Below are 56056 nucleotides of genomic sequence, written 5' to 3'. Positions count from 1 at the left end.
CTCGCGGGCAGCGCCTCGGTGCTGGTCGGCGGTGACGTGGCCGTGTTCTTCTGCGCGGCGATCGGCGCGATGCTCGGGGACCGGCTGGCGTGGCTGGCCGCGGGCCGCGGGCTGCCGGAGTTCTACCAGTTCCTGGTGGCGGCGACCCCTCCGGCGGCGGTCGGGGTGACGCTGACCCTCGTGCACGCGGATCTCCAGGCGTCCGCGGTCGTCACCGGTGGCCTGTTCGCCCTGCTGCCGGGGCGGGCGCTGGTCGCGGGGGTGCAGGACGGGCTGACGGGCTACTACATCACGGCGGCGGCCCGGCTCCTGGAGGTCATGTACTTCTTCGTCGGCATCGTCATCGGCGTGCTGGTGATCCTGTACGTGGGCGTGCAGTTGCACGCGCCGCTCGACCCGGACGTCGCGCTGACGGCGGTGAACCGGCCGGTCGCGCAGATCCTCGCGTCCGTCGCGCTGTCGCTGGCCTTCGCGGTGCTGCTCCAGCAGGAGCGCTCGACGGTCCTCGCGGTGGCGGCGAACGGCGGGGTGGCGGGGCTCGTGTACGGGGCGATGCACTACACGGGGAAGATCTCGCCGGTGGCCGCGACGGCGGTGGCCGCCGGCCTGGTGGGGCTGTTCGGGCAGTTGCTCTCGCGGTACCAGTTCGCTTCCTCGCTGCCGTACGTGACAGCGGCGATCGGCCCGCTGCTGCCGGGTTCCGCGACCTACTACGGGCTCCTGGGCATCGCGCAGAACAACCTGGACGAGGGCCTGCTGTCCCTCTCCCGGGCGGTGGCCACGGCGCTGGCCATCGCGATCGGCGTGAACCTCGGCTCCGAGGTCTCCCGCCTGTTCCTGCGCATCCCCGGGGCGGCGAACGCGAGCCGCAGGGCGGCCAAGCGGACGAGGGGCTTCTAGACGAGGGCCCTCCGGGGGCGCCGCGCCCCCGGAGGCCGGCGGAGCCCCGCACGCGAGGGCGTGCGGGGCTCCGCCGTGCCGGTGGGTCCAGCCGGCACCGGATGCCTCAGCGCTTGGCGTGGCGGCCGCGCGAGGGGGGCTCGCCGTGCGGCGGGTCCTGCGGGGGCCGCGGCTGCGACGCGTCCTGCGGACCGGCCTCCTGGGGCCCCTCGCCGTACGGGTCGACGGCGGGCATCGGCTGGGTGGTCCGCGGTGCCTCCTGGCCATAGCCGCCGGGACGGCCGTACCCGCCGTAGTTCTGCGGGGCCTGCGGGGCCTGCGGGCCGCCGTAGGGCGCGGCGCCGGGCGCGGGATACCCGTACTGCTGCGGATGGGGGCCGGGCTGCTGCCCCTGGCCGGGGCCGTCCTGACCGTACGGGGCCTGGCCGTAGGGCTGCTGCTGGCCGTACGGCTGCTGTCCGTAGGGCTGCCGCTGTCCCTGGCGCTCCTGGTGGCCGTACGGGGAGGGGGCGGCGGGGCCGCTGTCCCGCCGGGCCTCGCCGGGGCCGCCGTCCGCCCCGTCCCGCTTGCCCTTGCCGCGCGCCCGCAGGTACTCGATGGCGATCGGGACGACGGAGACGAGGACGATCGCCATGAGGATGAACTCGATGTGCTCCTTCACGAAGTCGATCTGTCCGAGCCACGAGCCCAGCAGGGTGACGCCCGCGCCCCACAGGACGCCGCCGATGACGTTGAAGGTGATGAACGAGCGGTACCTCATCCCGCTGACGCCCGCGATGATCGGCGTGAAGGTGCGGACGACGGGCACGAAGCGGGCGAGGACCAGGGACTTCGGGCCGTACTTCTCGAAGAAGTCGTGCGCCTTCTCCACGTTCTCCTGCTTGAACAGCTTCGAGTCGGGCCTCTTGAACAGCGAGGGCCCCACCTTCTTGCCGAACAGGTAGCCCGCCTGGTCGCCGAGGACGGCGGCGAGGCAGATCAGCGCGATGGCGGCCCACAGCGGGAAGTCGAGCTGGTCACCGGTGATCAGCAGACCGGTGGTGAACAGCAGCGAGTCGCCGGGCAGGAAGAAGCCGATGAGCAGCCCCGACTCGGCGAAGACGACCAGCAGCAGTCCCCAGATCCCGAACTGGTTGAGCAGGGTGTTCGGGTCCAGCCAGCTCGGTCCGAGAGCAAGCGTGTTCACGAGGTCGGACTCCTGGGGGTAGGGGCCGGCGGGGCGACATCCGTACGGCGGGGGGAGGTCATGCGGGAGTAAAGCTATCAACGGGTACCCCGGCGCCCTGGTTCCAGTGGGGTCGCCTCGCCCGCCCTCCCAGCATGCGCCAGAGGAGGAGAGGGGGCCAAGCGGGGGCCGGAGATCGAGGGCGGGTGGCTTCGGCGAGGCGTGTGGGCCGCCGGTGTCGCGCGGGCTCCTCCGGGCAGCGGAACGCCCCGTTCCTCCCTGAGGGCTGTCCCGTAATCCCTGGCGGGCGCGCGACGACAGCTGCGGCACCTCGCCGCGTTGCCGAAACGCCCGAATCGCTCCGCGATGAGGGCGCTCCGGCGCCTTGCGATGCACCACATCTGACGCCGCGCGCTGATCCACCAGGGATTACGGGACAGCCCTTAGTCTCTGCTTCAGGACCGCGTCGCGAGGAGCCCGTCATGCCCCTGCACCACACCCCCGGCCCGGAGGGGCGGCCCGAGAAGCCGCTCTCCGTGAACCCGTTCATCGGGGAGGCCGACCCGCTGGGCGGGATGACCCAGGCCCCGCCCCGGCACCGGCTGCCGGACGGGCCGATGGCCCCGCACGCCGCCTATCAGCTGGTGCACGACGAGCTGATGCTCGACGGGAACGCGCGGCTGAACCTCGCGACCTTCGTCACCACCTACATGGAGCCGCAGGCCGGGGTGCTGATGTCGGAGTGCCGCGACAAGAACATGATCGACAAGGACGAGTACCCGCGCACGGCCGAGCTGGAGCGGCGTTGCGTGGCGATGCTCGCCGAGCTGTGGCACGCGCCGCGCCCGAAGTCGGTCGTGGGCTGTTCGACGACCGGGTCGAGCGAGGCGTGCATGCTCGCGGGCATGGCGCTCAAGCGGCGCTGGGCCAAGCGGAACGCGGACCGGTACCCGGCCTCGGCGCGCCCCAATCTCGTCATGGGGGTCAACGTCCAGGTGTGCTGGGAGAAGTTCTGCGACTTCTGGGAGGTAGAGGCGCGGCAGGTGCCGATGGAGGGCGACCGGTTCCACCTGTCCCCCGAGGCGGCCGTCGAGCTGTGCGACGAGAACACCATCGGGGTCGTCGGCATCCTCGGTTCGACCTTCGACGGTTCCTACGAGCCGGTCGCGGACCTGTGCGCGGCGCTGGACGCCCTCCAGGAGCGGACCGGGCTCGACATCCCGGTGCACGTGGACGCGGCCTCGGGGGGCATGATCGCGCCGTTCCTCGACCCGGATCTGGTGTGGGACTTCCGGCTGCCGCGCGTCGCCTCGGTCAACACCTCGGGGCACAAGTACGGGCTCGTGTACCCGGGGGTGGGCTGGGCGGTGTGGCGGGACGAGGAGGCGCTCCCACAGGAGCTGGTGTTCCGGGTGAACTACCTCGGCGGCGAGATGCCGACCTTCGCGCTGAACTTCTCCCGGCCGGGCGCCCAGGTCGTCGCGCAGTACTACACGTTCCTGCGGCTGGGCTTCGACGGCTTCCGCGCCGTGCAGCAGGCGTCCCGCGACGTGGCGAGGAGCCTGGCCGACCGGATCGAGGCCACCGGCGACTTCCGCCTCCTGACCCGGGGCGAGGAGCTGCCGGTGTTCGCGTTCACGACGGCCCCCGACGTCACCGCGTACAACGTGTTCGACGTGTCCCGGCGTCTGCGCGAACGCGGCTGGCTGGTACCGGCGTACACCTTCCCCGCGCACCGCGAGGACCTGTCGGTCCTGCGGATCGTGTGCCGCAACGGCTTCTCCTCCGACCTCGCCGACCTCCTCCTCGGCGACCTGCGGCAACTCCTGCCCCAACTGCGCGGCCAGTCCCACCCGGTGACCCACGACACGGAGCGGGCCACGGGGTTCCATCACTGACGGCGACGTCCGGCGCGAAGGCCGGCCACTCCTTCGTCGAAGGACGGATCGCGTCCGACTGCCCGCGCGAGGTCCCGGCCGCGCGCCAGGTGCTCCGTCATCAGGATGTGCAGGAACGTGAGACCGGTCCGGAACGACGCGGCGGCCCAGGGCTCCCGGAACGCGGCCGTCAGCATCTCCGCGTCCTCCCGGACAGTGGTGTCCGGGAGGACGGCCTCCCCGTTCAGGTGGGCGAGAGATCGCTGTCGCACGTCGAGGAGGTGATCGAGGACGGCGCGGCGGCTCGGCCGCGCACGGCTCAGTCCACGTCCCCCGGGTGCCGCTCCCCCGTCGCGTACGGGTTCTCCTCGCCCTCGGACAGGACGCCGACGAAGGGGGCGCCCTCGCCCGCGAAGACGTACTCCCCGGCCTTGATCCGGGCGATCAGGCCCCGTGTCCAGTTCTCGTCGGCGTCGGCGCTGTGCAGCCAGTAGCGCATGATCTCGCCGATGTGGCCGTACTGGGCGGGGCCGCCCTCCTCCGGTACGTAGTGCTCGGTGACGGAGCCGCGCCACGCGGCGATCGCGGCGAGCCGCCGGCCGAGCAGGTCCACCACCTCCGCCCTCGGCAGGTCCACCATGAGGCCGAGCGCCGCCGACAGCAGGTCCGGTTTCTCGTCGTACGCGGTGAGCGCGCCGCGCAGCAGCGCGAAGTACTCCCCGGTGCCCGCCTCCGTGACGCGGTACTCGGTGCGCGGGGGCCCGCCGGCCGCGCTCGGGGCGCTGTCGTACGCGGTGAGCAGTCCCAGTTTCGCCATCTGTTTGAGGGCGTGGTAGATCGAGCCGGGCTTGGCGTGGGACCACTCGTGGGCGCCCCAGTACTCCAGGTCGCTCCGGATCTGGTAGCCGTGTGCCCGGCCGTGCTGGCGCACCGCGCCCAGCACCAGGAGACGGATCACCGACATGGGCGGCCCCTCACCCTCGTACGACGGACGCGAGGGCACGACGGGCGCGAGAACGCAAGCCGCGTGCCGGACAGGCCACCCACCCTACTCACTCCTGACCGGACCCCGTCCGCCGCGCCTCCGTCTCCCGCTCGCGCGCCACCAGATCCCACGCGCTCGCGCCGTCCAGCGATTCGCGGACGATGTCGGCGTGTCCGGCGTGCCGGGCCGTCTCGCGGATGAGGTGGAGCAGCAGCCAGCGCAGCGAGACCCGCTCGGCGTCGGGGAACCAGGGCTGGTCGGGCAGCGGGAAGGTCTCGTCCAGGCTGGGGCGGGAGCGGATGTACTCCTCGGTCCCGGCGGCGACCTTCTCCCAGTACGCGAGCGCCCCGGGCACCGTCTCGCCCTCCAGCAGGACGTGGCTCTCGTGCCAGTTCGTCTCGTCCCGCGCGGTGTCCGCGGGGACCCGCCGGGCCCGCGCGACCCAGCCCTGCTCCGTCTCGGCGGCGTGCTTGACGAGGCCGCCGAGGGTCAGCGCGCTCGCGCTCGGCCGCAGCCGGGCCTGCTCCTCGGTCAGCCCGAGCACCGCGCGCCGGATGCCGCCGCGCTGCTCCTCCAGGAAGGCGAGCAGGGCGCCCCGCTCGTCACCAGCGGCTTCGGGGGATACGTGGGTGACCATGGGTCCGCCTTCCGGCTCGGTGCCGGAGGGCCTCTCCCCCCGGCACCAGCCACGTTAGGGACCCATGCGGACAGGAACGGTCCGCGAGTACGGGCGTGTCCGGGTGGGCCCGCGACGGGCCCCCGGGCCGCTCACAGGGGGTAGGTGCCCCGCCCGTGCTGGACGGAGATCCAGCGCTGGGTGGTGAAGGCGTCGACGCAGGCGGGGCCGTTGAGCCGGCCGACGCCGGACAGCTTCTCGCCGCCGAAGGCCGCCACCGGGTCGTCGTCTATGGTGCTGCCGTTGACGTGCATCATCCCGGTCTCGATGCGCCGCGCGAAGGCCACCCCGCGTTCGGCGTCCGCCGTGTGCACCGCCCCGGCCAGCCCGTAGGGGCTGTCGTTGACGAGCCGTACGGCCTCCTCCTCGCCGTCGAAGGGGACGAGCAACGCGATGGGCCCGAAGATCTCCTGCCGCAGCAGCGGGGAGTTCGCGGACAGCCCGGTCAGGACGGTCGGCTCGACCAGATTGCCCACCGTCCGCCCGCGCAGCAGCGCGGTGGCGCCGTCGGCCACGGCCCGCTCCACCAGGGCGGTCAGCGCCTCGGCCTGGAAGGGGTTGATGACCGGGCCGAGGTCGGTCTCCGGGTCGGCCGGGTCCCCGGTGCGCAGCGCGGCGACCCGCGCGGTGAAGCGGCGGCTGAACTCCGGTTCCAGGCGGCGGTCCACGAAGATGCGGTTCGCCGCCATGCACACCTGGCCCTGGTACACGAAGCGGCTGAACACGGCCGCCTCCACGGCGTGGTCGAGCCCCTCCTCACCGAGGTCGTCCAGGGCCACGAAGGCGCCGTTGCCGGAGAGCTGGAGCACGGTGCGCTTGAGGGAGCGGGCGGCGACCGCGGCGACGTGCCGGCCAACGCTGTCCGAGCCGGAGAAGGAGATGACCTTCGGCACGGGGTGCTCGATGAGCGCGTCGCCGATCTCCGCGATGTCGGTGACCAGGACGTTGAGCAGCCCGGCGGGCAGACCGGCCCGCTCGAAGACGTGGGCGATGACCCCGCCGCCCACGACCGGCGTGTTCTGGTTCGGCTTGACGACGACGGCGTTGCCGAGGGCGAGCGCGGGCGCGACCGACTTGAGCGTGACGAGCAGCGGGTAGTTGAACGGGCTGATGACACCGACCACCCCGACCGGCTCACGGTAGACGCGGTTCTCCTTGCCGGGCGTCAGCGAGGGCAGCAACTCCCCTTCCGTGCCCACCGCGTAGGAGGCCGCGTGGCGCACGAACTCGGCGGCCAGGTCCACCTCGAAGTACGCCTTGGCCCAGGTGCCGCCCAGCTCCGCGACGATGGCGCCCGCCACCTCCTCGCGCAGCGAGACCAGCACCGACAGGGCGCGTTCCAGCACCTTGCGGCGCTCGTGCGGCCCGGCGGCGGCCCAGGCGGGCTGGGCGCGGGCGGCGGCGCGGTACGCCTCGTCGACCTCCTCGCCGGTGGCGACGGTCAGCGCGGCCAGCTTCTCGCCGTTGTACGGATTGAAGTCGATGATGTCCCAGGAGCCCCGGCCGGTGCGCCATTCACCGTCGATGTACTGATGGGCCAGCTCGGTGAAGAACGACATACGCTTCCTTGCCGGTTCTCTGTGCCTTTCAAGTGCCGTGCGGCGACTTGCGGTTGGCACGCCATGGTACGGCGTGCACGGCGCGCGCGCCCGGGTTTGCGGCTCGCGGGGGCGCCCGGCGGTACGGCGGTGGCGGGCTGCGGCGGCCCGTCGGTCCGTGCCACCCTCACCGCTCCGGCCCCCGCCCAAGGGCCCCGGCCGGTCCCTCAGCCGAGCTGGAGCAGGCCGCGCAGCAGGTCACGGCTCTCCTCGGGGCCCGGACAGTCCTTGCGCAGGCCATCGAAGGCCGACTCGTACTGGGCGACCTCCTCGGGCTTGTCGAGGTAGAGGGCGCTCGTGAGCTGCTCCAGGTACACGACGTCGGACAGGTCGGACTCGGGGAAGCCGAGCATCGCGAAGGCGCCGCTCTCCCCGGAGTGCCCGCCGAAACTGAACGGCATGACCTGGAGGCACACGTTGGGCCGCTGCGACATGTCGATCAGGTACTCCAGCTGCCCGCGCATCACGGCCCGGTCGCCGTACGGCCGGCGCAGCGCCGCCTCGTCCAGCACCGCGTGGAAGCGCGGGGCCCGTTCGGACACGAGTATCTTCTGCCGCTCCAGGCGCAGCGCGACGCGGCGGTCGATGTCGGCGCGCGAGCCGTCCGGCATCCCGCGTGCGACGACGGCCTGCGCGTACGCCTCCGTCTGGAGCAGCCCGTGGACGAACTGCACCTCGTAGACCCGGATCACGGAGGCCGCGCCCTCCAGACCCACGTAGGTCGGGAACCAGCCCGGCAGGACGTCCGAGTAACTGTGCCACCAGCCCGCGATGTTGGCCTCCTTCGCGAGGGCAAGCAACTGTCCGCGCTCGGCCTCGTCGTGCACGCCGTAGAGCGTGAGCAGATCTTCCACGTCCCGCGCCTTGAAGCTCACCCGTCCCAACTCCATGCGGCTGATCTTCGATTCGGAGGCGCGGATCGAGTAACCGGCTCCCTCGCGGGTGATCCCGCGCGTCTCACGCAGCCGTCTGAGCTGTGAGCCCAGCAGGATGCGCCGTACGACCGATCCGCCCCCGGGCCCCTCGGCCTGGGGCCGTCCCCAGTCCCCTGCGGTCACGTCGCCCAGCCTCCCCAATCACTACAGGGCCCGCAGTCTGCCACTAAAACGCTCCGGGCCGTACTCGTTCGATTACGGAAACGGAAAGGTTGTGCAATGCCACCGGAAGAGTTACTGGGAAGATATGCGCCCGAAGTGGTATGTGTGGCGCCAATTCCGGCGCGTGCACGTGCATCTGCCCTTGCATCCGCTGTGCGCATTCGGAACGATGGTGGCGCACCACCGCAGCTGCGCAGTGACCGCGAAATTCGGGAGTGCCTCGCATGGGGACGAATGGATCGACCATGCTCGACCCACTGAGGCAAGGGCTACCTCCGGTCGACCCCGCCTCGGTGAGTGAAGCGGCCTCCTGCGCGCTCAGCTGTCGGCTCGAAGGGGTGGGCGAGGCGCGGCAGTTCGCGCGTTCCACGCTGGGCCGCTGGGGTCTGGGGGAACTGACCGACGACATCGCGCTCGTGGTCTCCGAACTCGTCACGAACGCGCTGCGGCACGCCCTGCCCGCCGCGGAGCCCCCGGCCCCCGCCGCCTCCGCCTGCGGTCCGGACCCGGTGGCGCCCGAGAGCCCGGTACGGCTGCACCTCACGCGGTGGACGGGCCGGCTGATGTGCGCGGTACGCGATCCCAGCGAGGAGAGCCCGGTCGCGCAGGACGGCGACGACTTCTCGGCCGAGTGCGGCCGCGGCCTCTTCCTGGTCGACTCCTTCAGCGACAGCTGGGGCTGGCACCCGCTCGCCGGAACCCTGCGCGGGAAGATGGTCTGGGCGCTGTTCCGCCTCTGAGACCCGGTCGGCCGGACCCCGGGCAGCTCGCACGCCCCGGCCCCCGCGGGACCACGTACGCCCCGCCCGCCGCCGCCTCGTCCCCTCTCAACCGGTCTCCCCCGGTCTCAACCGGTCCCCTCCGGCCTCAACCAGTCTTCCCCGGCCTCACCCGGCCCTCCACCGGCGGCAGTTCCCCGGCCGGACTGCGACGGGCGGCCCGCGAAAGCCCCTCGCGCGATCCGGGCGGCCGCTCGTGATCTGGGCGGCGGTCACGGAAACCGGGCGGCGGTCACGGAAAGCGTCGGGCGTCCCGGAAAGGGCGTCGGGCGTCCGGGAGGACCGTCCCGCGCCACGGAACGCGGCGGCCGCGTTCCCTCAGCCCGCCAGCAGGTGGTCGAACTCGCCGTCCTTGACGCCGAGCAGCATCGCCTCGATCTCGGCACGCGTGTAGACGAGGGCCGGGCCCTCGGGGTACCGCGAGTTACGGACAGCCACGTCCCCGCCGGGAAGCCTGGCGAACTCCACGCAGGAACCCTGCGAGTTACTGTGCCGGCTCTTCTGCCAGACGACTTCGTGGGCCTCCTGGAGGTCCGTGGCCGCCATGCCGTTGTACGCCTGGTGCACAGGTAGCTCCCGGTGGTGCTATGGCCAATGGTGCATCGGTCAACTGAGCGCGATCATAGCCGCGTTCACCTGCGGATGCATGAGCATATGCACGTGCACGAGGGGTGCCCCCTCGGTTACAGCCTTCCCGGACAAGCCCTTTCCCTCCCCTGGAGACGCGAAAGCCGGCCCCCGATGGGGGCCGGCTGGAGGGGACGTGGCGCACATCACTCGGCGTACGCCGGATACGCCCCGCCGTTCCCGTTTCGCGCGGACCGGTGCCGGACGCGACCGCGCCGGAGAGTGACCGCCCGCCCGGCGCGGGACCCGTCCGCTCCGGGCGGGGTCGCGGTCAGCGTTCCTCGCGGAACTCGACGTGCCGGCCCGCGACGGGGTCGAACTTTCGCAGCACCATCCGGTCGGGATCGTTCCTGCGGTTCTTGCGCGTGACGTAGGTGTGCCCGGTCCCCGCGGTGGACCGGAGCCTGACGACGGGGCGGAGTTCGTTGCGTGCCATGCCTCGATGATACGTTAACGGGAACCGTTTTCAATAAGGGCGCCCGGTGACGTCCGTCACCCCTTCGACCAGTCACGCGAGCCACGCCGACCGTGACGGCGGCCACGCCGGTCGCGTCCCGGTCACCCGAGGCGCCCGGCCCCCGTGTCCCCGACGTCACCGACGTCACCGACGTCACCGAGGGTTCCGTCCTCCCCGGTGTCGACCGGGCGCTCGGCCGGGCCCTGCCGGTAGGCGGCGAGCGTGCGGGACAGTCCTTCGACGGCTTCCAGGAGCAGGCCCGCGCCCTTGCGCACGACGCGGTCGGGCACCCACGAGCTCTCGTCCGGCCAGGCGTCCCACGCCTCCAGCGCGGCCCGCACCTCGTCCCACCGGGGCACCCTGCGTTCACGCAGGTCGCGGTCGGCGCGTTCGGCCGCGGTGAGCAGGGCGTCGGCGAGGCGTTCGGCGGCGGGTACGGGCATCGCGCCGTGTTCCGGCAGGTGGGCCTCCATGAGCATGGCGACGCGGGAGATCTCCTCCAGGGCCTCGTCGGCGTCGTCGGCGGCCGCCCGGGACAGGCCCCGTTGCCGTACCGGCTCGTTCCTGGCCTTCTCGACCGCCTCCTGCCAGGTCGAGCGGGCCTCGCGCGCGTCGAGCAGGCCCTGCCGCACCTGATCGGTGCGGTCCTCGCCCGGCCGGGCGTAGCTGCGGACGACGGCGGCGGCGTACTCGGCGTGCGAGAGCAGCGCCTCGGCCAGCCTGGCGCGCAGGCGGGGCGCCTCCCAGGCCGGGTAGACCGCGTACGCGAGCATCGCGAGGACGCCGCCGACCAGCGTCAGCACGACACGTTCGGGGACGGTCTGGCCGAGGCCCTGTCCGCCCATGCCGAGCAGGAACACGACGTACATCGACACGCAGACCTGGCCGACCACGTAGCCGGTGCGCATGAGGAGGTACATGAGCCCGGCGCAGCACACGGCGAGGAACGCGAGGACGTCGAGGCCGGGGTGGACGAGCCGGACCACGACGGAGGCGAGGGTCACGCCGAGGAGGGTGCCGAAGAAACGGCCCGCGGCGCGCGAGTAGGTCTGCGCGAAGTCGGGCCGCAGGATCATGACGGAGGCGAGCGGCGCCCAGTACCCGTGGCCGAGCGGGAGCAGCGTACCGACGAGGTAGCCGAGGCCCGCGACGACGGAGACCCGGACGGCGTGCCGCAGCAGGGTCGAGCCGAGGTACAGCTCCTCGCGCATCGCGCGCAGCGCGACCGGCACGAGGCGGAACAGGGAGGGCCTGGTCCTGGAGGGCGGCCGGGCCCCCGTGTCGCTGGCCCCCTGGCCGCCGGCCTCGGTGCGCACCACCCCGCCGACGGTGTGCGCGGGCCGGGTACCGGCGGCGGCCGGGGCGCCCGCGCCGCTGAGCGTACGGGCGCGGACCCGGTCCCGTACCCGGGCGCGGGCGGCGAGGAACGCGCGCAGGCCCCCGCCGAGGACCGCGCTCGCACCGGTGCGCAGACCGCGGGCGCGGGCCGCGACGCGGGTGCTGCCGCCCTCCGCGCCGCGGCGGCTCTCGCGGCCACTGGGGTCGGCGGCCTCCATCACCTCGTCGAGCAGTTCGGTCAGCCGGGTGGCGGCCCGCAGGGGTGGTCCGCTCAGCAGCTGACCGGTGTCGGGGGTGTGCAGGACGGCGAGGGCGGCGGGGGACACGAAGAGGGGTTCTCCGCCCCGGACGGCCTCGGCCGCCGCGTCGAGCACGGTGCCCGCCGCGTACAGCAGCTCGCGTACGCGCTCCCGTTCGGGCCCCTCCCCGGGGACGCCGAGCGCGGGGTCGGCGATCGAGGCGAGGACCGGCCGCAGTTGCTCGGCGACACCCCGCGGCCCGCGCAGTTCGACGGGGCGCCTGCGCGCCTGCCGCGGGGTGAGGACGGCGGCGTCGCGGGCCTCCATGAGCGGTTCGGGGTCGAAGGGGGCGACGGGGTCGTGGCGCAGACGGCGCGCGTAGTCGGCCTCGGCGGAGAGGGCGTCGGCGAGCGCGTCGCGGTGGGCGCCCCAGCGCCGTACGGGGAAGAGGACGACGAAGGCGGCCTGGACGAAGCCGCCGGCCGCGATCACCGCGGCGTGCCCGAGGGCGGACAGCAGGGAGACGGGCAGGGTGACGGTGACCATCACGATCGACACGTTGGACGCCGCGATGATGCCGACGGTGGGCCCGGCCGACCAGGCGAGCCCGGCGACGAAGGCCCACAGCATGAGGAGCGGGACGAAGAGGAAGAGGTGCTCGACGGTCACGTAGCCGAGGAAGGTCGAGACCGCGAGGCTGGTCCCCGAGGCCAGCGCCAGTTCGGGCCGGGGCCGCCAGCTGCGCTGGAAGGTCGCGATGGCGGCGGAGAACGCGCCGAAGGCCGAGCTGGCCGCGATCTGCGGACCGAAGACCCACAGGCTGACCCCGATGACGAGCGCGAGCCCGGCGGCCCCGCGCAGCGCCACGAGCGGCTCCAGCCGCCGCCGCTCGACCTTGAGACCGGAGCGGCTGGTATCCGCCACCGCCCGGAGCCAGCTCACGCCGGTAAGGATACGGACTCGCGCGGTTTCCGGCGTTTCATCCGGCCGTGGCGCTACGGGCGGCGGTCCGCCCGTCCGCGCCGCCCTCCACGATCGCCTGGACGGCCGCCCCGTAGTACCGCGCCACGGTGTCCGTGTCGGCGGAGGCGAGGGGTTCGAGCAGGAGGATGTAGCGCATCAGGCCGAGGCCGACGAGCTGCGAGGCGACCAGATTGACGCGCAGGCCCGTGTCGGGGGCGGCGACCGCCTGGTCGAGCGCCCGCGCGAGCATCGCGCTCAGCGTGTCGCGCAGCCGGGTGCCCGCCTCGCTGTGGGTGGCCGCCGAACGCACCATCGCCATCAGCGCGGGCCGCGTCGAGACGTCGTCCCACACCGAGAGGTGCGCCCGGACGATCCGCTCCCCCATGCCCGTCAGCTCGCCCCGCGCGGCGGTGGAGATGGCGGCCCGCAGCTTCTCCGGCAGTTCGAGCACCTGGATGAAGAGGTTCTGCTTCGAACCGTAGAAGTGGTGCACGAGAGCCTGGTCCACGCCCGCCGCCTCCGCGATACGGCGCATGCTGGTGCCCTCGAAACCGCCCTCGGCGAAGCAGGAGCGGGCGGCATCGAGAATCGCCGCCCGGGTTCTGGTCTCCCCGGGCCGCCGCCCCCCGGCGTGCCTGGCCGGCCCGTGCGCCCCACCCGCGTCGTTCTTCTCGTCCCGCGCGTGCGCCGCGCCCACGTCCTTGAGGCCGTCCATGCCCTCCATCATGCCTCCCGCGTAACTCATCAAACGATGAACTCATTGCTCGATGAGTTGTACGATGAGCGGGCACCGTTCGCCGGGCGCCCGGCGCCGCGCGCCGTTCGCGGCCGCTTCGCCGTGCCTGTCCGGCGTGCCCGTTTACGGGCCTGTCCGGCGGGCGCGTCCGGCGGGCGCGCGCCCGAAGCCCCGCAGCCCTCCCCCTTCGGGGGCACACTCCGCACGAGAAGAGGTGGTCGCCATGCCGACCGACGTCACCTTCGCCGCCGACGGCCCCACGGCGGGCGCCACCCCCTCCCCCGCCCCGCCGCCGGGCGGCCGGAAGGCGGGGCTCCGGATCGCCGCCGTGGTCGTCGGGCTGGCGGCCGCCGTCACGCTCATGCTGTGCGCCTTCGGCCTGCCCTCCGTGAACGGCGGCCCGCACCACGCGCCGCTCGGCGTGACCGGCCCGCGGTCCGCCGTCTCTGCCGTACAGGAGCGGCTGTCCGGCGACGAGTGGGAGGTCACGAGGTACGACGACGCCGAGGCGCTCACCGCCGCCCTGCGCGACCGGGACGTGGTCGGCGGAATCGCCCTGGGCGCGGAGGGTGTCGACGTCTACACCGCCCCGGCGGGCGGCCAGCAGATCAGCACCGCCGTCAGCGGGCTCGGCACCGGCCTCGCGGAGCAGCGGCACGTGCGGGCGAGGACGCACGAGGTCGTCGGTTTCGGACAGGACGACCCGCACGGCACCGGACTCGCCTCCATGGCGCTGCCGATGGTCTTCGGCGGCATCCTGCCCGTCCTGATCCTGGCCCTGGTCGCTCCCGGGCCGGGCGCGCTGCGGGCCCGGCTCGCCGGGGTGGTGGGCTTCGCGCTCGTCGCCGCCGCCGGGGTGACCGCGGTCCTTCAGTCCGGCATCGGCACGCTCGACGGGAACTACGCGACGAGCGCGCTGGGCCTCGCCCTCGGCATGCTCGCGCTCGGACTCCCGCTCCTCGGTCTCCAGGCGCGTTTCGGCACCCCGGGGTTCCTCGGTCTCGCCGTGGTGATGATGTTCCTCGGCAACCCGCTCTCCGGCCTGGCCACGGGCCCGTACTGGCTGCCCGACGGCTGGTCGACGCTCGGTCAGCTCCTGCCGGTCGGCGCCTCCGGCAGCCTGCTGCGCGCCAACGCCTTCTTCGACGGCACGGGGGCGGGTGGCGCCGTCGTGACGCTGGCGGTCTGGGCCCTGGCGGGGCTCGCCCTGGTCCTCGTCGCCGTACGGCGCGGGTCCGGGAGGACCGGGGCCGGGAGGACCTGAGCCGGGAGGGGCGGGGCCGGGAGGAGCGGGGCCGGACCGCGCACGGGGGTCGGCAGGGTCCCGGTCAGGGCGGCGGGGACCCGCTCCCCGCAAGCACCCCGCCCGGACCAGACGGTGAGCGGCGGCGCGGGAGGCCGAGCCGGGGGGCGGCGCCCCTCACCCGCCGTCCGCGTCACCCCCGCCCCCGCTGCGGCGAGGGACCGGGGAACGGGGGGCGGGCGACAGTAGTCTCCCTCGCCCGACCCCCGCGACGGAGCAGGAGCGCTTCGCATGACCTTGCGTCTGAGGACGATCGACCGTACGGAGCACCTCGCGTTCGTCGACGGGCTGCCGTCGGCCAGTCATATGCAGGTGCCGTCCTGGGGGGACGTCAAACCGGACTGGCGGGCCGAGAGCCTCGGGTGGGTGGACGAGCGGGACCGGATCGTGGGGGCGGGGCTCGTGCTGTACCGCTCCCTGCCGAGGATCGGCCGGCACCTCGCGTACCTGCCCGAGGGGCCCGTCGTCGACTGGTACGACAGGGACCTCGACCGGTGGCTCGACCCGCTGCTCGCGCACCTGAAGGCGAACGGCGCGTTCACGGTGCGGATGGGGCCCCCGGTCGTCCTGCGCCGCTGGGACGCGGCGACCGTCAAGGACGCCGTCGCGGACCCGGACGCGCACCGGCTCGGCGAGGTCGCGCCGACCTCCTCGGACCCGCGCGCCCAGGCCCTGGCCGAGGGGTTGCGGCGGCGCGGCTGGCGGCAGCCGGGGGGCGGGGGCGACGAGGCGGGATTCGCGGCCGGGCAGCCGAGGTTCGTGTTCCAGTTGCCGCTCGCGAACCGTTCACTGGACGAACTCCAGCAGAACTTCAACCAGTTGTGGCGCCGCAACATCCGCAAGGCCGAGAAGGCCGGGGTCAAGGTCGTGCGGGGCGACTACGACGACCTGACCACGTTCTACGCGCTGTACGCCGAGACCGCCGAACGCGACCGCTTCCTGCCGCGCCCCCTGGAGTACTTCCAGCGCATGTGGCGCTCCCTCACCGCCGAGCACCCCGACCGGATGCGGCTCTACCTCGCCGCGCACGACGGAGAGGTGCTGGCCGCCGCGACGATGCTCACGGTCGGCGGCCACGTCTGGTACTCGTACGGCGCCTCGACCAGCCGCAGGCGCGAGGTCCAGCCGAACAACGCGATCCAGTGGCAGATGATCCGCGACGCGCACGCCCTGGGCGCCCACGTCTACGACTTCCGGGGCACCACCGACACGCTGGACGAGTCCAACCACCTCCTGGGCCTGCTCCGCTTCAAGGCGGGCACCGGAGGGGAGGCCGCCGAGTACGTCGGTGAGTGGGACTACCCGCTCAGCAAGGTGCTGCACAAGGCGTTCGAGGTGTACATGGCGCGGCGGTGAGGACGGCCGCCCCTCACTCCCTCCCCCGCACCCGCTTCCGTCCCGGGCGGCCGAGGTCGGCGCCGCGTGCCGCCTCCCGGCCGTCCTGCCAGCCGGCCTCGTCGGTGGCGCCGCGGACCCGGGCCGCGGTCGTGCGCGGGAACATGTGCTCGGCCTGCTTGCCGACGGCCACCTCGCGGGCCGCGAGGACCGGCAGCAGGTCGCCCGGGGCGGACTCGGCGACCCGGGCCGAGGTCTCGGTGAGGCGGGTGCCGATGTGGCCGGCGTAGGCGAGGAGGAAGGACTGGCGGAAGGTCTTGGTGCGTCTGCGTCCCGCGCGGCGCTGCGCCGCCTCGGCCCGGGTCATCGCCGTGGTGGCCTGCACGAGCAGCGAGGTGTGCAGGAGTTCCACGACCGCGAGGTCCTCGGGGAAGCCGACCACCGTCGAGAAGTCCAGCTGTTCGTTCCACACGGCGCGGCAGTTGTTGGCCCGCGCCACCGCGTCCAGCAGGATCGCCTTCGCCGTCCCGTAGGGCTGCTCGACCCCTACGCGTACGGCTTCGGGGGCGGCGGTCGCCTCCCGGCGGCCGGCCGCGAGCTGCGCCTCGTCCACCCGGTGCCGCGCCATCAGTTCCTGGGCCTTCGCGCTGAGCGCCTCCGCCTCCTCGGGGAAGGTCGTGGCCTCCGCCTTCGCGAGGAGGGCGCGGATACGGGAGAGCACGGGGTCGTCGGTGGGCGCGGGCGCCGCGCCCGCCGCCGGGCCGCCCGGGGGCGGGCCGAGCGGTTCGACGGGCGGCAGGCGCAGCAGCAGCCGGAGCAGTTCGAGCGCCGTCGTGGCCGCTGTGAAGCGGTCCTCGCGGACGGCGGAGGCGCTCGCCTCCGCTTCGGCCGCCAGGCCCGACACCTGGGTCCGCCAGCGCGCGTCCAGGGCGGGGTAGCCCGCCGTCTCCCGCGCCACCAGCCGGGACAGCAGGGCCAGGTGGGCGGGGCGCAGATCGCGGCGGACCAGGCGGGCGACGTCGGCCGGTTCCCAGCCGTGGCGCCACGCGGCGCCCAGCAGATCGGCGCCGCGCCCGGCGAGGACGGCGGCGGCCTCCGGCTCCGGGGCCGCCGCGAGCAGCGAGGCGCCGGTGTCCAGGGACACGTCGTCCTCGCCCGCCAGGGCGCGGGCGACGGCCTCCGCGAGTTCCGTGCGGGCACAGCCGGGTCCGTGGTCGTGGGGCATGGGTTCATTGTCCACAGCCTGTGGACAAGTTTTCGCACCGGCCCCGCCACGCGTGCCCGATCCGCCGCGCACGTCCATTGTCAGTGGCGGCTGGAAGACTCGGACGCATGACCGGACGCTGGGTGCTGGCGGCCGCCGAGGAGGCGGACGGGGGTGTGGCGGGCGAGGTGCTGGTGGCCCCGCTCGCGCCCGACGGCGGCCTGGCCGCGCCCGCCGTCCGCGCGTCCGACCTCGCGAGCGCGGTCCGCGCCCGGCCGCAGGTCGCGCGGTGGGTCTGGCGCTCCACGGCGCGGGTCTACCCTCAGCTGCTCGAAGCCGGGGTCCGCGTCGAGCGCTGCTACGACATCGAGGCCGCGGAGACCCTGCTGCTCGGCTACGAGGGCCGCTTCGGCGAACCCCGCTCGGCCGCCGCCGCCTGGGCCCGGCTGCACGGCCGCCCCGTCCCGCCCGACCCGCCGCAGCGCTCCGCGGCGCCGGGCGCGCAGTCCTCCCTCTTCGAGCCGGGTCCGGCCCCGCTCCCGCTCGCGGCCCTCGCCGAGGTGTACGCGGATCAGCAGCGCCGCCACGAGGCGACCGCGCACCCCGGCCGGATGCGGCTGCTCACCGGCACCGAGTCCGCCGCCATGCTCGTCGCCGCCGAGATGAACCGCGCCGGCCTGCCCTGGGACGCCGCCGTCCACCGCGCCGTCCTGCGCGAACTGCTCGGCGAGCGGTACGGCGGCAGCGGGGAACCGCGCCGCCTCGCCGAACTGGCCGACGAGGTCTCCGCCGCCTTCGGCCGCCGCGTCCACCCCGAGCTGCCCGCCGACGTCGTCCGGGCCTTCGCCGAGTCCGGGATCAAAGTGCGGTCGACGCGGCGCTGGGACATCGAGTCCCTCGACCACCCGGCCGTGAAACCGCTCCTGGAGTTCAAGAAGCTGTACCGCGTCTACACGGCGCACGGCTGGTCCTGGCTCCAGGACTGGGTGCGCGAGGGCCGCTTCCACCCGCAGTACGTGGCGGGCGGCAGCGTCTCGGGCCGCTGGGTCACCAACGGCGGCGGCGCTCTGCAGATCCCCAAGGTCATCCGCCGCGCGGTCGTCGCCGACCCCGGCCGGCGGCTCGTCGTCGCCGACGCGGCACAGCTCGAACCCCGGATTCTGGCGGCCGTCTCGCGCGATCCCGGACTCATGGAGGTCGCCGCCCGCCCCGGTGACCTCTACAAGGCGGTGTCCGACCGGGCCTTCCGCGGCGACCGCGACCAGGCCAAGATCGCCGTCCTCGGCGCCGTGTACGGGCAGACCTCGGGGGACGGCCTGAAGAACCTCGCCGCCCTGCGCCGCCGCTTCCCGCGCGCCGTCGCCTACGTCGACGCGGCGGCGCGCGCCGGGGAGGAGGGGCGGCTCGTGCGCACCTGGCTGGGCCGCACCTGCCCACCGGCCGGAGCCGCCGAGGACGCCGGGGAGGCCGGACTCCCGCAGGACGAGGGCGGGGCCGGAGCGGAGTCGGGGGCGGAGTCGGGGGCCAGGGCGCGGGCGCGCGGCCGCTTCACCCGTAACTTCGTGGTCCAGGGCAGCGCCGCCGACTGGGCCCAGCTCCTGCTCGCCGCCCTCCGCGCCCGCCTGCGCGAGCGCGGCTCCGAACTCGTCTTCTTCCAGCACGACGAGGTCATCGTGCACGCCCCCGAGGAGGAGGCCGAGGAGATCCCCGCCCTCATCGCCGAGTCCGCCGAGGAGGCCACCCGGATCGCCTTCGGCGACATCCCCGTCCGCTTCCCCTTCACCACCGCGATCGTGCGGTGCTACGCGGACGCGAAGTGACACCGGGCGGGGAGCCGGACGGAAGACGCGAAGTAACACCACGCGGAAGCCGGACGGAGGGCGCGAACGTGAGGTGAAGCGCGGGCGCGGGTAGGAGGCAGTGCGCGGCAACCCTTGAGGAACCGGCGCGCGAAGGCGCGAAGGCGCGAAGGCGCGAAGGCGCGAAGGCGCGAAGGCGCGAAGGCGCGAAGGCGCGGAGGCGCGAGCGAACGGCCACGGCCGACGGGAGGCACGGGCCCCGGCAGGCCGCACGGCCCGCGTACGGCACCGGTTTCTGCGCCGTACGCCGCCCCACAGGCACCCGACGGGCCCCACCACCCACGTACGACCCCGCCTACAGCGCCGTCGCCGCCCCACAGGCACCCGGCAGACCCACCGCCCTCGTACGCGGCCCCGCCTACAGCGCCGTCGCCGACAGCACGCCCACCATCGTCACGGTCGCGCTCAGTGAGGCGGCCGTCGAGACGACCACCCCGCCTCCCGCCATCAGGACCGCCCAGCCCACCGGCGTCCACGCCGAGGGCAGCCACCCCGTCGCGGGTGCCGGGCCGAGCAGGGCCGCGACCCTCCGGGGGACCGGGCCCGCCGTGCCCGCCGCGAAGGCCGGGAGCAGCCCCGGGCCCGCCGGGCGCAGGGAGAGCGCCGCCTTCCCGACCGCGACCGCCGTCAGCCGCCGGTCGCCCACGACCCGCGCCGCCTCCTCGTCCGCCCAGCGCTCCGCCCCGTAGGCCAGCGCCGGCACCAGGGGCCGCAGCAGCGGATTGGCGCAGGCCGCGAGCCGGGCGAGCAGCAGCAGGCCGTGGTGGCGCCCCGCCAGATGCGCCCGCTCGTGCGCGAGCAGCGCCCGCCGCTCCCCCGCGTCCAGCCCCGCGTACATCCCGTGCGAGACGACGATCCGGCCCGGCCGGCCCGGCAGCGCGTACGCGTACGGCTCCGCGTCCGGCAGCAGGACGAGATCGCCCAGGGGGCGCACCCCGGCGAGCGCGCGCCGCGCCGCCGAGCGCACCCGCCGGTAGCGCACGGCCGTCACCGCGCAGGCCACGCCCGCCGCGAGGATCGCGGCGATCGCGGCGAAACCCGTCACCTCGTCGTAGGGCACGACGGCCCGCACCTCCGGGTCGGCCCAGCCGTCCGGCAGCGGGTTCCCGGGCAGCCGGGCGGTGCCGACCACCCCGAGCAGCCCCAGACACAGCGTGCTGCACAGCGCGAACACACAGGACACCGCCGTGAGCAGCAGGGTCACCGTGCGCGGATGCAGCCGCTGCTCGACGAGGCGGGCGACCGGCAGCGCCGTCAGCGGGACCACGAACGGCAGGAAGACGACGTACCCCACGGTGTCAGCGTCCACCGGCCCGGCCCCCGCCGGGGCCCGAGGGCCCGTCCGGGCCCCGCGCGCCGTCCCCCGGGGCGGCACCGCGCGCGAGCAGGGCCCGCACGAGCCGCTCGTCCTCGGCGGACAGCGAGGTGACGAAGCTCGTGAGGACGGCGTCCCGGTCGTGCTCCCCGTCCAGCAGCCGCCGCATCCGCCGCGCGGCGAGCCCCGCCTCGTCGGCGACGGCGTACCACAGGAACGAGCGCCCGCGCCGCTCCCTGGTCACCGCGTCCTTGGAGCGCAGCCGGGTGAGGATCGTCATGACGGTCGTGTACGCCAGGGAGCCGCCGACCCGCTCCCGCACCCACGCGGCCGTCACCGGCTCCCGCGCCGAGTGCAGGACGGCGAGGATCTGCGCCTCCAGCTCCCCCTGCCCGCGCCGCCTCGGCGCGCCCGCGCCGCCGGGCCCGCTCGCCTCGTCGGTCATCCCGCACCTCCCGCTGCGCCCGGCGTTCCCGCCCGTTCCGTACGGCCGTCCTTGTACGACCGCGTCACCGGCCGTCTCCGTACGGCGTTCTCGCACGTCGTCCCGTACGGTGCCGCCCGGCCGGAAGCCTCGCGGCCCTCCCGTGATCGTACCGAGCGCGACCGCCGCCGCCCCGCTCACAGCCGGGGCCCGCCGCCCCCGCCCCCGTAACTTCTACAGTCATGTAGTTTTCAAGGAGGCGGGTTCGCACACGCGCCCGCCTCGCCACACCAGGAGGTAGAGCCCATGGGAGTCTCGCTGGCCAAGGGCGGCAACGTCTCGCTCTCCAAGGAGGCCCCCGGCCTGACGGCCGTGACCATCGGCCTCGGCTGGGACGTCCGTACGACGACCGGCACCGACTACGACCTCGACGCCAGCGCGCTGCTGTGCGGGGCGGACGGCAAGGTCCTCTCGGACGCCCACTTCGTCTTCTACAACAACCTCAACAGCCCCGACGGCTCGGTACGGCACACCGGGGACAACCTCACGGGCGAGGGCGAGGGGGACGACGAGTCGATCGAGATCGACCTCAGCACCGTGCCCGCCGAGGTCGACAAGATCGTCTTCCCGGTCTCGATCCACGACGCCGAGGCGCGCGGCCAGAGCTTCGGCCAGGTACGCAACGCCTTCATCCGCGTCGTGAACCGGGCGGGCGGGGCGGAACTGGCCCGCTACGACCTGTCCGAGGACGCCTCGACCGAGACCGCGATGGTCTTCGGCGAGGTCTACCGGCACGGCGCCGAGTGGAAGTTCCGCGCCGTGGGCCAGGGCTACGCCTCGGGCCTCGCCGGGATCGCCGCCGACTTCGGCGTCAACGTCTGAGCCGCCGCGCACCTCGCGCAGGAGGAGGGGCCCGCGATCCGGCGACCGGATCGCGGGCCCCTCCTCATGCCGGACTCGCGGGGCGGACAGACCCGAGAGGCCGAAACGCCGGACTCGCGGAGCGGACTGACCTCAGAGGTCGAACTCGTGCGGCGGCAGGTCGAGGGCGAAGCACGCCTCGCGCACGACGGCCTGCTCGGTCTTGTCGAAGTCACCGTCGGCGCCGCCGATGACGATGCCGATCTGCACGACGGCGCGGGCCTCGGCCGGCTTCTTCTTGGCCTTGGCGATCTCCTGGAGCACGCTGACCTTGCCGAAGGCGAAGTCCGCGGTGAGCTTGTCGAGGTTGGCCTCGAAACGACGGCGCAGGTCGTCGGCCGGGAAGTTCTGCAGGACCTCGTTGGTGCCGATGAGCTGGGCCACCCGCTGCCGCTCCGAGGGGTCGATGCTGCCGTCGGCGGCGGCGACCAGCGCGCACATCGCCATGCTCGCGTCCCGGAAGGCGCCGCTCTTCAGGTCGTTCTTCTTCGCCACGAGCTGCGTCTGCATCGTCTGGGCGGAATCCTTGATGCGATCCCACAGGGCCATGAGAACTCCGAATCTCGTTCATCTGCGCCGGTGCCACCGGAGCGTCAACGCCCGCGCCACCAGCTTTTATCTACAGAAGTGTAGAAGCTACCAGGGCCCGTGCGACCCTCTCCCCCCAACGGATGAACCCGGGGAAAAGATCCCGCCACTCCCGCGCCGCGCCCCCGCGCACGCCGAGGGCCCGGCACCGCTCCGGTGGAGCGGTGCCGGGCCCTCGGGCACGCGATGCGGGGCGCCCTGCGGGCGCGCGGCGGCGTCGGTCAGCGGTTGCCCGCGCCGTTGCCGGACAGGATCGGGAGGTCCTCCAGGAGGTGCGACAGCGGCTCGTCGCCCTTGACCTGCGAGGAGTTCTCGGTGCACTGCTGGTTCTGCGGCGAGGACAGGACGTTGACGTCCTGGACCGTGATCGGCACCAGGCCGATGAGCGAACCGGCGTTGACCTTGGCCGGCAGGCCGATGCAGGGCTTGTTCAGCGAACCCTGGACCAGGGCGAGCTGGGGGCTCATGTCGCCGTAGGTCTTCTGGTTGCCGTACGCCTGCTGCGCGCCGTTGCCGGACAGCGTGGTGGCGCCGCCGTCGTTGGCGATGGCCATGGCGGGGGCGGCGACGGAGGCGGTGGCACCGACGACCGAGGCCGCGACTGCGGCGGTTGCCCACAGCTTCTTCATGTGATGTCCCCTTTCGAGAGCGGACCCCGACGGTGGGATCTCAGCCCGCCCAACCCGCCGCCCCGCTCCCGGGTGACGGCCCGCCACCCGAATGGCCCAGCCGGACCGCACGTCCGGGGGCGACCCGGGCGCAGGCCGTTACCCCGGGACGTACGGCGGACGGTCCGCCCGGACGGGCGCGCGGGCGTCCCCGGACGGGCGCGCGGGCGTCCCCGGGACCGGCGACGCGCGGAATTCTCCCTTTCGCCCCGCGCCGGGCGGTAAACGGTGGACCCTGGGGGTGACGGCCTGGACACGGGGCGAGTCTGTCGACGATGAGGAAGCATGACGGAATCTGAATCCAGAGGCGGATGGAAACGACAGGGCTTCATTCCGGTCAGCCGGCAGTCCTCCGACCAGGCCCCGCCACCGACACGGCCGGCCCGCTCCCCCGCGACCGCGCCACCGCCCCCCGTCACCCGGGAGCCCGGCCCGTACGCCGCCCCGCCGCCCTCCGTACCGCCCCCGCCGGGATACGGCGCCCAGCGGCCGGACCCGGCGCCCGACGCGGACACCGAGCCGGAGTTCGCCCGGCTGTGGGAGCAGTGGACCGCCGAGGGGCGTACGGTCCCCGGGCGGCCCGACCCCGAGTGGAACGCGCTGGCCCGCCGCAGCCCCTGGCCGCGCTGAGCGCGCCCGGAACGAGGAACGCGCGGGGGCCGGGCGGGCCACACACACGAGGACCGCCACCCCTGGCCGGAGCGGCGGTCCTCGGTGGTGCCGCGCGCGGGGCGCGGCGGGGTCGGGTCAGCGGTTGCCCGCGCCGTTCCCGGAGAGGATCGGGAGGTCCTCCAGGAGGTGCGACAGCGGCTCGTCGCCCTTGACCTGCGAGGAGTTCTCGGTGCACTGCTGGTTCTGCGGGGAGGACAGGACGTTGACGTCCTGGACCGTGATCGGCACCAGGCCGATGAGCGAACCGGCGTTGACCTTGGCCGGCAGGCCGATGCAGGGCTTGTTCAGCGAACCCTGGATGAGCGCCATCTGCGGGCTCATGTTGCCGTAGGTGGCCTGGTTGCCGTACGCCTGCTGCGCGCCGTTGCCGGACAGCGTGGTGGCGCCGCCGTCGTTGGCGACGGCCATGGCGGGGGCGGCGGCGGCCGCACCGACGCCGACCAGGGAGGCGGCGACGGCCGCGGCGGACATTGCCTTCTTGAACACGAGTGTTCCCTTTCGATACGGGCCCCGTCCCGGAGCAGCCTGGTAACTCGGCGGGCCGGGGTGGAGTTGTGGGCGTTCACCCGTACGAGCGAGCCGCCCGGCCCCCGGGCCCCCTCAGGCGCGGCGGCCGGTGCGCTCCGGGCGGTTCGGACGGCGGTGCAGGTGGAGGAAGGACAACCGGGTCAGCGTCTCCACGGACTGCTCGCGCCCCGCGCCGGTCGCCGCCGTCAGCGGCTTCGGGGCGCCCCGCTCGGGTTCGGACTCCTGGAACAGGTCCGCGTCCTCGGGCGCGACGCGCCACGACAGCCGGCCCGCCGCCGTGTCCACGTGCACCGCCGACCAGCCCCGCGCGTCCGGCGCCGCGACGCTCCCCGCGTGCAGCCGCAGCACGTAGGCGATCAGGCCCGCCCGGTCCCGCTGCACCGAGTCGAGTTCGGCGTGCAGTTCGGCGAGCCGGTCCACGAGCCGCAGTTCCCGATCGCTCCAGGCCCGGCCGGTGCGCCGGCGCCCCGCGGCCTCCTCGCGCGCCCGCGCCGGGGCGGCCTTCGTCGAGGCGGCCCGGGAAGCCGCCGTAGGGGCCGCCTTGGAGACCGTTGTGGGGGCCGCCGCCTTGGAGGCCGTCGCGGAGGCCGCCCGGGAGACCGTCCCGGCGGCCGTCCGGGAGACCGTCCCGGCGGCCGTCCGTCCCGTTCCCGGCCGCGACCGCTGCCCGCCGCGACGGGACGAGGACGTGGCCGTCGTCGCGGCGGCGGACTTCCCGGCGGACCGCTCGGCCGGCTTCCCGGCGGACCGCGCGGCCGGCTTCCCCGCGGTCTTCCCCGCGGTCTTCGCGGCGGTCTTCCCGGCGGTCCTCGCGGTGGAGGCGGCCGGGGACTTGGCCGGGGGCCGGGCGGTGCCCGCCGGGGAGGCGCTCGCGGATCTGCCGGATCTGCCGGGGGCCACCGGCCTGGCGGACTTGCGGGCTTTGGCGGGCTTCGCGGGCGGGGCGGCCGGGGACTTCGCCCGGGACTTCGCCGTGGCCCCCGCCAGTGTCCTGGTCACGGTCCTGGCCGCGGACCCGCCTGGCGACCTGCCCGACGAGCCGCCCGCCGTTCCGCCCGGGGGCCGGGCCGGGGACTTGGCGGGGGGCCTGGCCGACGCGGGCGCCGTGTCCGGGGTCCTCTCGGCCGTCCTGCCGCGGGCCGGGCGGGCGGTCTTCTGCACGGCGGTACGCGTGGCCATCACGGATTCCTCCCTGAGCGATGAAGAGAACGGGAACTGCCGTGAAGTGCGGCGGAGCCGAATCAAGGCAGTTGAGATGATAAACAACTGACTGACAAGCAGATCAGGAACACCACGCCGAGGGCACTCCGAAATCCTTGCGAATCCAGCGGAAAACTCACGCTGAACGAGTGAAACGGCGCGAGCGGCGAAACCAATGCGCCCCGAGTCAGTTGCCCATGTCGCAGCCCGGCACGGCAGTTCCGCCGGGTCTGTCCCTGCTCGCCCCCACCCCGCCTCGGCACGTCTTCGAAGTTCTCCGAACGTCTAGGACATGAGACCGGGCGTCTCAGAACGGGAATTCACATGATCAAGAAGGTTATGGCCGCCGCCGCCACCGCGGCCTCGGTCGTCGGCATCATCGGTATGGCCGCCCCCGCCATGGCCGTCGCCGACGACGGCGGTGCCACCACGCTGTCCGGCAACGGCGCCAAGAGCGCGTTCGGCAACGCCGCCACCAAGGGCGACCAGAGCCCGCAGCTGTCCCTGGTCCAGGGCACGCTGAACAAGCCCTGCATCGGCCTGCCCGTCAAGGCCAACCTGGGCTCCCTCATCGGCCTGGTGCCGGTCACGGTCCAGGACGTCAACGTCCTGTCCTCCCCGCAGAACCAGCAGTGCACCGAGAACTCCTCGCAGGTCAAGGGCGACGAGCCGCTGTCGCACATCCTGGAGGACATCCCGGTCCTCTCGGGCAACGGCGTGGGCAACTGAGGCCACCAGCGCCTCACCGGCCGCCGGCCCCCACCCCCGCCAGGGGTGTCGGCCGGCGGTCCGGTCCCTCCCTCCGGCCACCGGCTCCCCCCACCGGGCCCCGCCTTCCCCGGGAAACCATTCCCGGCGGTCTCCTCGGCGACGGGACGGTGGTTTTCCTCTTCCCGGATTCCCCGGCCGCTTCTCCAGCGCTTCCGTACGAATCCGTGCGGGCCGTTCGGAAAAGCAGACCGGCCACCCGGTAGATAAGTAATTTCGAAGTTTTTTCACGTTTATCGTACGCGGGCGACCGTGTTCCCACGCTGTTCGAGTGAATACCCCCGGACGGTTGTGCGCGCGGGGGTTTCCTCCGCCGGGCGCCGTCGTTGACAGAGCACGCCGGACCGGGTGACGCGTTCCCGGCCGCGGTGCGGCCGGGGTGCGGCACTTCGCTCCGGACCGGCGCCCGACAGCTGTCAGACCGTAAGGAAAGGAACCACCATGCAGCTCAAGAAGTCCGCCGTGATCGTCGCCGGTGCCCTCATGACCGCCGGCCTCGCCTCCCCCGCGTTCGCCGACGCCGGTGCCGAGGGCGCCGCGATCGGTTCGCCGGGTGTCCTCTCGGGCAACATCCTCCAGGTCCCGGTGCACATCCCGCTGAACGTCTGCGGCAACACCGTCGACATCATCGGCCTGCTGAACCCCTCGTTCGGCAACACCTGCGTGAACGCCTGAGTCAGGCGCCACGTCCGGCCCGCTGAGCGGCCGGCACCCCTGCCGGCCCCGGAACGCCCTCCGCGTTCCGGGGCCGGCGCCCGCTCCCAGCAGGAAGACTCGTCATGCGCCACGCCCTGAGCAAGGGAATGCTGGTCACCGCAGCCGCGGCGTCCGGCATCCTGTCCCTGAACGGTTCCCCCGCCTTCGCCGCCTCGGCGGACTCGGCGGCGACGAACTCCCCGGGCATCCTCTCGGGGAACAACGTCCAGGCATCGGTGGACGTCCCGGTCAACGTGTGCGGCAACAGCGTGAACGTCGCGGGCGTCGGCAACCCCGCCTTCGCCAACGGCTGCGCGAACGACGGGAACGGCGCGAACGGCGGGAACGGCGCGCGGGCCGGGAGCGGCGACAACGGCGGGACCCGGCCGAGCGGGCCGGGCCGGGAGAGCGGCCGGGACGACGGCCGGGCGGCCGCCCCCGAGCGCGCGGCACCGAAGCACGCGGCGCCCCGGCACGCGGCGCGCTCCGCGTCCGGCCCCGCCTCCGGCCCCGAGTCCCCGTCCGGGCACCCGGAGACCCGCGAGTACCGCGGCCGTCACGCGGCGCCCCGGCAGCAGGAGCGCGCCCCGCGGGCGTACGCCCCGCACGCCGGGCACCCGGGCGGTTCGGCCGCCCGGGGCGCGGCCGTCGGTTCGCCCGGGGTGCTGTCCGGAAATCTGCTCCAGGCCCCCGTCGACGTACCGGTCAACCTGTGCGGGAACACGGTCGACGTGATCGCGCTGCTCAACCCGGTGTTCGGCAACGCGTGCGCCAACGCGCCGAAGCCGCGGCCCCCGCACCACCACGCTCCGCACCACGCCACTCCGCACCACCCCGCCCCGCGTCCGTCCGCCCCGCGGGGGCCCGCGCCGCAGGAAGGGGAGGACGGCGACTTCAGCTGGTTCGCCCACTTCGGCAGCGAGGAGGGCCCGGCCGCGCGGACCGCCGCGCGCACCCCGTCCCGGGCCGTGGCCGCGCCGCCGCGCCTCGCCGAGACCGGCGCGGGCGCGGGGGTGCTGCTCGCCGGGGCCGCGAGCGCGGCGCTGCTGACCGGTGGCGCGATCCTGTACCGGCGCGGGTCCCGGACGACCCGCCGGTAAGGTCGCGGGCGTCGTGGTCCGCGGCCGGCGCAGGCGCCGCGCGGTCCGCGAGCCCCGACCGACGCGAGAAGCAGAAACCGGTGATCAGGCCCCGTGGACCCAGGCGCCCCCCAGGACCCAGTGGACCCGAAGGACCCGGTGGGCGGGCCTCCCGCCGCCGCCACGCGCCCGCCTGAGAGCGCCTCCGACCGCCCGCGCCCCGCACGTCTTCCTCCCGTGCGGGGCGCGGTGCGTGCCGTGGTGGTCCTCGTGGCCGTGCGCGCGCTGGGCCTCGGGACGCTCGCCGGGTGGGCGGCTCTTGAGGGGCGCGGCGCGCACAAGGTGCTCGCCGCCCGCTGGGACTCGCTGTGGTACGTGCGGGTCGTCGAGCACGGCTACTCCTTCACACTGACGGCGCCGGACGGCCGGGTGCTGTCCGACATGGCCTTCTTCCCGCTGCTGCCGTGGCTGGAGGGGGGCCTGTCCGCCGTCACGGGGCTCGCCCCGGGGGACGCCGGGCTCGTGGTCAGCGCGCTCGCCGCTCCGGCCGCGGCCTGGGCGGTGTACCTGATCGCGGGTTCGCTGTACGGGGAGCGGGCCGGGGTGTTCGCGGTGGCGCTGTGGGCGGTGCTGCCGGTGTCGGTCGTGCAGTCGATGGCGTACAGCGAGTCGCTGTTCACGGCGCTCGCGGCCTGGGCGCTGTGGTGCGTCCTGCGGGAACGCTGGGTCCTGGCCGGGCTGTTCGCCTCGGCCGCCGGGCTGACCCGGCCGGTGGGTCTCGCGGTGGCGCTCGCCGTGTGGGTGGGCGTGGCGCTCGCCGTGCGCGCCGGGCGGGGCTCTTGGCGCGCGGCGGCCGGAGCGGTGCTCGCCCCGCTGGGCGCGGGCGGCTACGTCCTGTGGGCGGGCCTGAGCGCGGGTCACGGCCCGCTGGGCTACCTGTCGGTGCAGGGCGACTGGGGCAACGGCTTCGACGGCGGGCTCGCCTTCGCGCGTTTCGTGGGCGGACTGCTGGCCGGCCCGGGGTTCGCGGGCGGCCTCGGCCTGGTCGTGGGCGTCGCGCTGCTGGTGTGGCTGTACGTGCGCGGGGCGCGGCAGGGGCAGCCGTGGCCGCTGCTCGCGTACACGGGGGTCGTTCTGCTTCTCGCGCTGTGCACGTCCGGGTACTTCGGCTCGAAGCCGCGTCTGATGGTCCCCGCGTTTCCGGTACTGTTCCCGCTCGCCCTCGCGCTGGACCGCTTGCGGCCGGCGCGGGCCGCGTACGCCGTGGTGACGGCGGCTGCGCTGGTCGCCGCGGGCTACGGGGCGTTCTGGCTGCTCGGTTCGGGTCCGCCGTAAGCAGCCGGAACGCCCCGTTCCGCGGGGGGTGTCAGCCTCGGGGCGACCGCGCCGGGGTGCCGGTCCGGGCGGCCGCCGGGCGCGGGAGGGCGGGGGCGAGCGGCGGCGGTCCCGAGCGCAGCCGGGTACGGACCCCGCGCACGAGCCGGCCGGCCGTGTAGCCGGCGCCGAGCACGAAGCGCATCGAGGGGCCGAAGGAGGCCGCGGTGAGCAGCCCCGCCATGAACAGGCCGGGCACCGAGGACTCGAAACCGGGGCCGACCTCGGGGGAGCCGTCCTCGGCGCTGGTGAGGAGCCGGGCGCGGGTCTCCTCGTCGAGCAGGGACAGCCGGGCGGCGGCGGGTGTGAAGCCGGTCGCGGCGATGACGTGGTCGGTGTGCAGGATCTCCGGCCCGGCGGCGTAGGGCGCGCTGACGGCGAGGCGCAGGCGGCCGTGTTCGGGGACGGCCTGCTGGATCTCGCGGTGCAGCAGGACCTCGACGCCGGTCTCGACGCGTTCGCGCAGCCACCAGGCCCCGGCGGGCCCGAGCGCCTCGCGGGCGATCCGGGTCCGGGTGGCGGCGGGCAGGCGGCGGAAGGCGCCGGGCAGTTCGGAGTAGCACCAGTTGCGCCAGCCGCTGCCGAGGCCGCTGTGCGGGGCGCGGGCCGTCTGCCACCACGGGCGTCGCCAGGGCGGCGGGACGGTGTTCCAGGCGAGGCCGGCGGCGCGGGCCAGGACCCGGGTGCGGGTGCCCTGTTCGGCGAGGAGCGCGGCCGTCTCCAGGGCGGCCTGCCCGCCGCCGACGACGGTCACGTCGCGGTTCCTGAACCGGCCGAGGTCGCGGTGGTCGCTGCTGTGCGTCGCGTACGCGCCCTCCAGCGGGGCGAGGACCGGGGGCAGGTCGGTGAAGGGGATGACGCCCACCGCGAGGACGACGGTGCGGGCGAGCAGTGTCCCGCCGTCCTCGGCGCGCAGCCGGAAACCGCCGCCCGCGAGCGCCGACACCTCGCTGATCATCCGTTCGTCGACGCCGTCCGGCACCGTCTGCCGCGCGAACCACAGGCCGTACTCGGCGAAGACCGGGACGGGCAGCGGCTCGCCGTGCCGGGCACTCAGCCCGCGCCGCGCGCAGTAGACGTCAAGGCCGAAGCGGCGCTCGGGGTCGGACAGGTGCGAGGCCCAGGGCTCGGACTTGAGGAACATGCCGGGCGGCATGTGGTCGCGCCACGAGGCCATCGGCCGGCCGAACACGCGCGTGCGCAGCCCGGCCGCGGCGGCGTGCGCGGCGACCGACAGTCCGTAGGGACCCGCGCCCACCACTACGAGGTCGTACATGAGGTGCTGCTCGCTTTCTCGGCGTGTGCGGCTGATGTGGCGGGGGCGGCCGCCGCGGGGGACTCGGCGGGACCGGTACGGACGGGGGACTCGGCGGGAGCGGCGGACTCTGCGGAACCGGTACGGACAGCGGACTCCTCGGGAGCGGCGGACTCGGCGGAACCGGTACGGACGGTGGGCTCGGCGGGACGGGGGCGGGCCGGGGTGCGGCGGGTGCTCGCGCGGCGGGCGAGGTGCAGGGTCCAGGCGAGGGACATCACGAGGGCGGGTACGGGGTCGTCGGCCGCCCACCACGCGCCCTCGCGTCCGCCGCGCCGGCGGGCGTCCCCCGGCCCGCCGGTGGCCGCCGGACCGCCGCCGCCGTCACCGCCGCCGCCTGCGCTGTCTGCGCCGTCGCCGGTGGCCGCCGGGGCCCGCTCCGTGCCCGCGCGGCCCTTGAGCGCGGACAGCAGCGCGTAGGTGCCGACGGTGAAGCGGCGGCCCGGCGCGGGGGCGCGGCCGGGCAGGGGGCGGCCGGTGAGGTCGAGGTGGAGGGCGCGTACGACGTCGAGTCCGCCCCGGTCGGTGAACAGCCGGAACTGGGCGCCGGGGCGCGGGTTGAAGTCCAGCAGGCGGGGCACTCCGCCGGCCGCGTCGATCCGCAGGTCGAGATCGAGGATGCCCCGGTAGCCGAGGGTCTCGACGAGCCGGCGGGCGCTGTCGGCGATCCGCGCGTCGTGCTCCCAGCGCCCTACGGCGGTCAGGCCCGCGCCGGGCGGCCAGGAACGCAGTTTGCGGCCGGTGCCGCCCGCCCGCAGCCGGCCCGCGCGGTCGGCGTAGGCGTGGCAGAACCAGTCGCCGCCGGGGCCCGGTGGCAGGAACTCCTGGAGCAGGAGGGCGCTCCCGGCCTCGGGGGTGCGCTCGTAGAGGGCGGCGGCCTCGCGCGGGGAGCGCAGGAGGGTGGTGGAGCGCAGCCCCCGGCCGGGCGGCAGCAGCCAGGGCTTGCTCCACTTCGCGACGACGGGCCGGCCCAGGCGCCGGGCGGCGGCCTCGGCCTCGGCGGCTCCGCCGGGCCGTACGGTCTTCGGGTACGGGACCCCGGCCTCGGCGCAGACCCCGGCGAGTTCGGCCTTGTCGGCGACGCGGGCGGCGAGTCCCGGCGGCTGCGCGGGGAGCAGGAAGCGGGCGGCCAGCGCCGGGGGCAGCCGGGCCGCCTCGATGGCGCCGAGGTCGTCCATCGGGAGCAGGACGGCGGGGGTGCCGAGCCCGGCCGCCGCCTCGCGCAGGGCGGCGTGCACCCCGAAGGCGCCTGCCGTGACCGAGGGCTGACGGTAGGTCCGCAGCACGTAGCGCGAACGGGCGAGCGGTCCGCGGCCGCCCTCGGCGATCGCGTGGACGGTGACTCCGGCGCGGCCCAGGGAGCGGGCGGCGCCCAACGTGCCGTGGTGGAAGGGGTTGTGGTCGATCCGCAGGAGGAGGGCGGGCACCTCCGGGTCGAGCGCGCACCCCCCGGCGGGGCTCCTTCCGCGTCCCACCGGCGGCTCACCCGGGCGAGGGATCGCTTCGCCGAACGGATTACGCCCTCGATCGGCGCAATAGGAATACATATGAATGCCACCCACCAGACGGACCAGCAATTGGACAATGTCCCAGGAGACGGTGATGACCCAGGAACCCTTCCGGCCACAACACTCCCGGCCCCGCCGGAGAAGACGTGCCGCCCTCGCGGCCGGAATTCTCGCGGCGCTCGCTTGCACCCCCGCCCCTTTCGGTGCGGTCGCCTTCGCGACGGTACCGGCCGCTTCCGCTTCCGCCCCGGAAGGCGGGGGCGGAAACGTCGGGGAATATCGGGCCGCGGGGCCTCTTCCTGTTCCGGGGGAGACGGAGAGGTACCTTCCCGGGCCCGTCTCGGCGACCGTTCCGGCGCCGCCGGACGGACCGGCGGCGGGGACGACAGGACCGACGCCGGGGGCGGCTGCGACGGCGGGGGCGCCCGGCCCGGCCGCCACCCCCGAGCCGGCCGCCACCCCGGACCCGTCCGCGCTGCCCGGCTTCGGCGCGTATCTCGACTACGGGCCGCGCGGCATCGAGCGGATGAGCGGGTTCGCGCGCTGGCTGGGCGGGCGGGAGCCGACCGTCGGGCACACCTACCTGCCGGGGGACGTGTGGGCGAACATCGAGGGGCGGCCCGCCTTCCTCGACGACTGGGCGCGCTGGCGGCGCGCGAAGCCGGAGCGCACCCTCGTCCTCAACGTCCCGATGCTGGACCGGAACGAGGCGCGGTTCCCCGATCAGCTGGTCGCCCGGAAGCTGCGCAAGGGCGCGCGCGGGGAGTACGACGAGCACTACCGCGTCCTGGCCCGCCGGCTCGTGTCCCTCGGGGTGCCGGACACCGTGCTCGTCCTCGGCTGGGAGATGAACGGGACGACGTACGCGCACCGTTGCGGTCCCGATCCCGAGGCGTGGAAGCGGTACTGGAACCGTATTGTCGCCGCGATGCGTTCCGTTCCCGGGCAGCGGTTCCGTTTCGATTTCACTCCGGCCCGGGGAAAGGACGCGATCGGCTGGACGGAGTGCTATCCGGGGGACGACACGGTCGACATCATCGGCATGGATTCCTACGACCAGCCGAAGGACATGGATTTCGACCGGCAGATCTCCGAGCCGTACGGCCTCCAGGACCACGTGGATTTCGCGAGGAAACACGGGAAGCCGGTCTCGTACCCCGAATGGGGGCTTTTCCGCAACGGGGACAATCCGGAGTACATGCGCCGGATGATCGCGTGGATGGACGCGCATCCGCCGCTTTACCAGACCCTTTCCGACTACTGCCCGCACGGCGTGTGGCAGTGCGGGAGCAACCGGGCGGCGGCCGAGGTGTACCGGGCGGCCTTCTCGGCCGGGTCCCGTACGCCGGGTGAGCAGGAGGGCGGGACGGGGCCGGACGGACCCGCCCCGGGGGGCGGGGAGAACCCGGGCTGCGTCCCCGTCGACCTGGGCGGCTGGTTCCAGAGCCGCTTCGGCGGGCGGCTGTGCGTGCGCTTCTCCTGGCTCCCGGGCTGAGCGGGTGCGGGGCGGCACCGCGTACGCGCGGGGCCGCCCTTCCCGCCGTCATCCGCCGGGGGGCGCCCCGCCGTCATCCGCCGGGGCGCCCCGCCGGGGCCCCGGGCGCGGCCGTACGCCCCGGTGTCCCGTCCTTGGCCGCCCGTGCCGCGCGGGCCCTCGCCCAGTGGGCGGCGCGGGCCCGCGCCCCGGCCTGGGCGGTGCGCAGCCACAGCAGCGGGGCGGTGCGGCGGCGGGCCAGCAGCAGGCGGGAGTTGACGACGCGTTCGGGGCGCCAGTGCTCCTTGTACGGTTCGGTGCCGCGCAGCAGGCTCAGCGTCGTACGGCCCTCCCCCGCCGCGTACCGCGCGCAGGTGCGCAGCAGCATCGAGGTGACGTCGGCCTTGCGGGAGCGCAGGCCCGGGTCGGCGCCGTACAGGTAGCCGCCCGCGAGGGACGGGGAGAGCAGCGTCAGATCGGCGGCCACGACCCGGCCGTCGAGCCGGTACTCGGTGACGGCCGCCTCCCCCGAGCGCACCATCGCGCGGGCCGCGCGGACGAGGTGGTCGCGGAAGCGGGGCCGCAGGTGCTCGGGCGTCACCCGGCGGCCCTGCCACTGGAGGCGGTGCAGGCCGAGCAGGGTGCGGACGGCGGCCGGGACCTCCTCGGCGGGCACGGCGCGGCTCTCGACGCCGAGCGCGTCGGTCTTGCGCAGCTTGGCCCGTACCCGCTGGGCGGTGGACCTCGGGAGCCGGGCGAGCTGCTCGTCCATCGGGAGGGCGGGCAGCTCCAGGCACACCGAGTCGGCGCGGCGCGCGAGCGGGCCGGTCCAGTGCGCGAGAAGGGACTCGGCCGCCGCGCCGGGCCGCAGCTCGCGCAGGTCGAGCACGGCGGTCCTGGCGGCCCGGTGCAGCGCGGCGGCGAGCGCGCGGGCGGCGGGAGCCGCGTGGGCGGCGTCGATCAGGACGTCGCCGAAGTCGGAGATCGGACCGCCCAGGAAGACCAGGGCGGGCACGGGGCCCGGGGCGCGCATGAGCGGTGCGGCGGCGACGAGTTGGCCCGCGCGCCGCACCAGCAGGACGCGCGGCCCGCGCCCCGAGCCGTACGACCGCCACCAGGAGTCGAGCCAGGCGTGGCTCTGGAACGGGGTGGCGGCCGGGCAGGCGCGGTGCAGCCGCCGCCACTCGGGCGCGAGCAGCGCGAAGGACTCGGGGCGGGTGCACCACTCGGTGGTCCAGCGCTCCAGGCCCGGGGCCCGGGTCCCCGCGGCGCCGGGGACCCGGGGCTCTCCCGGGGCCTCGGCGGCTCCGTCCGCCTCGGCGGCCTCGGCGGCCGTCGCCAGGTGTACGTGCGTCATCGCGCCCTCTTCCCTCCTGCGGCGGCGGTCGCGCGGCCGGTGTCCGCGGCCTCCGGGGCGCCGCCGCCCTGCGTGGGCGCGGGGACGGCTCCGGCCGGGACGCCTCGCGGGTCGCCGGCGCGGGCACGACGCGGCCGGACCAGGAGGCCGAGCGCGCCGAGCAGGCCGCCCGCGCACGCGCCGACCGCCGAGGTCAGGAGGGTCCCGGGGGTCGCGGGCGTACTGGGGGCGACGGCGCGGGAGAAGGCCAGGAGGGTCACGCGGGTCGCGTCGGCGCTGTGCCCGGCGGCGGTCACGAGGGAGCCGGACACGGCGTTGGCGATGTCGGCGGCGGCCCCTCCGCTGCGCGCGGTGGCGGTGATCGCGACCATGGGCGCGTCGGGCGAGGTCTCGGCGGTGACGCTGGAGCGCAGCGTCGCGACCGGCACCCCCGCCTCGATCTGGGCGTCGCCGAGGACCGCGACCTGCGTCGCGACCTTCCCGTACGCCTGTGCGAAGCCGAGCGCGGAGGCGGAGTCGCCGCCCGTGCCGGGGACGGCGAGGACGTAGGCGGTGGCCGCGTACTGGGGCGGGGTCAGCAGTCCGTAGAGGGCGCCGCCGGCCGCGCCGAGCGTCGCGCAGACCGCGAGGACGGCGAGGGCGGGCAGGGTGAGGAGGCGTCGGCGCAGCCGGCCGAGGAAGCGTTTCGCCCTCTTCTTCGGCTGCTCGCCGGGGCCCGGCTCGGGGGTGCGGTCTTCACTCATGAGGTCTTCGCTCCCAAAGTGCTCGGCGTACGGGGGGTGGGCGGGGTCTGCGGCGGGCGGGGGCCGCGGGGGCGGGTGGTGCCGGGCCGGTCGCGGCCGGTCCGCGCGAGGGTGTGGCGGTAGACGCCGGTCAGGAGGGCGGCGGCGCGCTCGATGCCGTAGTGGCGTACGGCCTCGGGCACCGGGAAGCGGGCCCGGTCGGGCAGTCCGTGGCCGTAGCCGGAGGCACGGCCCCAGCGCAGGGCGTCGGCCAGGGCCGCCGGGGAGCCGCCGACGCGGTGCGCGCCCGGGGCGGCGGCCGGGGGCAGGTCCTCGACGGCGGGGCAGCGGGCGTAGAGCGCGGGCAGTCCGGCGGCGAGCGCCTCGACGACGGCGAGGCCGAACGCCTCCTCGCCGGACGGGGACACGAACACGTCCATCGCGCACAGCAGTTCGCGCAGTCCGGCCGCGTCCCTCTCCCCCGCGAGGTGTACCCGCCGCTCGCAGCCGAGGCGGCGGGCCAGCGCGCGCAGACGGCCCTCCTCGGGGCCGCCGCCGACGAGGACGAGGTGGTGTTCGGGCGGCAGTGCGGCGAGGGCCTCGACGAGCGCGTCGAAGCGTTTGCCGGGCACGAGCCGGCCGACCCCGCCGAGGAGGTACGCGTCCTCGGGCAGCCCGAGCCGGGCGCGGGCGGCGGCGCGCGCGGGCTCCGCGTAGCGGAAGGCTTCCGCGTCGATGCCGTTGGGCACGAGGTGCAGGCGGTGTTCGGGCACGCCCCAGTCGTTCAGCCGGTCGGCGACGGTCGTGGACACGGCGACGGTCGTGGCGCCGAGGCGTTCGCCCGCGAGGTACAGGGCGCGCACGCCGGGGGTGAGGCGGCGGCCCTCGATGAGGTGCTCGCCGAGGGAGTGCTCGGTCGCGACGATCGCCCGCACCCCCGCCAGCCGCGCGGCGATCCGCCCGTACAGGCAGGCCCGGTAGAGGTGGGTGTGGACGAGGTCGTAGCGGCCCGAGCGGATCAGGCGCACGAGGCGGGGCAGGACGCCGAGGTCCCGGTTGCCGGCCATGCCGAGGTGGTGGACGCGGAAGCCGTCGGCGCGCAGCCCGTCCGCGACCGGCCCCGGCCGGGTGAGCGTCGCGACCTCGCAGTCGGCGTCCAGCCGGGGCAGCAGGAGCCGCAGTTGCTGTTCGGCGCCGCCCACGCCGAGCCCGGTGATGAGGTGCAGGACCTTCATACGGTCACCCCGGGGCGCGGCTCCTCGTACCCGGCGGCGAGGGAGGTGGGGCGGCGGCGCGGGTGCAGGAGGCGTTTGAGGAACAGCCTGGGGCCGGTGTCGTTCTGCCCGACGTGGACGCGGGGCAGGGCGTACGGGCCGGTGTGCGCGCCGGGGTCGATGGCGCAGGCGTAGCGGTAGCCGGCGGCGCGTACGGCCTCGGCGGCGCGCCGGTCGAGGGTGCCGTACGGGTAGCAGAAGCCCTGGATCTCCGTACCGGTGAGGGCGGCCAGGCGGGCGCGGGACTCGTGGGTCTCGGCGCGCAGCACCGTGTCGTCGGCGCTCGTCAGGTCGACGTGGGTGAGCCCGTGCGAGGCGATCTCCATCCCGGCGGCCACCACCTGGCGCAGGCCCCCGGCGGTCAGCAGGGGCTTGCGGGGGCCGAGCGGGTCCCACGCGTTGTCGCCGCCGAGCCGGCCGGGCAGCGCGAACACGGTCGCCGTGCAGTCGTGGCGGTGCAGGACGGGGACGGCGGCGCTCAGGAAGTCGGCGTACCCGTCGTCGAAGGTGAGGCCGACGAGGTGCGCGCCGCGTCCCTCGGCGCGCGCGGCGAGCAGTTCGCCGACGCCGACCCCGCGCAGTCCGCGCCGCCGCAGCCAGCGCAGCTGGGCGTCGAGCCGGTGCGGGGTCACGGTGACGCGGTAGGGGTCCTCCCGCACCCCGGACACCGAGTGGTACATGAGCACCCACAGCGGGGGGCGTTTCGCGACTACGGGTTCAGCGGGCATCGCGGCGCTTTCTGGCGAGGGCGGACAGGGAGGTGAGCGCCGCCGTGACGTCACGGGCGCGCAGGGCGTGGGCGACGGCGGCGAAGACGAGGGCGAGGGCGGCCGACCCGGCGGCGAGCGCGGCGAGGGGCGCGGCGAAGGCCCCGGCGGCGAGGCGGGCCGCGAGGCAGCCGCAGGCGGCGGCGAGCAGGAGCTTGCCGAGTTCCCCGGCGACGGCCCGGGTGCGGATCGCGACGGTGCGGCCGCTGAGTCCGGTGAGCATGAGGACGGCGGTCGCGCTGATGCCGAGCGCGTTGCCGGCGGCGATGCCGAGGACGCCCCAGTGCGGTGCGGCGAGCGCCCCGAAGCCGGCGGTGACGGTGAGCCCGCCGAGCATCGCGGCGGCCGGGTACCAAGTCTTGCGGGGCGCCGAGAAGTAAGAGCGGATGAGGGCGCCCACGAGGGTGTGGCCGAGCAGCCCGAGGGCGTAGACCCGCATGACGGAGGCGGTCGCGGCGGTGTCGGCGGCGGTGAACGCGCCGCGCTGGAACAGCAGCGTGACGATCTGCGGGGCGCAGGCGACGACGGTCGCGGCGCCCAGCAGCACGATGCAGCCGGCCAGCGCGAGGTCCCGCTCCACGCGGCGCCTGGCGTCCTCGGCGCGCCCGTCGGCGAGGGCCCGCGCGACGACGGGGAAGGTGACGGTGCACAGCATGAGCGACAGGACCATGGGGACCTGCGCGACCTTCTGCGCGTAGTTGAGGTGCGAGATGGCCCCGGCGGGCAGCTCCGAGCCGAGGAAACGTTCCACGAGGACCTGGGACTGCCGGGCGAGCGCGAAGCACAGCACGGGGCCGAGCAGCGCGGCGTCGAACAGTTTCTGGTGGCGCGGTACCCGCGAGGCGGTGCCGACGGTGCGGGAGCGGCGCAGTTCGGCGACGAGGAAGGGGACCTGCACGAGCACCATGAGGCCGCCGCCGGCCGCGACCCCGAGGGCGGCGGCGCGCACGCCCCAGCCGCCGAGGGCCCCGAACACGGCCATCGCCGCGATGATCCCCAGGTTGTACGCGATGTAGATGGACGCCGGGGACAGGTAGCGCCGGTGCACGCGCAGCGCGGCGGCGCAGTACCCGGCGAGCCCGAAGCTGAGCGCGCAGGTCGCGGTGTACCGGGTGCAGTCGACGGCCAGCGCGCGCTCGGGCAGCCCCGGCGCGAGCAGTCCGACGAGCCACGGGGCGCCCACGACGAGCAGCGCCGCGACCAGGCCGAGGACGCACACGAACTTCGGCAGCGTCGAACGGACCAGGGCGCGCACCGGGTCGGGCCCCTCCCCGGCGCGGGTGGCGCGCAGGGCGAGCGCGACGGAGAACGCGGGGACGAGGACGAGCGCGGTGCCGTCCTCGATGAGCAGGGTCGAGGCGATCTCGGGCAGCGTCCACGCGACGAGGAAGGCGTCGGTCTCGGGGCCCGCGCCGAAGAAGTGCGCGAGCGCCTGGTCGCGCACCAGCCCGAGGACGGACCCGGCGACGGTGAGCGCGGCGGTGACCACGGCGGCCCGCGCGAGAAACCGGCCGGAGGGCTCGCCGGAGGAACCGGAGGGCCCGGGTTCCGGCTTCAGCGCGGGGGCGGCGCCGGGGGCTCCCGGGTCGGGCGCGGCGGGGGGCCCTGGCTCCGGCGCGGCGGGGGGCGTCCCAGGCTCCGGCGCGGCGGGGGCGGGCGCGACGCCACGAGCACCCGACTCCGCCGCAGCGTGCCCGACGCCATCGGCGGACGGCTCCGTCGGTACGGCCGGCTGATCCAGCACGGCGGGCTGATCCAGCACGGCCGGCTGATCCAGCACGGCGGGCTCCCCCACCGCGAGTGGCCCCTTCACCCCAGGTCGCTCCCCCACCGCGAGTGGCCCCTCCACCGCGAAGGGCCCCTCCAGCACCGGTCCGGCCCCGTAGGACCCGGGCCCGTGCGCCCCGGACCCGTGCGCCCCGGACCCGTAGGCCCCGGAAGCGCGAGGCACGCCCCCCTGAGGCTCGGCGCCGCTCACCCCGCGTCCCCCTCCGCCGTGACGACACCGGCACCGGCCCCGGCGCGGGCCGGAACCGCGCCGCCGCGCGCCGCCCCCGACAGCCCCCACCACGCGGCGAGGCCGAGGCCGATCGCCGTCATGACGGTCGCGGGCCCGCCGATGTCGGCGTACGCGAAGTCGACGAGCTGCCACACGAGCAGTCCGCAGGCGACGAGCCCGCAGTCCCCGGCCCGGCCGGGCCCCGGGTGCCGCAGGGCCGGGGCGAGGCGGCGCAGCCCGCACACCGCGAGCGCGGCCCATCCTCCGGCGAGCGCGAGCAGCCCGAGCAGCCCCTGTTCGCCCAGGACCAGGAGGTACATGTTGTGCGGGGACAGCAGCGGCTGGACCCGGAACGCCTGGCCCGCGCCCGCCGTGTCGCTGCCCGCCGACAGGCCGAGCGAGGCGTGGCTGTCGCGGTGCGCGGGGAAGCCCTTGAGGCCGACGCCGGTCACCGGGTGCTCGCGCCACATCCCGGCCGCCGCCGCCCACATCGTGTAGCGGTCGCTGACGGAGCGGTCGGGCGCGGCGGCGACCCGGGTGATGCTCGTGACGCGTTCCTGGAGCATCGCGGAGCCGACCCCGAAACCGCCGACGAGGACGATCCCGGCCGCGCTCGCCGCCGCGAGGACGCGCAGCGCGCGGCGCGGTCCGGCCCACAGCAGTTGCAGGCCGAGGACGGCGCCGGTCGCGATCCACGCGCCCCGGCTGAAGGACAGCGCGAGCGGCGCGGTCAGCGCGAGGGCGCAGCCCAGCGCGACCGGCCGCTGGAGGCGGTGGACGCCACCGGGCGGCGCGAGCGCGAGCCCGGCGGCGGCGATCAGCCCGTACGCGACGACGGTCGCCATCCCCATGACGTCGCCCGCGCCGAAGGTGCCGACGGCGCGGATGTCGGAGCCCATGTAGGAGGCCCCGGTGCCGGTCGCGAACTGCGCGACGCCGAGGCCCCCTTGGACCAGGGCGAGGCCGACGAGCGCCCAGGCGAGGACCCGGAAGTCGCGGGCCCCGCGCAGCAGCAGGAGCAGCGCGAGCGGGACGAGCACGAAGATCTGGAGGTAGCGGCCGAGGCCCGCGATCCCGGTGGCCGGGTCGGCGGCCCCGAAGGCGGCGGCGGTCAGCGCGAGCACGGGCGCGCCGAACACGAGGGCGGCGGTCCGGTTCAGCGGCCGGGCGCGGGCCCGCACCACCCGGACCGCGACGAACAGGACGAGGACGGCGGAGGCGGCGTCGGCGGCGGTCGCCCCCTCGCCGCCCCCGGTGTGCGGCGCGCACAGCAGCGCGAGGACGGCGACGGCGGGCAGCACGGGCACCGGCCCGCGCGGCAGCGCACGGGCCCACTCCACGAGAAGCGGCGAACGCGGCAGGTCCGGGCCGGCGGAAGCGGGAGCGGGAGCGGAGGCGGAGGCGGGGGTGGTCGTGGTCGTGGCCGGGAGGGTGGTGGCAGGGCTCAACGCGGTCAGCTCCCCGAGGGACGGACGAGGGAGGCGGCGGTGCGCAGCAGGATGCGGGTGTCCTGCCACAGCGACCAGTGGTCGATGTAGTGGTTGTCGTAGCGGCAGCGGTCCTCGATGGAGGTGTCGCCGCGCAGGCCCGAGACCTGCGCGAGCCCGGTGATCCCGACGGGCGCGCGGTGGCGGTGCCGGTAGCCGCCGTAGGTCCGGCTGAACTCGTCCACGAAGTAGGGGCGTTCGGGGCGGGGGCCGACCAGGCTCATGTCCCCGCGCAGGACGTTCCACAGCTGGGGAAGCTCGTCGAGCGAGGAGCGGCGCAGGAAGCGGCCGACGGAACTCATCCGCCGGTCCTCGGCGACGTTCCAGCGGGTCGCCGCCTCGCGCGGGTCGGCGGGGCGCAGGGTGCGGAACTTCAGGAGGGTGAACGGTTTTCCGTGCAGCCCGATCCGTTCCTGCCGGAACAGCACACCGGGCCCGTCGCTGAACCGTACGGCCAGCGCGCAGGCCAGCAGCACCGGGGACAGGGCGAGCAGCGCGGGCGCGGCGAGCAGCACGTCCTGCGCGCGTTTGCCGGCCCCGGCCCGGCGCGGCCCCGGGGGCAGCCGCCGCACGGGGTAGCCGGCGAGCTGCGTGCCGTCGCCCGACGGGCCGTGGCCCGGTCCGCGCGCGTCGACCTGCCACAGCGCGCAGCCGTACGCGCGCAGCAACCGCACGTATGACAGCGGGGGTTCACCGACGAGGAGGGCGGCGCGCACGTCGTTCTGCACGAGCGCGCGCCGCATGTCCTGCGCCGAGCCGAGGACGGGCAGCGGCCCCGGTCCGGCGGGCGCGGGGCCGACGACGCCGACCGGGCGCAGCACGGGCCGCGCCTGCCGCAGCAGGGCCCCGGCCACGTCGTGCGCCCGCGCGTCGCCGACGACGAGCGCGGACACGGGCCGCAGCCGGTGCCGGGAGGTGCGGCGCAGGTGCACGGCGGCACGGGCGGCGCAGGCCACGAGCGACTGCCCGGCCCAGGCGGCGGCCAGTGTCGCGAGGCCGAGCGCGGCGCCGGGGCGGACCGCGGCCAGCAGGCCCGCGCTCACACCCCAGGCCAGTGCGGTCCGCGCCCACAGCGCGGGCGCCTCGTCCAGCGCGGAGGGCTCGGGGCCGGGCCGGTACAGCGCGGCGCTGCGGACGTTGAGTCCGACGACGCACACGAGGACGAGGGGGAACAGCCACCAGGGCCGTCCCTGCGCGGCCACCGACGTGCCCGCCGCCGCGCCGAGGGCGTCGGCCCCGACGAGGGCGAGCGAGGGGTGCGGGGCGCGCCGCGAGGGGCGCGGCAGCGCGGCGGGTACGGCGGCGGACCGGCCCCGCGCGTCGGGCAGCGCGGCGGGTACGGCGCGCACGGAACCGCCCCGCGCGGGACGCGGCTTCGCCGGGCGGGCGGGCGGTGCCGACAGGACCGCCGTGGTGCGCGCGCGGCCCGCGGTGCCCGGCGGGGCGGGCGGCCGGGGCGCCTCCGGGGCCGGCGCGCCGCGCGTCGGCGTCGGGGCGGCCGGGCCCGGGGGGAGGGTGCTGTCCGCGTTCACGTCGTCGTCGGCTCTCTGTGCTCGGGGGTCCGGGCGCGGACCGCGCGCGGGCCGGGGGGTGTGGTCCGGTCGCCGGGCGCGGTCGCCGCGCCGGTGTCCGGTTCCGGTCCCGCCTCCCCGTACGGGCGCGGGCGCGGCGACCGGTACAGCTCCGTGGTGCGCGCGGTGGTGTCCCGTACGTCGTGGGCGGCGCGCACGTGGCGCAGGGCCCGTCCGGCGAGCGCGGCGCGCAGCGGCGTGTCCTCCAGGAGGGAGACCAGGCGCACGGCGAGCGCCGGGGCGTCGGCGGGCGGTACGAGGCAGTGCGCGGCGTCCAGCGGCGGCAGGCTCTCGCGGGCCCCGCCCACCTCGGTCAGGACGACGGCCCGGCCGCAGGCCATCGCCTCCAGCGGGGCGAGCGCCATGCCCTCCCAGCGGGACGGCTGCACGACGAGGTCGGCGGCGCGGTACCAGCGGGCGGCGTCCTCGGTGGCGCCGACGAAGGTGACGCCCTCGGGCGCGGCGCGGCGCAGCGCCTCCTCGTCGGGGCCCGCCCCGGCCAGGACCAGGCGGGCGTCCGGCACCGCGCGGCGTACGGCGGGCCAGGCGCGCAGCAGGACGTCCTGGCCCTTCTGCCGGCACAGCCGCCCGACGCACACGACGAGCGGCGCCCCGTCGGCGAAGGCGTACCGGGGGCCGCCCGGCCGGAAGGCGGTGAGGTCGACGCCGTTGGGGACGACCGCCCAGCGGGCCCGCACCCCGGCCGCGAGCCCGGTGCGGCGTTCCGCCTCGCTCACGCACACGACGTGGTCGGCCCAGCGGGCCGCGTACCGCTCCCAGCGGCGGGCGAGGGCGGCGACGGTGCCGTCCACGGCCTCGAAGGACCAGGCGTGCGGCTGGAACACGGTCGGCAGCCGGCCGCGCACCGCGAGCCGCGCGGCGAGACCGGCCTTCGCGCTGTGCGCGTGCACGAGGCCGGGCCGCACCCGGTCCAGGAGCTGCCCCAGGTCGGCGGTCTCGCGGTACAGCGAGACGCCGGGCTCCCGGTCCGCGCGCCAGGTGTACGCGCTCGCGCCGTACCGCCGCGCGGTGTCCGCGAGCGTCCCGCCCTCGGGACACACGAGGTGCACGTCGATCCCCGACCGCCGCTGGGCGCGCACGAGTTCGGCGACGACCCGGGCGACCCCGCCCTCGACGGGCTGCACGACGTGCAGGACCCGTGCGGGCAGCGGCCCCCCGGACGGCGCGTCGGCGCCCGGCCGCGGCGCCCGGCCCGGTAGGGCCACTCGGTCTGGTTGTGCTGACAGTGTCACGCGCGGGACCCCACTCGTGAGAGACGGAAGGGACGACGGGGGACGACGGAAGACGACGGGAAGGGGGAGCGGCGGGCCGGGCCCGCCGTCGGCGCGGGCGGACGCTCAGCCGCCCGAACCACCCCCGGCGGTACGGGACCCGGCGTCGGTCTGGAGGAACAGCGCGCCGAGCCACAGCGAGTCGCGCAGCGCCGTGAAGCGCACCCGCAGGCCGGTGCCGCCGGATCGCAGCGCCCGCCCGAGGTCGAGGACGTCGGAGTCGTAGCCGAAGGTGTTCGGCGGGCCCGGCACCCGGTCCCCGGCCCGCTCCGCGCCGCCCTCGCTCACCGTCGAGTTGAAGACGTCGGCGGTGGGGTTGGCGGCGTCCCCGAGCGGGACGGCCGGCGCGTTCCCGGTGCGTACGGTGACGGAGTCCCCGTCGAGGCCGCGGTCCCCGTCGTAGGCCACGATCCCGGCGCTGCCCCGCGCCCCGGCGGGCACCCGCAGGGCGGGCAGGCCGACGCTCAGCGAGCGCCGGTCGCGCTCGTCGGCGCGCAGCGTCCGGAAGCCGTCCCACAGGCTCAGCCGGCGCAGCGGCTCGCTCTTGCGCTCGTAGGCGGCGACGAGGGTCCAGCCGCCCCAGCCGCCGGTCGGCGAGTTGCCCCGCGCGACGTTGATCTGCGCGACGGTGTACAGACCGGGCCCGGCGGCCCGCACCAGGCGGGTGACGTCGGCGGAGGACTGGAAGGCGTCCGCGCCGCCCGCGACCCGGTGCCCGGTCACGGTGTCCGCGCGCAGTGCGCGGTAGGCGCCGCCCGGTTCGGCGAACAGCACCCGCGCGTTGTCCTTGGGCGGCTTCCGCTCCCCCACCCGCAGGTTGCCGCCCCAGTACAGCCGCGCGTACCTGATCCGCGCGCCCTCGGGCACCCGCAGCCGGGCCCGCGACGAGTTGTACGTGTGGGGGTCGCGGTCGACGTCGGCGTAGAGGAGCGAGTAGTCGCCGTTGGACACCGGCGCGGCCGCGCCCCGCCCCGGGCCGCCCGCGGACACCGGCCGCGCCGCCGCCGCGCACGAGGGCACCCCCGGGGTGACGGCCCCGCGGCAGGTGACCGCCGTGTTGGCCGCCCGTACGAAGCCGCCGCGCAGCACCGCCGACCAGCGCTGGGCGACCGGCAGGGCGGCGGCCTCGCGGTCCGGGCCCGGGGCGGCCGGGGCCGCCGGACGGGCCGGGGCCGAGGCGCCCGACGCGGGGACGCCCGCGAGCAGCGCGAGCGCGGCAAGCACACAGACCGTGCCGTGCCGCAGCGCGGCGGACAGGTGACGTGGACTTCGCATGGGTGTTCTCCGGGGGAAGGCGGCCGCGCGGTACGGGCGGGTGCGGGACCGCGGAAACGGACGTCACGGAAATGGACCGGCACACGCCGGAAGGAACCGGAAAATAAAGGGAAAGGAAACGCCAAGAAAAGGAACGTCAGGAAAGAGTCGGAAAGCGAAAGGACGACCGGACTGTAACCCCGGACGGAGAGAGAATCGCTCAGCGCGATCACGCCGACCGGAGTGTTCTTTTCACATCGGCTGCCGAACTACCCGAATGGGCCCGCGTCGTGGGACATGCGGGTGACCCCCGGATGCGGAGGGCGGGCGCGGGACCGGACCCCGGCGTGCGCGGGGAGCGCGCGGGGGCGGAGAGGGAGGAGGAGGGGGCGGACACGGGGTGGTTCACCTTTTCGGGGCACAACCCGGGCCGGTGCGCGGCCGTTGTTGCTCACGCCGGGCCCGAGTCCGGCCTGACCGCCCCCGATCGATCAAGGAGCGCTTTCTCCATGTCGCGTACCGCCGCCAAGGCTCTCGTTCTCTCCTCCGTCGCCGCCGCCGCGCTGGCCGGCACGGCCGGTATCGCCAGCGCCGACGCCGGTGCCCAGGCCGGGGCCGCCTTCTCGCCGGGCGTCCTGTCGGGCAACGCCGTCCAGATCCCGATCCACATCCCGGTCAACCTGTGCGGCAACACCGTCGACGTCGTCGGCCTGCTGAACCCGGCCTTCGGCAACACCTGCGTCAACGCCTGACGCGTCCGGCGGCAGCCGCGGGACGACCGGCGTGCGCCCCGGCGCCCACGCCACGGCCGCTCTCCAGCCAGGAGGGCGGCCTTCGTGCTCCGGCCCGCGAGGCGCGCCCCTCCCGCAGTGCTCCAGCCCGTCCAGACGAAGGAACCCCCCATGAAGTTTGTGAAGACGGCCGCGCTCGTGGCCGGCACCCTGGCCGCGGCGGGCGCCGCGAGCCCCGCCTTCGCCGCCGGTGAGCTGACCCCCGGCAGCGTCAACGGGGGCCTGAACTCGGTGGTCGAACAGGGTCAGGGCGCCCTCGGCACCGTCGCGAGCGACGCGCTCGACCCGAACGTGCCGGACTCCGCCGGCCACACGCTCGAACCCGTGGTCAGCAAGCTCACGCCGCTCGCCCCGCAGAAGAAGCTCTCCGCCCGCGACGTGCTCACCGGCAAGATCGTCAACGACCTCACCGACCGGGCCGGCACCGGGCTCCTCGGCGAGGAGCGGGCCGGGGGCCCGCTCGGGCAGCTCCTCGGCGACGAACGCGGTCCGGGCCCCGCGGGACAGCTTCTCGGCGGCCTGCCCCTGGACGCCCTGCCGCTGAGCCGCTGAGCCGCTGAGCCGCTGAGCAACCGGAAGGGCGCCGCGAAGCGCCGGCCGAGACCCCCGTGGGCGCGGAAGCGCACCCCCGGGGGTTCTCCGTCTCCCCGCGCACCACGGCGGCTTGCCGGCGGCGCCGCGATACGGCGCCCGGCGTCCGGCGGCGTCCCGGACGCGCGCCCCGGCACTCCCGACGAGGGTCCGCGGGCGTTTCCCGTAGCGTTCCCGGCGGGTCCGCGAGAACGTTCTCGTACCGTTTTCCCAGCGGGTCCGCGAAAACGTTCCCCCTGCCGTTCCCAGCGGGTCCGCGAGGACGTTTCCCGTGTCGTTCCCGGCGGGTCCCGCGGCCGTACGCACAGGATTCCGTCCGCTCCCCTTTGGAGTGATGTGGAGTGATGGCCGAAATGGGCTAGGCCGGTCGGGTGACAGGCCGGAGGGGAATATGTGGCCGAGTCGCTATGGTCCGTCCGTGACTTCCACCGACAGCGCCCAGCGCATCTTCCGCCCCGCCGAACTCGGCACGCTCGTCGTCGTGGCGTGGAGCGGGAAGCATCCCGAAGACGACCACGACATGCCGTTCCTGCTCGCCTATCCGCTCGGCGACGGAACGGCGGGGCACGCGGGCGTCACCGGGGCGGCCCACGCCCTGCTGGCCGACACCGGCCTGCCGGTCGGCGGTCAGCTGCTCGACGGCCGGGAGACGACGAGCCTGCCGGTGACCCTGCTGGTCGAGGCGGGCTCGGCCTCGCTCACCATGCCGCCCCAGCTCAACGCGCAGTGCGAGGTGCCGCCCGAGTGGTTCGCGGCGGCCCGGCAGCGCGGCTACGCCTACTTCATCTTCGCGACCCGCCCGTGGCCGCAGGCCGTACCCGGACGGGCGATCACCGACGAGGCGCTCACCGCGTTCGTGGGCGACGAGTCCATGCTGACCTCCTCCGCGCACGTCCTGCTCCCGGTCCGCACCCTGCGCTGAGGGCCCGGTGCCCGGCCCGCGCGCCGGGCCCTCAGCCGTGGCGCGGGAACCGGTCCGCGAGTACGTCGCGGCCGGCCCAGGGCGCGGGCGCGGGGCGCACGGTGCACACGCACGGGGAGGCCCCGCGGACGGCGACGGCCGCCGCGTGGCCCTCGACGACGGGCAGGTCCACGACCCGCCATCCCGCGGGCGCCGTCCGCAGGTCGTCGGCGGCGAGATCGACACCGACGCCGGTGCCCACCCCCTTGAGGTACGCCTCCTTACGCGTCCACAGGCGGGCGAAGGCCGCGGCCCGCTCCTCGTCCCCGCCGGCCGCCTCGATCCGCGCGCGCTCGCCGGGGTGCAGCGCGGAGGCGACCTCCGCGACGGTACGGGGCCGGGGGCGGGGCTCCACGTCGACGCCGACCGCCCGCGCGGCCACGGCGATCGCGACGAGGTCCCCGCCGTGCGAGAGCGAGAAGGCCGGTCCGGCCCCCTCCAGCGCGGGGCGGCCGTGCGGTCCGCCGCAGGACGGGCAGTCCTGGCGGACGAAACGCAGTGCGGCGGGCTCCCGGCCGGTGCACAGCGCGAGCACGGCGCGCAGCGCGCTGTGCGCGAAGCCGTACCGCACCCGGTCCGCCTCGCGGCGGAAAGCCCGCATCCGTTCGTGTTCCGCCGCGTCCAGGTGGCGGGGCCCGGTGCGCGCCCACTCCTCGGCGCCGGGCACCGCGAGCAGCCACACCGACACCGCCCCGGCCCGGTGCTCGCGCACCTCGTCCGGGGAGAGACCCCCGCCGTTCACCACGTCCCGGGGCAGACCCCCGCCGTCCGGGGAGTGCTCCCCGCTGTCCGGGGGCAGCCCCCCGCCACTCACCAAGTCCCGCGCCACGCCCCCATCCTGCCGCAACCCGCCACCGCGCCGACAGGGGTGGCCACAACCCGGCCCCGGGCCCGGCCCCGCCCCGGCGGGCGCGCGGCCGGGCCGGTCCGGGCTCAGTCCTTGACCGTGAACCCCGCGCGCAGCAGGTCCTGTTCGCGCGAGGAGTGGCCGACGAGCAGTTCGAAGGCGCCCGCCTCGACGATGCGGCGGCCCTCGGCGTCGACGATCGTGCAGTCGGTGACCGGCAGTTCGAGGGAGACCTCGCGGGACTCGCCGGGCGCGAGGGTGACCGCCCGGTACGCCTTCAGCTCCTTCTCCGCCCAGGTCACCGAGGACACGGTGTCGCTCACGTAGACCTGCGCGACCTCGCGTACCGGCCGCTCCCCCGTGTTGCGCAGGGTCACGGTGGCGCGGACCGTGTCGCCCTCGGCGACCGCGGGTGTGCTGATGGCCAGGCCGGAGTACTCGACGGCGGAGTAGCCCAGCCCCTCACCGAACACGAAGGCCGGGGCCTGCGTGAGGTCGGCGTAGCGGTCGCCGTGCTGGCCGCGCACCTGGTTGTAGTACGTCGGCTGCTGGCCCGCGTGCCGGGCGAAGGAGATCGGCAGCCGGCCCGTGGGCTCGACCAGGCCGAGCAGCACCTCGGCCACCGCCCTGCCCCCCTCCATACCGGGGTTGAAGGCGTACACGAGGGCTGCCGCGCGGTGCGCCGAGGGCGGCAGCACGAGCGGCTTGGAGGCGATGACGACGACCACCATCGGCTTGCCGGTCCGCTCCAGGGCGTCGAGCAACGCGACCTGATCGCCGATGAGTTCGAGGGTCGCGGTGGAGCGGCCCTCGCCGACCAGCTCGATCCGGTCGCCGACCACGGCCACCACGTAGTCCGCCTCCGAGGCCGCCGCCACGGCCTCCGCGAGCAGCGCCTCGTCGGGCTCGGCGGGGACGACGACGTCGGGCCGGGGCTGCCCGTCGGGGAAGAAGGCGCCCGCCGGGTCGGCGCCCACCGTCAGGATCTGCGCGCCCCGCGCGTGGGTGACCGTCCAGCCCTCGGGGACGTGCGCGCGGAAGCCTTCGAGGACGGTGGTGATCATCTCGCGCGGCTGCCCGTCCGGCAGCCAGTCGACCTGGCCGGAGGAGCCGGCCCAGTCACCGAGCTGGTTCTGCGCCTCGTCCGCGTTCGGGCCGATCACGGCGACCCTGCGCGGCCTCCCGTCGGCCGGGGGGAGCGCGCGGCCGGTGGCGTCGGGCTCCAGTCCGCCCGCGAGCGGCAGCGTGCCGTCGTTCGCGAGCAGGACCAGGGACCGGCGGGCGGCCTCCAGGTTCAGCTCGGCGTGCGCGGCGCTGCCGATGAGCGCGGCCTGCCGCGCGGAGTCGGGGTGGCGCGGGTCCTCGAACAGGCCCAGCTCGAACTTGAGGGTGAGCACGCGACGTACCGCCGCGTCGATCTCCGCCTCCGTCAACAGGCCCTGCTCCAGGGCGTCCAGGGCGCCCTCGTAGAACTTCGGGGTGTTCATCACCATGTCGTTGCCGGCCTTGACGGCGGCGGCCGCGGCCTGCGTGTAGTCGGCGAAGATGTGCTGGTCCCACACCATGCGGCCGACGTTGTCCCAGTCGGTCACGAGGGTGCCGGTGTAGTTCCACTCGCCGCGCAGCACCTCGCTCAGCAGCCAGTTGTTGACGGTGATCGGCACCCCGTCCATCGACTGGTAGCCGAGCATGAAGCTCCGGCAGCCCTCGCGGGCGACCCGCTCGAAGGGCGGCAGGAACCAGGAGCGCAGCTTGCGGCGCGAGAGGTCGGCCTCGCTCGCGTCCCGGCCGCCCTGCGTCTCCGAGTAGCCCGCGAAGTGCTTGGCGGTCGCGAGGATCGCCGTCGGGTCGTCAAGGCCCTCGCCCTGGTAGCCGCGCACCATCGCGGAGGAGAGTTCACCGATCAGGAAGGGGTCCTCGCCGAAGGTCTCGGAGATCCGGCCCCAGCGCAGGTCGCGCGCGATGCACAGGACCGGCGAGAAGGTCCAGTGCACCCCGGTCGCCGCGACCTCGACGGCGGTGGCCCGCGCGATGCGCTCGACCAGCTCCGGGTCCCAGGTCGCGGCCATGCCGAGCTGGGTCGGGTAGATCGTGGCGCCGTGCCAGAACGAGTGGCCGTGGATGCAGTCCTCGGCGACCAGCAACGGGATGCGGAGCCGGCTGCGCCCGGTCAGCTCCGCCGCCTCCAGGACGCGTTCGGGGGAGGCGTGCAGGATCGAGCCCGCGTGCTTGTCCTCGACCGCCTCCCGTACGCCTTCCTTCGCGTTCAGCTGGAGCATCTGGCCGACCTTCTCCTGCCGCGTCATACGGCCGAGCAGGTCGTCGACCCGCTCGGCGACGGGCAACGAGGGGTCACGGTAAGGCGGGTTGAGGCCCACAGGAGTTCCTTTCACCACGTCGACGACGTGCTCGGCGGACGGGACACCCCCTCAGCAGGCCGGGGGCGGCGGCAGACGCGCGGCGTGGCCGCACGACCACCCCGCCCTCCCACCGTACGCTCAATCCCGACCATCTGGTAAGTATGTGAGGGGGCGGTTCCCGGCCAGAGCCGGACGACCCGCGCCGTACGAGGGATCGGGAGAGTGGCGTATGACCGCGCAAGTACGGAAGGGCTACGCGAAGGGCCGGGCCCGCCGGAGCGAGATCCTCGACCAGGCCATGACGCTGTTCGGGGAGGCCGGTTACCGGGGCACCTCCCTGCGGCTGATCGCCCAGCGCTGCGGCATCTCGCACCCCGGGCTGCTGCACCACTTCCCGACCAAGGAGTCCCTGCTGCTCGCCGTGCTCGAACACCGCGACGCGGTCGACGAGGTGTGGCTGTACGCGGGCGACCCGCGGGGCGTGGAGCGGCTGCGGCGCCTCGCCGACCTGACCGAGCTGAACGCGACCCGGCGCGGGATCGTCGAGCTGTTCACCCTGCTCGCCGCCGAGGCCACCTCCCCCGAACACCCCGCGCACGCCTACTTCGTCCGCCGGTACCGCACCTCCGTCGCCGACGCCCTGCGCGCCTACGAGGAGGCGGCGGCCGCCGGGTACCTGCGCCCGGAGATCGACCCCGCCCTCGCCGCCCGGCAGCTCATCGCCCTCATGGACGGCCTCCAGGTCCAGTGGCTGCTGAGCGACGGGGCGACCGACATGGCCCAGGCGGTCCGCGCCCACATCGCCTGCCAGCTGACGCTGAACTTCGCGGCGAGCACCGCCTGTTGAGAGCCCGTACGGCCGGGGACGACGGGCCGGCCTCAGCCCTCGCACTTCCCCGCGCTTCCCCGCACCTCCTCCTCGCGCAACTGCCCCTTCGGGCCCCCCGCTTGTCCTGATGTCCGGACGTCCTATTCTCAGTCGGGCTGGCTCTTCCGTGCCCGGCTGGACCTAGGGGGACGAGACGCGCGATGACAGCAGGAGTCTCCGGGGGGCAGGCGGTCGGCAACCGTCGGTCCTGGCTGCCGCTGCTGGCCTCGACCACCGCCTCGGTGGTCGCCATGGACAGCCTCGCCGTGCCCATCGCGCTCGATCCGTGGGGGACGGGGCCGCAGATGTCGCTCTCCCTCCTGGAGTGGACGGTGATCGCCTACAGCCTGGCGTTCGCGGCGCTGCTGCCCGCGGCCTGCGCGCTGCACAGCCGCCACGGCTCGCGGCGGATGCTCTGTGCCGGGCAGGTGCTGCTCGCCGCCGCCTCGGTGGGCTGCGCGCTCGCGCCCGTCGGGGCCTGGCTGGCGCTGGGCCGCGCGGGGCAGGGGGCCGCCGCCGCGCTGGTGACGCCCGCGGTCCTCAAGCTGGCCGGGCAGCTCTCCTCGCCGCGGACACGCGGACTGGTGCTGCCCGGATGCGCGGGCGGCGGGATCGAACTGTCCGCGGCGGCCGGTCCGTTGATCTGCGCGCTGGTGGCCCAGGGCGGGGACTGGCGCTGGATCTTCTGGCTCAACGTCCCGGTCTGCCTGCTGTCCCTCGTCCTCGCGGCGGGCTGGCGGCCTGACCCGTACGAGGTGCCGGGGCGGCCGGACCTGGAGAGCGCGCTCGTCACGGCCCTGGGCTGCTTCGCGCTGGCCTGGGGGGTGACCGAGGGGACGCGGCGCGGCTGGGACAGCGCGGCGGTCCTGCTCGGGCTGGGGCTCGGAACGGTGCTGCTGCTGGTCCTGCTGGCCGGGCGCATCCCGCTCGGCGGTTTCCGCGCGCGCGAGTTCCTGGCGGTCCGCGTCGGCTACGCCTGCGGCTGCGCCGCGCTCTACTGCACGGTCCTGCTGCTCCAGCGGTACTTCCTGGCGACCGACCCGGTGGGCCGGCCGCTCTACGCCTGGCTGCACCTGGCTCCGCTGTGCCTGGGGCTGCTGGTGTGCGCCCCGCTGTCCGGTCCGCTCGCGCTGCGGCTGGGCACCAGCAGGCTGATGGCCCTGGCCCTGGTGACCTCGGCGCTCTCGCTCGGCGCGCTGGCCTGGGGCACGCACCGCGGCTCCCCGTACACCGTGCTGCTGCTCCCGCTCCTGCTGAGCGGCGCCGGGATCGCCCTGGCCGTGCCGACGGGCCGCACCCTCGCGCTCGTCGTACCGGCCAAGTCGCTGCCCGGCGCGGGCCTGCCGGCCGTGGGCGCGCTGCGCAACCTCGGCGGCTCGTTCGGCGCCGCCTCGGTCGGGGTGCTGCCCGCCTTCCACACCTCCAGCTCGGGGGCACGGTCCCTGGACGGCCTGGCCCCGGCGATCGGCATGGCCGGGCTGATCTGCCTGGCCGGTGCCGCGACGTACTTCGCGGTGCCGAGCCGCCGAAGCCCCCTCCGGTAGACCGGCGGGGCTCCGGCGGCGCCCCCTAGGTCCTGCGCACCGACATCCGCAGGCCGCCGCGCACCCGGAGCGAGAGCATCGGCTCGGGGACCACGGACGCGCCCCTGGGCAGTTCCAGGCGCAGTTCGCGCATGACCATCGCGATCACGAAGACCGCCTCCATCATCCCGAGGTGGTTGCCCACGCAGAAGCGCGGTCCCGCGCCGAACGGGATGTACGCGTAACGGGGGCGCTGGGCGCGCCGGTCACGGTCGAAGCGCTCCGGCTCGAAGCGTTCGGGCCGTTCCCAGAACTCGGGGTGCCGGTGCAGCGTGTAGGGGCACACCACCACGTCGGCGCCGGCCGGGACGTCGTATCCGGCGATGACGTCGGGGCCCTGGGCGATACGGGAGAGCATCCACACCGGCGGGTAGAGCCGCATCGTCTCCTCGACCACCATGGTCGTGTACTCCAGGCGGTGCAGGTCCTCGAACTCCGGCAGCCGCTCGCCGAGCACGCTCCGCGCCTCCTCGCGCAGCCGCTCGGCCACCCGCGGGTGCTGGTCGACGAGGTAGAAGGCCCAGCCCAGGGTGCTGGCCGTGGTCTCGTGCCCGGCCAGCAGCAGCGTGACCAGTTCGTCGCGCAGCCTGCGCCGCGCGACGCGCGGGTCCCGCTCGGCGCGCACCGACAGCAGCAGCCGGGAGAGCACGTCGTCCCCGCCCTGCCCGGTGTCCGGCACGCGGTGCGCCGCCAGTTCCTCGGTCGCCTTCTGCAGGCGGGCCCGCGCCGCGCGGAAGCGCAACTGCTTCGGCAGCGGCAGGAACTGCGGGATCGCGCCGATGGTGACGACCTCGAACATCGCCTGGTCCTGCACGGCCTCGAAGTCGTGGCCGATCGAGGCGTGGCCGCCGAGGTCCTCGTCGAGCAGGGTGCGCCCGAGCACCCCGAGGGTCAGCTCGGTCAGCTGCGCGGTGATGTCCACCGGCCCGTCCCCGGTCCTGGTCCGCAGCCGGCCGACCATGCGCGCCGTCTCCTCGGCGACCACGGCGGCCTGCGCCGCGATCCGCCGGGCCTGGAAGGCGGGCTGGATCACCCGGCGCTGCTCCCGCCACAGCTCGCCCTCGCTGGTCAGCAGCCCGTCGCCGAGGGCCCGGCGGGCCTGGTGCAGCCCGATGCCCTTGTGGTAGTTGCCCGGGTTGTCGGCGAGCACGTACTTGGCGTGGTCGGGGTGGTTGAAGAAGTAGAGCGTCTTGGGGCCGATGGCCATGCGTACGGCGTCGCCGTAGCCGTTCGCGGCCGTGCGCATCAGGGCGAGCCGGTCGCGCAGCAGCATGTCGAGCAGCTTGACGGTGGACCATCGGGAGGGGCCCGGCGGTACGCGCCGCCGGGTGCCGCCGGACCGGGACTGGGTGTCGGTCACGGCTCAGCCCTCCACGCCTGCGGCCAGCCGGTCGGCGATCTTGCGGCGCCAGATCTCGTAGGCCGGGACGCCCTCGTCCACGCAGGGGTCGGGCAGCGCCTCCTGGCAGACGCCCATGGCCTGTTCGGGGGTGGTGCCGCACAGCACCCCGGTGGCCAGCGCGGTGTGCGCGTTGCCCAGCCCCGCCTCCAGGCGCGCGGTGGCCGCGAAGGCGGAGCCCTGGGCTAGCCAGCGTCCCTGCTTCCCCGCCCGCTCGCGCAGGAGCCGCAGCTCCGCCTCGCCGACACCGCCCGCGTAGGTGGCGGCCAGTCCGGTCCCCGCGTACAGATCCGGGTGCCGGTCCTCGGAGAACGACCTGATCATGGTGGTGACCCGTTCGACGTCGGTGCCGCCGACGAACCACAGGGCGCGGCCGATCCCCTGGTCGATGACCCGGTCCGCGGCCCGGGACCACCCGCCGCCCGGCCAGGGGAAGCCGGGCTCCTGGTACTGCTCGTGCACGTACCTGCGGGTGCGGAAGTACGCCTGGTGGAAGCCGTAGCCGTCGAGCACCAGCCAGCGCAGCAGCGGGTCGGCGGTGTGCATCCGCGACCAGCGGAACCGCGGGACGCGGGCCATGGCCCAGCCCACCCCCACGTAGACCATGTACACGTGCTTGGCGCCCTCGCCCCGCAGCAGGTCCGCCACGTGGTGGGTGCCGCCGACCGGCAGCCCGTCGCGCACCGCCATCCCCATGCCGGCGCCCTCGTAGGCGAAGCCCCGGAACTCCGGTGTCAGGCTTTCGAGCCGGGCCTCGGCCTCCCGGGCCGAGGAGGCCGCCGCGGCGTACGCGTAGCCGGTCAGGAAGGTCTCGCCGACCTTCTCCAGCCGTTCGCGGGCCTCGGGGCTCTTCTCGTGGAAGCCGCGGGTGGACAGCTTCGTCTCGTGCATGCCGGGGGTCAGCAGGCGGCTGCGGAGCCGGCCGAACTGGTTCGCCATCTCTTACTCCTCGTGGGAAGGGGTGACGGCCGCGTTCACGAAGTGCTCGCGGATGGCGCGGCGCCACAGCTCGTACGGCGGCACCGGGCCGGTGCCGGTGCGCTCGGCCTCGGTGCGGTCGGCCAGGTCCACGGCCTCCTCGATGTCCAGTCCGGTCAGCTCGGCGGCGCCGGTGACCGTCTGCGCGGGCACGAACCGCGCGTGGTGCCTGGCCTTGACCGCGAAGACGGCGCCGAGCGCGAGGTCCGCCTCGTGTCCGCTCCGGGCGGCCGTGTCGCGCAGTCCGGCCAGTTCGGTGGCCGTCGCGCCGCCCGCGAAGGTCGCCG

General features: G+C 75.3%; 52 protein-coding genes (2 of these 52 running past the window's edge). 19 read left to right on the top strand and 33 right to left on the bottom strand.

The window, feature by feature from the left end; translation table 11 throughout:
* On the top strand, nt 1–900 hold the 3' portion of the coding sequence (locus tag ACFYMP_RS19670; RefSeq protein ID WP_388858850.1) for a threonine/serine exporter ThrE family protein. 798 nt of this gene lie to the left of the window's left edge; 900 of the gene's 1698 nt are visible here — the last part of the coding sequence; the start codon falls outside the window, past its left edge; its stop codon occupies nt 898–900.
* Nucleotides 901–1006: 106 nt separating this feature from the next.
* Here the strand turns inward: ACFYMP_RS19670 and ACFYMP_RS19665 are convergent, their stop codons facing one another.
* Nucleotides 1007–2086: a VTT domain-containing protein gene (locus ACFYMP_RS19665; RefSeq protein ID WP_388858847.1), complete on the bottom strand. Its 1080-nt coding sequence runs from the start codon at nt 2084–2086 to the stop codon at nt 1007–1009.
* A gap of 461 nt (nt 2087–2547) precedes the next feature.
* Here ACFYMP_RS19665 and ACFYMP_RS19660 point away from each other — a divergent pair, with 461 nt between their 5' ends.
* Entirely contained in the window at nt 2548–3963 is a 1416-nt protein-coding gene (locus ACFYMP_RS19660) for a glutamate decarboxylase (protein WP_388858844.1), read from the top strand.
* Here the strand turns inward: ACFYMP_RS19660 and ACFYMP_RS19655 are convergent.
* The 5 genes from ACFYMP_RS19655 to ACFYMP_RS19635 form a co-directional block, all read right to left on the bottom strand.
* Nucleotides 3957–4214 carry a hypothetical protein gene (locus tag ACFYMP_RS19655; RefSeq protein WP_388858841.1) on the bottom strand — a complete coding sequence of 86 codons (258 nt, stop codon included), beginning with the start codon at nt 4212–4214 and terminating at the stop codon, nt 3957–3959. The genes ACFYMP_RS19660 and ACFYMP_RS19655 overlap by 7 nt on opposite strands.
* A gap of 47 nt (nt 4215–4261) precedes the next feature.
* Entirely contained in the window at nt 4262–4906 is a 645-nt protein-coding gene (locus ACFYMP_RS19650; RefSeq protein ID WP_388858838.1) for a PadR family transcriptional regulator, read from the bottom strand.
* A gap of 88 nt (nt 4907–4994) precedes the next feature.
* Entirely contained in the window at nt 4995–5564 is a 570-nt protein-coding gene (locus tag ACFYMP_RS19645; protein ID WP_388858835.1) for a DinB family protein, read from the bottom strand.
* Between the two features lie 131 nt (nt 5565–5695).
* A complete protein-coding gene (locus ACFYMP_RS19640) occupies nt 5696–7162 on the bottom strand; it encodes an aldehyde dehydrogenase family protein (RefSeq protein WP_388858832.1) in 1467 nt (488 codons plus the stop codon).
* A gap of 206 nt (nt 7163–7368) precedes the next feature.
* The gene (locus ACFYMP_RS19635) at nt 7369–8259 is read right to left on the bottom strand and encodes a helix-turn-helix domain-containing protein (RefSeq protein WP_388858829.1); all 891 of its coding nucleotides are present in this window, start codon (nt 8257–8259) and stop codon (nt 7369–7371) included.
* Between the two features lie 284 nt (nt 8260–8543).
* Between ACFYMP_RS19635 and ACFYMP_RS19630 the strand changes: the two genes are divergently transcribed.
* Entirely contained in the window at nt 8544–9038 is a 495-nt protein-coding gene (locus tag ACFYMP_RS19630) for an ATP-binding protein (RefSeq protein ID WP_388858826.1), read from the top strand.
* Nucleotides 9039–9395: 357 nt separating this feature from the next.
* On the opposite strand, the gene ACFYMP_RS19625 is transcribed toward ACFYMP_RS19630, so the two are convergent.
* From ACFYMP_RS19625 to ACFYMP_RS19610, 4 genes are all read right to left on the bottom strand, one after another.
* Nucleotides 9396–9644 carry a DUF397 domain-containing protein gene (locus ACFYMP_RS19625; protein ID WP_388858823.1) on the bottom strand — a complete coding sequence of 83 codons (249 nt, stop codon included), beginning with the start codon at nt 9642–9644 and terminating at the stop codon, nt 9396–9398.
* 331 nt (nt 9645–9975) lie between these two features.
* Nucleotides 9976–10140 (bottom strand): 50S ribosomal protein L33, encoded by a 165-nt coding sequence (gene rpmG, locus ACFYMP_RS19620; protein WP_388858820.1) that lies wholly within the window; start codon nt 10138–10140, stop codon nt 9976–9978.
* 122 nt (nt 10141–10262) lie between these two features.
* On the bottom strand, nt 10263–12680 hold the full coding sequence (locus ACFYMP_RS19615) for an FUSC family protein (protein WP_388858817.1): 2418 nt from the start codon (nt 12678–12680) through the stop codon (nt 10263–10265).
* Nucleotides 12681–12717: 37 nt separating this feature from the next.
* Nucleotides 12718–13446 carry a TetR family transcriptional regulator gene (locus ACFYMP_RS19610; protein WP_388858814.1) on the bottom strand — a complete coding sequence of 243 codons (729 nt, stop codon included), beginning with the start codon at nt 13444–13446 and terminating at the stop codon, nt 12718–12720.
* Nucleotides 13447–13660: 214 nt separating this feature from the next.
* Between ACFYMP_RS19610 and ACFYMP_RS19605 the strand changes: the two genes are divergently transcribed.
* Together ACFYMP_RS19605 and ACFYMP_RS19600 are read left to right on the top strand one after the other, a co-directional pair.
* A complete protein-coding gene (locus ACFYMP_RS19605) occupies nt 13661–14701 on the top strand; it encodes a hypothetical protein (RefSeq protein WP_388858811.1) in 1041 nt (346 codons plus the stop codon).
* A gap of 270 nt (nt 14702–14971) precedes the next feature.
* A complete protein-coding gene (locus ACFYMP_RS19600; RefSeq protein WP_388858808.1) occupies nt 14972–16096 on the top strand; it encodes a lipid II:glycine glycyltransferase FemX in 1125 nt (374 codons plus the stop codon).
* 13 nt (nt 16097–16109) lie between these two features.
* Here ACFYMP_RS19600 and ACFYMP_RS19595 read toward each other — a convergent pair whose 3' ends face one another.
* Nucleotides 16110–17300 (bottom strand): DUF2786 domain-containing protein, encoded by a 1191-nt coding sequence (locus tag ACFYMP_RS19595; protein WP_388858805.1) that lies wholly within the window; start codon nt 17298–17300, stop codon nt 16110–16112.
* 107 nt (nt 17301–17407) lie between these two features.
* Here ACFYMP_RS19595 and ACFYMP_RS19590 point away from each other — a divergent pair, with 107 nt between their 5' ends.
* Nucleotides 17408–19099, top strand: coding sequence for a bifunctional 3'-5' exonuclease/DNA polymerase (locus ACFYMP_RS19590; protein WP_388858802.1), 1692 nt, complete (start codon nt 17408–17410; stop codon nt 19097–19099).
* A gap of 397 nt (nt 19100–19496) precedes the next feature.
* On the opposite strand, the gene ACFYMP_RS19585 is transcribed toward ACFYMP_RS19590, so the two are convergent.
* A complete protein-coding gene (locus ACFYMP_RS19585; protein ID WP_388859030.1) occupies nt 19497–20432 on the bottom strand; it encodes a M56 family metallopeptidase in 936 nt (311 codons plus the stop codon).
* Between the two features lie 4 nt (nt 20433–20436).
* A complete protein-coding gene (locus ACFYMP_RS19580; RefSeq protein WP_388858799.1) occupies nt 20437–20898 on the bottom strand; it encodes a BlaI/MecI/CopY family transcriptional regulator in 462 nt (153 codons plus the stop codon).
* Nucleotides 20899–21183: 285 nt separating this feature from the next.
* Between ACFYMP_RS19580 and ACFYMP_RS19575 the strand changes: the two genes are divergently transcribed.
* Nucleotides 21184–21759: a TerD family protein gene (locus tag ACFYMP_RS19575; RefSeq protein ID WP_388858796.1), complete on the top strand. Its 576-nt coding sequence runs from the start codon at nt 21184–21186 to the stop codon at nt 21757–21759.
* Between the two features lie 132 nt (nt 21760–21891).
* Here ACFYMP_RS19575 and ACFYMP_RS19570 read toward each other — a convergent pair whose 3' ends face one another.
* Both ACFYMP_RS19570 and ACFYMP_RS19565 read right to left on the bottom strand, forming a co-directional pair.
* Nucleotides 21892–22347, bottom strand: a complete 456-nt coding sequence (locus tag ACFYMP_RS19570) for a TerB family tellurite resistance protein (RefSeq protein ID WP_363145693.1) — start codon at nt 22345–22347, stop codon at nt 21892–21894.
* Nucleotides 22348–22607: 260 nt separating this feature from the next.
* Nucleotides 22608–23015 (bottom strand): rodlin, encoded by a 408-nt coding sequence (locus ACFYMP_RS19565; RefSeq protein WP_388858793.1) that lies wholly within the window; start codon nt 23013–23015, stop codon nt 22608–22610.
* 324 nt (nt 23016–23339) lie between these two features.
* Between ACFYMP_RS19565 and ACFYMP_RS19560 the strand changes: the two genes are divergently transcribed.
* Nucleotides 23340–23684, top strand: coding sequence for a hypothetical protein (locus tag ACFYMP_RS19560; RefSeq protein ID WP_388858790.1), 345 nt, complete (start codon nt 23340–23342; stop codon nt 23682–23684).
* 117 nt (nt 23685–23801) lie between these two features.
* Here ACFYMP_RS19560 and ACFYMP_RS19555 read toward each other — a convergent pair whose 3' ends face one another.
* Both ACFYMP_RS19555 and ACFYMP_RS19550 read right to left on the bottom strand, forming a co-directional pair.
* Entirely contained in the window at nt 23802–24212 is a 411-nt protein-coding gene (locus ACFYMP_RS19555; RefSeq protein WP_388858787.1) for a rodlin, read from the bottom strand.
* A gap of 114 nt (nt 24213–24326) precedes the next feature.
* A complete protein-coding gene (locus tag ACFYMP_RS19550; protein ID WP_388858784.1) occupies nt 24327–24674 on the bottom strand; it encodes a hypothetical protein in 348 nt (115 codons plus the stop codon).
* Nucleotides 24675–24795: 121 nt separating this feature from the next.
* Here ACFYMP_RS19550 and ACFYMP_RS19545 point away from each other — a divergent pair, with 121 nt between their 5' ends.
* The 5 genes from ACFYMP_RS19545 to ACFYMP_RS19525 all read left to right on the top strand — a co-directional run bounded on the left by ACFYMP_RS19545 (nt 24796) and on the right by ACFYMP_RS19525 (nt 29332).
* A complete protein-coding gene (locus ACFYMP_RS19545; RefSeq protein WP_388858781.1) occupies nt 24796–25524 on the top strand; it encodes a hypothetical protein in 729 nt (242 codons plus the stop codon).
* Nucleotides 25525–25778: 254 nt separating this feature from the next.
* The gene (locus ACFYMP_RS19540; protein ID WP_388858778.1) at nt 25779–26183 is read left to right on the top strand and encodes a rodlin; all 405 of its coding nucleotides are present in this window, start codon (nt 25779–25781) and stop codon (nt 26181–26183) included.
* Nucleotides 26184–26663: 480 nt separating this feature from the next.
* Complete coding sequence (locus ACFYMP_RS19535; protein WP_388858776.1) at nt 26664–26897, top strand: chaplin; 234 nt, start codon at nt 26664–26666, stop codon at nt 26895–26897.
* Between the two features lie 104 nt (nt 26898–27001).
* Complete coding sequence (locus ACFYMP_RS19530; RefSeq protein WP_388858773.1) at nt 27002–28018, top strand: chaplin family protein; 1017 nt, start codon at nt 27002–27004, stop codon at nt 28016–28018.
* Between the two features lie 228 nt (nt 28019–28246).
* The gene (locus ACFYMP_RS19525; protein WP_388858770.1) at nt 28247–29332 is read left to right on the top strand and encodes a glycosyltransferase family 39 protein; all 1086 of its coding nucleotides are present in this window, start codon (nt 28247–28249) and stop codon (nt 29330–29332) included.
* Between the two features lie 31 nt (nt 29333–29363).
* Here the strand turns inward: ACFYMP_RS19525 and ACFYMP_RS19520 are convergent, their stop codons facing one another.
* Both ACFYMP_RS19520 and ACFYMP_RS19515 read right to left on the bottom strand, forming a co-directional pair.
* Entirely contained in the window at nt 29364–30647 is a 1284-nt protein-coding gene (locus tag ACFYMP_RS19520) for an FAD-dependent oxidoreductase (RefSeq protein ID WP_388858768.1), read from the bottom strand.
* Nucleotides 30632–32161, bottom strand: a complete 1530-nt coding sequence (locus ACFYMP_RS19515) for an ATP-grasp domain-containing protein (RefSeq protein ID WP_388858766.1) — start codon at nt 32159–32161, stop codon at nt 30632–30634. The genes ACFYMP_RS19520 and ACFYMP_RS19515 overlap by 16 nt, the downstream gene beginning before the upstream one ends.
* Nucleotides 32162–32720: 559 nt before the next feature.
* On the opposite strand from ACFYMP_RS19515, the gene ACFYMP_RS19510 reads away from it, so the two are divergent.
* Nucleotides 32721–33689 (top strand): glycoside hydrolase family 26 protein, encoded by a 969-nt coding sequence (locus ACFYMP_RS19510; RefSeq protein ID WP_388858764.1) that lies wholly within the window; start codon nt 32721–32723, stop codon nt 33687–33689.
* Between the two features lie 73 nt (nt 33690–33762).
* Here the strand turns inward: ACFYMP_RS19510 and ACFYMP_RS19505 are convergent, their stop codons facing one another.
* From ACFYMP_RS19505 to ACFYMP_RS19465, 9 genes are all read right to left on the bottom strand, one after another.
* Entirely contained in the window at nt 33763–35025 is a 1263-nt protein-coding gene (locus ACFYMP_RS19505) for a GNAT family N-acetyltransferase (protein ID WP_388858761.1), read from the bottom strand.
* The gene (locus ACFYMP_RS19500) at nt 35022–35768 is read right to left on the bottom strand and encodes a lipopolysaccharide biosynthesis protein (RefSeq protein ID WP_388858758.1); all 747 of its coding nucleotides are present in this window, start codon (nt 35766–35768) and stop codon (nt 35022–35024) included. Before ACFYMP_RS19500 ends, ACFYMP_RS19505 begins: the two co-directional genes overlap by 4 nt.
* Nucleotides 35765–36982 carry a glycosyltransferase gene (locus ACFYMP_RS19495; RefSeq protein ID WP_388858755.1) on the bottom strand — a complete coding sequence of 406 codons (1218 nt, stop codon included), beginning with the start codon at nt 36980–36982 and terminating at the stop codon, nt 35765–35767. Before ACFYMP_RS19495 ends, ACFYMP_RS19500 begins: the two co-directional genes overlap by 4 nt.
* Complete coding sequence (locus ACFYMP_RS19490) at nt 36979–37749, bottom strand: polysaccharide deacetylase family protein (protein WP_388858752.1); 771 nt, start codon at nt 37747–37749, stop codon at nt 36979–36981. The genes ACFYMP_RS19495 and ACFYMP_RS19490 overlap by 4 nt, the downstream gene beginning before the upstream one ends.
* A complete protein-coding gene (locus ACFYMP_RS19485) occupies nt 37739–39568 on the bottom strand; it encodes a lipid II flippase MurJ (protein WP_388858749.1) in 1830 nt (609 codons plus the stop codon). The genes ACFYMP_RS19490 and ACFYMP_RS19485 overlap by 11 nt, the downstream gene beginning before the upstream one ends.
* A gap of 194 nt (nt 39569–39762) precedes the next feature.
* On the bottom strand, nt 39763–41127 hold the full coding sequence (locus ACFYMP_RS19480; RefSeq protein ID WP_388859027.1) for an O-antigen ligase family protein: 1365 nt from the start codon (nt 41125–41127) through the stop codon (nt 39763–39765).
* A gap of 113 nt (nt 41128–41240) precedes the next feature.
* Nucleotides 41241–42623 carry an exopolysaccharide biosynthesis polyprenyl glycosylphosphotransferase gene (locus ACFYMP_RS19475; RefSeq protein WP_388858746.1) on the bottom strand — a complete coding sequence of 461 codons (1383 nt, stop codon included), beginning with the start codon at nt 42621–42623 and terminating at the stop codon, nt 41241–41243.
* Between the two features lie 179 nt (nt 42624–42802).
* Nucleotides 42803–44071, bottom strand: a complete 1269-nt coding sequence (locus ACFYMP_RS19470; protein ID WP_388858743.1) for a glycosyltransferase — start codon at nt 44069–44071, stop codon at nt 42803–42805.
* A 132-nt stretch (nt 44072–44203) separates the two neighbouring features.
* A complete protein-coding gene (locus ACFYMP_RS19465; RefSeq protein WP_388858740.1) occupies nt 44204–45412 on the bottom strand; it encodes a DUF3344 domain-containing protein in 1209 nt (402 codons plus the stop codon).
* A gap of 488 nt (nt 45413–45900) precedes the next feature.
* Here ACFYMP_RS19465 and ACFYMP_RS19460 point away from each other — a divergent pair, with 488 nt between their 5' ends.
* The 3 genes from ACFYMP_RS19460 to ACFYMP_RS19450 all read left to right on the top strand — a co-directional run bounded on the left by ACFYMP_RS19460 (nt 45901) and on the right by ACFYMP_RS19450 (nt 47695).
* A complete protein-coding gene (locus ACFYMP_RS19460) occupies nt 45901–46143 on the top strand; it encodes a chaplin (RefSeq protein ID WP_388858737.1) in 243 nt (80 codons plus the stop codon).
* A 150-nt stretch (nt 46144–46293) separates the two neighbouring features.
* Nucleotides 46294–46734, top strand: a complete 441-nt coding sequence (locus tag ACFYMP_RS19455; protein ID WP_388858734.1) for a hypothetical protein — start codon at nt 46294–46296, stop codon at nt 46732–46734.
* Between the two features lie 457 nt (nt 46735–47191).
* The gene (locus ACFYMP_RS19450; protein ID WP_388858731.1) at nt 47192–47695 is read left to right on the top strand and encodes a DUF5949 family protein; all 504 of its coding nucleotides are present in this window, start codon (nt 47192–47194) and stop codon (nt 47693–47695) included.
* A 31-nt stretch (nt 47696–47726) separates the two neighbouring features.
* On the opposite strand, the gene ACFYMP_RS19445 is transcribed toward ACFYMP_RS19450, so the two are convergent.
* Both ACFYMP_RS19445 and ACFYMP_RS19440 read right to left on the bottom strand, forming a co-directional pair.
* Complete coding sequence (locus ACFYMP_RS19445; RefSeq protein ID WP_388858728.1) at nt 47727–48563, bottom strand: 4'-phosphopantetheinyl transferase family protein; 837 nt, start codon at nt 48561–48563, stop codon at nt 47727–47729.
* Nucleotides 48564–48667: 104 nt separating this feature from the next.
* Nucleotides 48668–50959, bottom strand: coding sequence for a glycoside hydrolase family 3 N-terminal domain-containing protein (locus ACFYMP_RS19440; protein ID WP_388858725.1), 2292 nt, complete (start codon nt 50957–50959; stop codon nt 48668–48670).
* 211 nt (nt 50960–51170) lie between these two features.
* On the opposite strand from ACFYMP_RS19440, the gene ACFYMP_RS19435 reads away from it, so the two are divergent.
* Nucleotides 51171–51788, top strand: coding sequence for a TetR/AcrR family transcriptional regulator (locus tag ACFYMP_RS19435; protein WP_388858722.1), 618 nt, complete (start codon nt 51171–51173; stop codon nt 51786–51788).
* 182 nt (nt 51789–51970) lie between these two features.
* A complete protein-coding gene (locus tag ACFYMP_RS19430; RefSeq protein ID WP_388858719.1) occupies nt 51971–53353 on the top strand; it encodes an MFS transporter in 1383 nt (460 codons plus the stop codon).
* Nucleotides 53354–53378: 25 nt separating this feature from the next.
* Here the strand turns inward: ACFYMP_RS19430 and ACFYMP_RS19425 are convergent, their stop codons facing one another.
* The 3 genes in view from ACFYMP_RS19425 to ACFYMP_RS19415 are tightly spaced (at most 3 nt apart) and all read right to left on the bottom strand, a layout consistent with a single transcriptional unit that may run on beyond the window.
* Nucleotides 53379–54752 (bottom strand): cytochrome P450, encoded by a 1374-nt coding sequence (locus tag ACFYMP_RS19425; protein WP_388858716.1) that lies wholly within the window; start codon nt 54750–54752, stop codon nt 53379–53381.
* A gap of 3 nt (nt 54753–54755) precedes the next feature.
* Complete coding sequence (locus ACFYMP_RS19420) at nt 54756–55730, bottom strand: DUF1702 family protein (RefSeq protein WP_388858713.1); 975 nt, start codon at nt 55728–55730, stop codon at nt 54756–54758.
* Between the two features lie 3 nt (nt 55731–55733).
* Nucleotides 55734–56056, bottom strand: partial view of a DUF1702 family protein gene (locus ACFYMP_RS19415; protein ID WP_388858710.1) — the 3' portion only. The gene runs 676 nt beyond the window's last position; 323 of the gene's 999 nt are visible here — the last part of the coding sequence; its start codon lies beyond the right edge, outside the window; the stop codon is at nt 55734–55736.

This window comes from Streptomyces sp. NPDC007088 (assembly GCF_042869355.1).
Lineage (GTDB): Bacteria > Actinomycetota > Actinomycetes > Streptomycetales > Streptomycetaceae > Streptomyces.
The sequence above is the reverse complement of the archived record's forward strand: the minus strand, read 5'-3'. Positions and strand labels throughout refer to the sequence as shown.

Bases quoted from the DNA above. Each gene is read 5' to 3' on its own strand.
- ACFYMP_RS19660 (WP_388858844.1), top strand. From the start codon at position 2,548: ATGCCCCTGCACCACACCCCCGGCCCGGAGGGGCGGCCCGAGAAGCCG.
- ACFYMP_RS19650 (WP_388858838.1), bottom strand. From the start codon at position 4,906: ATGTCGGTGATCCGTCTCCTGGTGCTGGGCGCGGTGCGCCAGCACGGC.
- ACFYMP_RS19645 (WP_388858835.1), bottom strand. From the start codon at position 5,564: ATGGTCACCCACGTATCCCCCGAAGCCGCTGGTGACGAGCGGGGCGCC.
- ACFYMP_RS19640 (WP_388858832.1), bottom strand. From the start codon at position 7,162: ATGTCGTTCTTCACCGAGCTGGCCCATCAGTACATCGACGGTGAATGG.
- ACFYMP_RS19630 (WP_388858826.1), top strand. From the start codon at position 8,544: ATGCTCGACCCACTGAGGCAAGGGCTACCTCCGGTCGACCCCGCCTCG.
- rpmG (WP_388858820.1), bottom strand. From the start codon at position 10,140: ATGGCACGCAACGAACTCCGCCCCGTCGTCAGGCTCCGGTCCACCGCG.
- ACFYMP_RS19610 (WP_388858814.1), bottom strand. From the start codon at position 13,446: ATGAGTTACGCGGGAGGCATGATGGAGGGCATGGACGGCCTCAAGGAC.
- ACFYMP_RS19605 (WP_388858811.1), top strand. From the start codon at position 13,661: ATGCCGACCGACGTCACCTTCGCCGCCGACGGCCCCACGGCGGGCGCC.
- ACFYMP_RS19600 (WP_388858808.1), top strand. From the start codon at position 14,972: ATGACCTTGCGTCTGAGGACGATCGACCGTACGGAGCACCTCGCGTTC.
- ACFYMP_RS19595 (WP_388858805.1), bottom strand. From the start codon at position 17,300: ATGCCCCACGACCACGGACCCGGCTGTGCCCGCACGGAACTCGCGGAG.
- ACFYMP_RS19590 (WP_388858802.1), top strand. From the start codon at position 17,408: ATGACCGGACGCTGGGTGCTGGCGGCCGCCGAGGAGGCGGACGGGGGT.
- ACFYMP_RS19580 (WP_388858799.1), bottom strand. From the start codon at position 20,898: ATGACCGACGAGGCGAGCGGGCCCGGCGGCGCGGGCGCGCCGAGGCGG.
- ACFYMP_RS19575 (WP_388858796.1), top strand. From the start codon at position 21,184: ATGGGAGTCTCGCTGGCCAAGGGCGGCAACGTCTCGCTCTCCAAGGAG.
- ACFYMP_RS19570 (WP_363145693.1), bottom strand. From the start codon at position 22,347: ATGGCCCTGTGGGATCGCATCAAGGATTCCGCCCAGACGATGCAGACG.
- ACFYMP_RS19565 (WP_388858793.1), bottom strand. From the start codon at position 23,015: ATGAAGAAGCTGTGGGCAACCGCCGCAGTCGCGGCCTCGGTCGTCGGT.
- ACFYMP_RS19560 (WP_388858790.1), top strand. From the start codon at position 23,340: ATGACGGAATCTGAATCCAGAGGCGGATGGAAACGACAGGGCTTCATT.
- ACFYMP_RS19540 (WP_388858778.1), top strand. From the start codon at position 25,779: ATGATCAAGAAGGTTATGGCCGCCGCCGCCACCGCGGCCTCGGTCGTC.
- ACFYMP_RS19535 (WP_388858776.1), top strand. From the start codon at position 26,664: ATGCAGCTCAAGAAGTCCGCCGTGATCGTCGCCGGTGCCCTCATGACC.
- ACFYMP_RS19530 (WP_388858773.1), top strand. From the start codon at position 27,002: ATGCGCCACGCCCTGAGCAAGGGAATGCTGGTCACCGCAGCCGCGGCG.
- ACFYMP_RS19520 (WP_388858768.1), bottom strand. From the start codon at position 30,647: ATGTACGACCTCGTAGTGGTGGGCGCGGGTCCCTACGGACTGTCGGTC.
- ACFYMP_RS19510 (WP_388858764.1), top strand. From the start codon at position 32,721: ATGAGCGGGTTCGCGCGCTGGCTGGGCGGGCGGGAGCCGACCGTCGGG.
- ACFYMP_RS19505 (WP_388858761.1), bottom strand. From the start codon at position 35,025: ATGACGCACGTACACCTGGCGACGGCCGCCGAGGCCGCCGAGGCGGAC.
- ACFYMP_RS19500 (WP_388858758.1), bottom strand. From the start codon at position 35,768: ATGAGTGAAGACCGCACCCCCGAGCCGGGCCCCGGCGAGCAGCCGAAG.
- ACFYMP_RS19495 (WP_388858755.1), bottom strand. From the start codon at position 36,982: ATGAAGGTCCTGCACCTCATCACCGGGCTCGGCGTGGGCGGCGCCGAA.
- ACFYMP_RS19490 (WP_388858752.1), bottom strand. From the start codon at position 37,749: ATGCCCGCTGAACCCGTAGTCGCGAAACGCCCCCCGCTGTGGGTGCTC.
- ACFYMP_RS19465 (WP_388858740.1), bottom strand. From the start codon at position 45,412: ATGCGAAGTCCACGTCACCTGTCCGCCGCGCTGCGGCACGGCACGGTC.
- ACFYMP_RS19460 (WP_388858737.1), top strand. From the start codon at position 45,901: ATGTCGCGTACCGCCGCCAAGGCTCTCGTTCTCTCCTCCGTCGCCGCC.
- ACFYMP_RS19455 (WP_388858734.1), top strand. From the start codon at position 46,294: ATGAAGTTTGTGAAGACGGCCGCGCTCGTGGCCGGCACCCTGGCCGCG.
- ACFYMP_RS19435 (WP_388858722.1), top strand. From the start codon at position 51,171: ATGACCGCGCAAGTACGGAAGGGCTACGCGAAGGGCCGGGCCCGCCGG.
- ACFYMP_RS19430 (WP_388858719.1), top strand. From the start codon at position 51,971: ATGACAGCAGGAGTCTCCGGGGGGCAGGCGGTCGGCAACCGTCGGTCC.
- ACFYMP_RS19420 (WP_388858713.1), bottom strand. From the start codon at position 55,730: ATGGCGAACCAGTTCGGCCGGCTCCGCAGCCGCCTGCTGACCCCCGGC.